Raw genomic sequence first — 43,243 nt, forward strand, 5'->3', positions numbered from 1 at the left:
GCGCCAACTCGGGCACCGTCGGCGCCTGGGTGGAGCGCGACGTCAGCCGCATCCGCCTCGGGCTGGATGTGCAGCAGGATGGCGACGGCGATATGGACGTGCGCGTGCGCGCGGGGTGGGTGTTCTGATGCGACGGACCGACCCCAGGATCGCCGGCTGGCGCGGCGCGCACAACGTGCTGCCGCCGGACGACCTGCCCGAGGGCTACGTGGCCGACGCGCTCGATGGGTTTTTCGACGTGGCGCGGGTGTTCGAGGCACTGCCGGCCACTACCGACCGCGGCGGGCCGGACCTGATCGCTGTGTGGCGCGGGCCATTGCAATTGGCGCTGAGCGCGGACGGCACGCTGTACCGCCTCGACCACCTGCCGGCCGAGCCGCTGCGCACTGGACTGACCGGCGACTGGCTGGCCGCGGTCGCGGTCGGGCCATCGGTCTATCTCAGCGACGGCCGCGACCTGCTGCTGATCGAGGACGGTGCCGCCCGGCCGTGGACCGTGCCGGCGCCGCAGCCGCAGGTGAGCCCTATCGATGGCGCGATCTCGCCTGGACAGTACCAACTGGCGGTGACCTGGGTGCTCGACGACGGGCGCGAGAGCGGCTGCGAGCCGCTGGTGCTGACGCTGGCACAGCCGTCCGGACTGCTGCTGCGCCACGGCGCACCGGTCCCGGAGGGCGCCGCCTATGCCCGCGTCTATGCCACTGCCACCGACGGCACCGCGCTGTACCAGCGCGGTGCTTGGGCGGCGGATCGCCCGGAGTACCGGCTGCTGGCGCTGGGCGAGGCCGGCGCCACGCTCGACACCGGCGGCTATGACGCCATACCGCCTGGCCAGTGCGTCGGCGCCTGGGGCGCGCGACTGGCGGTCGCGGTTGGCGCCGACCTGTATCTCAGTCCCCCCTACCTACCGCATCTGGCAGACCTGGCGCTGACCTATCGCATGGAACACCCGATCACCGCGCTATGGGATTGCGACGCCGGACTGGTGGTCGGCACCACAGCCGGGCTGTTCCTATTGTCTGGCCAGGACGCCAGCGCCGCGCCGCTGCTCACCCTCAGTCGCTGCGGCGTGCTGTTGCAGAACCCCACCCCGATCGACGCCCAGCAGTTGCGCTATGGCGACGGCTGGCTGCCGGTCGGGGTGCTGCTGGTCAGCCGCGCCGGCGTGCTGCATGTCGCCGACAGCGGCCAGGCCACGCTGCTGACGGCCGATGTCTACCAGTTCCCCACCGGCGAGCGCGCTACAGGCGCGGTGATGCCCTTCCCGGGCGGCTCGCAATTCCTGTTCACCATTGAGGAGTGACCCCATGCAACGCTATTCCACCCGCCTGCGCGATTTCGTGTTGGGCGGCGGCTCCTACAAGGCCGCGCTCACCAACGCCGAGATCCGCATCTATTCCGGCGCGCAGCCGGCCAGCGCCGACGCCGCGCCCACCGGCACGCTGCTGGCCGTCATCACCGGCGCCAGCGCCAGCCGCATCGTCGAGGTTCCCGCTGTCGGTACCGTGACCCTGGCCGGCGCGGCTGGCGCGCTCGACAGCCTGACCATCGACGGCGCTGCCGTGCTGACCGGCCCGGTGCCATTCGCCACCGACCAGGCCACTACCGCCGCGCTGGTCGCGCGCCGCATCAACGAACGCCTGACCGCGACCGAATACTGGGCCACCGCCGTCGGCGCCGTTGTCTCGATCCACACGTTGCCGGGTACCGGCGCCGCGCTCAACGGCAAAGTGGTCGCCGCCACTGGCTCGGGCGGCCTGACCGCCACCACCGCCAACCTGGCCGGTGGCGCCGATGGCAGTGGTGGCCTGCTGTGGGGCGCCGCTGCCAATGGCGTGCTCGACAAACTGCCGGCGCAGGTATGGAGCGGTCTGGCCACTGCCAGCGGCAACGCCGGCTGGTTCCGTATCTGCGCTGGCGCGGCGGACGACGGTAGCGCCAACCCGGCGCACCCGCTGGTGTTCCGCGTCGATGGCGCGATCGGCGTCGGTACCGGCGAGTTGCCGATGGCTGGTTCGACCTGGATCACCGAGGGTGGCCAGCAGACCATCGGCGCTGCGCCGTTGACCCTGGCGTGAGCGCAGTGCCATGCGAATCGCCGTGGCCGGCAGACCCTCGCAAGCCACCGGCCAAGCCGGCGGCGTCACAGGAGCGGTGCGCGAACGTCTGGCGCTCCCCCTGATTGATTCCACTACCCCCGCCCTCGCCGCAGAGCGCCATTCGCGCGCCCCCGCAAGGTTGGAAGGCAAAGGGCGGCGGGCCCCCGGCAAAGCCGGGCGCGTAGTAGGTCAGGTACGCCGGTATCGGCGCTACTTGCTTGATTCCACTCCCCCCGCCCTCGCCGCCGCGAGGGGGCCTCGCGCTGCTCGGGCGGGGGCTGCTTGCCTTCTTCACATAGGAATCGGCCATGTCTGATCCGCTCGCCGCCAGCGTCACGGCGCTGGCCAACCTGGACGACCCGCTCGGGGCCAGTACGTTCAGCGACCTGACCGGCAAGACCATGATGGCGCAGACCGGCATCGTCCCGTCCGCCACCCACAGCCGCTACGGCACCACCGCGGCGGTCATGCCGGGCAGCGCCGCACTGGGCTATGTCGATGGCGCGCCGGTGGTGGCGTTCGGCACCGGGCCGTTCACGCTGGAGGTGTGGCTGTGGTGCAGTGTGCTGCCGATGGGCACCGATTCGGTCTTCACCGTCTTCTTCGCGGCCCCGGGGACCGGGCCGACCGATCCACGCCTGACGCTGCTGGTCTATCCGGGCGGTGGCATGCAGATGGCCGTCGGCGACCGCAACGCGTTCGTTGATCTGGGCGAAGGGCTGGTGAATGCCAATACCTGGACCCACCTGATGCTGGCGCGCGACGCAGCGGGTGTGGTCAGCGCCAGCGTGAACGGCGTGTCGTGTGCCAATACCCTCAATGCGGGCAGCGTGGACCTGAGCGGCTGGAGCCTGTTCACCCTCGGCAGCTCGGCGCCGTTCGGTGGGCCACCGGGTGGCCTGAACGGCTACCTCAACGGTTTCCGCGCCACCGCGGCCCAGCGCTATGCCGGCAACTTCACGCCTGCGACCACGCCCTACGATCTGGAAGCGCCACCCACACCGCAGGACCGCCAGCATACCCTGGCCCTGTCGCTGACGCGCCCGCTGCTGGCGGGGCGGATGGCGCCAGTTGCGACACTGGCACCACCGACCCCACGCCCGGCGCTGCGCTTCAGCCAGTGGACACTGCTGCTGAACGCCGCCGCACCGCGTATCGGTGCACCGTGGCTTGCGTTACCGGTCACCGCACCGGTGCTGCGCCTGGCGATGGCCAGCGATCGCAGTCATGCGTTGGCGTTGAGCGCAACGGCGCCAGCCGGTGGGCTGGTGCTGGTGGCCGGTCGTAGCATGGCAGTCCAGCTCGGTGCGGTGTCGCCGCAGTTGCTGCTGTCGCTGGCCAAAGGCGTCACCCACGCCATTGCGTTGCCGGCCGCGTCGCCCACGCTGGCGCTGGCTAGGGTCGAATCGCGCATTCACCAGATGGTTTTGGCCACCCCGCCCGCCGCGCTGGCGCTGCGATCGGCACAGGCCGGTCGCTATGACCTGGTGCTGAATGCGCCGCCGCCGCAGTTGGCGCTGGTCATGCTGCGCCAGCGGCTGCGGCACGGCTTCCTGATGGGCCCCTATGCCGCGATGGCGCGACATTCGCTGGCGGCGGCCGGCTACGTCGTGCTCGATGGTGTGCCGGCCGCACTCGGCGCCGGGGTGGTCACGCTCGATGGTGACGGCCATGCGCCGGCCGAACTGCATACCGGCGCCAGCGACTACGGCGACCCCTACACCAAATCGGCGCAGGTGCTGTGGCTCGACGGTGACCTCGGCGCCGACGCCGCACTGACCTGTCGCATCGACGACCGCCAGACCTACCAATACACCGTGCCCGCCCACGCCAGCCAGCACACCCAGCGCGTCACCCTGGGCCGGGGCGCGCGCGGCCGGCGCTGGCAGTTCGTCATTGCCGGGCAGGGCGGAGCGCTGCGCCTGCGCGCCCTGGAACCCATGTTTGGCGCGTCCAGCACGCGTCGCAGCAAATAGGACACCTCATGGCCACCGCCTCGCAGATCATCGACAGTGCCAACGCCAACCTCCAGCGACTGACGCAGGAAATGAGCGGCTTCGTTTCCAGCCTGAACAGCATCGCCGCCTCACCGCCGCTGTTCATCCCCGGCGACTATCAGGAGTTCGAATCCAAGTTCCAGCCTGGTGAGATCGACTACACCCCGGAGCAGGTGGAACCCTTTACCCCGCACAACGCCGATCCGCTGGAAAGCGTGGAGTTCCCGCAGGAGATCCCGGCGGGGCCGCAGTTCCAGACGCGCAATGCCCCGACGCTGGGGGAGTTCAACATGCCGACGCGGCCGACGCTCGACCAGCCGCTGCAACCCAGCGCGCCGAACGTCGCCTTCGGCGCCAAGCCTACCCTGGTGAGTATCGATATTGCCCCCGCGCCGGAGGTGGTGATTCGCGATCTCGACCCCGAGGCATATCGGCCGACCGATGATCTGCCGCCGGTGCCGGAATTCGCGGTGCAGGATGTGGAGCGCGAGTTCTCCCAGGCGCTGACCGACCAGACCTTCGCCGGCTGGCTGCAATCGCTCTGGAACGGCGACAACATCGCCGACGGTCACCGGCTGTTCGAGGCCGGTCGTGATCGCATCGTCGCCGAAGCACGCCGGGTACAGGATCAGGCACTGAACGCGCTCTCGGGCCGGCGTCTGCGCCTATCGTCGGGTGTCGTCGCCGGCGCATTGCGCGACGTGGCGCTGGGTACCAGCGGCCAGATTGCCGACCTGAACCGCAGCATCACCAACCAGCGCGCCGAACTGCTGGTGCAACAACAGCAGCAGGTGACCGCCAGCGGACTGCAATTCATCGACCTGCTCAAACGCACCGCGCAACAAGTGATGGAGCGTGCGCTGCAACTGCAACGGCTGCATCTCGACGCCGCGCAGGCCACGCTGAACTACGCCATCCAGCGCTACAACGCCCGCAACGATGCGCTCCGTATCGCGCTGGCGGCGTATCAGGAAGAGCGCGAACGTGCGCAAGCGAAGATCCAGCTCTACAGCGAATCGATCCAGGCCGAACGGCTGAAGAGCGAGGTCAACGCCCAACAGATCGAAAGCTGGGAAGCGGAGATCCGCGCGGAGCAGACCAAAGTGCAGGTCTACAGCGAGTTGATGCGCGGGGTAGAAGCGGTGGTCAACGTCAACCGTGCCCGGATCGATGCCTACCGCGCCGAAGTGGATGCGGAAGTGGCTCGCTACAGCACCAACGAGATGAAGGTACGGCTCTATGAAGCCGACCTGCGTGGCGACCAGACCCAGGCCCAGACCTACGGCGAACTGGTACGCGCCTATAGCGCCAGAGTACAGGCAGCGGCCAGCCAGGCCGATGCGCGCGGCGCGGCCTTCAGGGCCGAAGTGGACGCCTATCGTGCCCAACTGGACGCCACCCGCAGCAACAACGCCGACCAGTTGGCGGCGCAGCAATTACGTGTCGAACAGGACAAGCTGCTGGCCGAGATCGAGCGCACCGACGCCACCACCAAGGCCCAACACAACAGCATCGTTGCCCAGGAAACCGGCGCAGTGCGGGCCCAGGCGGTGCAGACTTACGAGGGCCGGCTCAGCGCCATCGCCGGTGCCATCGGCTCGCTGGGTTCCGCCATTGGCGGCGCGTCATCGGCCATTGCCGGCGTCGCCATCAATCAAGAGATGTCGCAGTGAGCCCGGCGCAACCGGTCCCGCAGATCCTGGTGCGTGGCGGTACCCAGGCCTGCCGCGCCCAGGTGCGCCGGGTGGCGCGGGCCACCCTGGCCGGCAACCCCGGCTACACCGGCACCCGGATCATCCCCTTTGGCGACGAAATGGCGATGCTGCGCTTTTACGACGGCCGCTGCGTGGCGCAGATCTCGGGCGAAGGCGAACCGCAGGTATGGGGTGACATCGGCCCCTCACCGCAGGCACTGCGCCGACCGTGGCTGCTCGACGCACGGGGCGCCTACCGCGTGCGCAGCACGCCCTACCACCGCAGTTCACTGGCGGCCGACGGCCAGCACTACCGGCAATGGACCGGCCGCTACCCCGAGTGCTATCGCCCCGAGTTGAATGGCGGCCTGTGCAGCGCCATCCGCCGCCTGCGCATCGGCAAGCGGCCACCGGTCAACTTCCAGACCAGCGGCTTCGGCATCGCGCCCCTGCACGGCCGCGAAACCCGCAGCGCCATCGGCGAGGGCGAAGGGGGAGGTATTGTCTTCCCGGGCTGGCTGTCGGGTATGCACGATCTGTGGGGCGGAATCCTGGACGGCGACAACGTGTATCCGTATGCCGCCAGATACTTCCAGCGAACGGGAGATATCCCGGACTATACGGTGGATTGGTATCTGGGTGCGGCCTTCCCGGACGGGGTGCAGCACCAGACCAAGATCGTACTGGCCGAGGCGTCCCTTGAACAATTCCAGCCGCTGAGCTACCCCATGGGGTTTTGCTGCGATCACGGTTCGCTGATCACTATCCTGGTCGGTACCTCCGACTCAATCGACAGCACGCTGACCCCAGAAGACCAGATCATTACCGATATCAAAATCCACGACACCTATAGTGGCTGGCTGCACAACAAGTTGGCCGTAGTGCAGACCAAATACGCGCAGTACACGAAAATATGGCGCAAGACGTACCGGGTATCTCGCTCCGGTATTACGCTGGAAAGCGAAGAGCTGGTCTTTGAGCAGACGTGGTACCTGTACGACGCGCTGATGTTCGAGTGGGCAGAAACCCCCCAGCCTATTAACGGCGATGGGAGCGCGGTAGCGCCCGGCACCAGTTCGTCTGCGTATGCCGCCGCGAACGATATGCGCGATTTTTTGGCTGATGTATCGGCGGAACTGAAAGCGGGGACCATCGAGTGGTATCCCGTAGCCGCAGGCAACTACGGGGTCAGCGCGCTGTACGGTTCCACGCCGGTTTGCGCCAGCCGCATCTGTGCCAGTGCTAGATACATCCAGCAGATGGACCCCGGTCCCGTACCGGCCAGCAATATGCTGGTTTACTCGCTGCTGAAGCCGATCTTCGATGCGTGCGGTGTCCCGGCCGGTCGGCCAGTTATGTTCAGACTCATCGCCTTCGGCCTGCCGGACCCGGCTGGTCTGAATCCGGATACCTTCAACTTTATGTCGTCCGCGTATTTTGGAACCTATCCTATCGCGTCACGGTTCTATGAGCTATTCGTCAACGCGCCCGGGTTGCCGTACCCATCAGGTGACGCAGAATGGTTGTACGTTATCCCGATCATGACCCGTGGTTGGACTGACTCCGAAGGACACCAAGTTGGCCCCAACTGGATAACCCTTTGGACCAAAGAGTACAGGGCGCCACTGAACTGGTATTCGATGCCGTACATCTACGGGCCGGACGACACCAACGCTAAACCGCCAGTTCCGCCGATTCCCGACCCCTCATCCGGCCCCTTCTTCTTCGCCGACGTATTGGAAGGTAGCGGCAGTATTACGACTCCTGGTGAGATTGGTTTCAAACCGATCGACCCTGGTAGCAGTATCACCGTAGGCGACGTCACCTTCGCAGTTCCGCGTTTCACAGCAGACCCCGGAACGCTACCGGAATTGTACGTCTTCAGAGAAACGACACTGGTTGCCAGTGCGCAAACGAACTGGTACATGGCAGCGGGTGGCGGTTACGCACGAGCGCAGACCTTCTTCATCATGCGCTTCCCGGATGGGCGTTCCGACTTCCAGCCCTACAACCCCGGCAAGTACGACTACGCGATCAAGCAGAGCGACGGATTTGCTACCCTGTTGATCGCCGGTAGCTGGCTCGGCACCTATAACGCCTGGAGCAACGACAACAGTGGCCCCCCTTCTGAAAATCCTGAGTACTGGGGTGGCTTCATCGCCGACAGCACCGCCGCATCCCGTGATGCCGCGTTTGACGTCACCGACGATGAGGGCACACCGACGCGCTGCCTGATCGTCGGCCAATACCTGAATGAGCGCTGCCGGATCCGCCTGGTGCTGGTCCCCGCTCCAGGCCTGGCCGGCCCGATCGTGCTGGATGCGCAGCAGTTCATGGCCCTGCCCACCGCAGACGCCTACGCGCTGGCTGAATTGCCAGTGGTGGCGCGCGGTGCGGCGCAGTCCATCAACCCCGCAACAATGAACTGGGTGAACTACACAGAGTTGGCTTAGCGTGCTTTGCAAACACAGCCGTCATCGCGATGCCTTCCGCAAGGCCGCACAGGTGAAGACGTGCAGTGCCGCGTCCGTGTCGGAGGAATGGACAATCACCGCTGTTCGTAATCACCTCAACAACAACAAACCGAGGATCCGATATGACCAGCACCCGCTGCGCCACACCTGTCACCCATGCCGAACATTGTGCCGTTGCAACTGCCCGCTACGATGCCGCAGCCATTGCTCACAGCTATTCAACCATGATCGCCACCCTGCTCAGCGTGGTCGCCAAGCTGCACAAGGAGGGTGACCCGTTGCTGGGGCCGGTGCTGGATGTGGCAGGCTATCTCACCGAGGAAGCGGAACACTGTCTGGCAAGTGAGGTGGATGAGGCGCAGATCCGGTTGAGTGGGCTGCGCGAGGGGCGTTGAGCCGCACGGATGCCCTGGTGCTGGCAGTACCCTGGTTTCAGTCAGGGGCCGATGTGATGGGCATCCCCAAATGGGGTTGTCGTTGGTGTGAGAGAAGGATCGAGAACCCTTCCATGCGGAAGGGGCCTGCTGCGTAAGATCGTGCGCTGACGCGGGGTCAGACGGTTGGTCGCACTCATGAAGCATCGGGCCACAAGCACCCGGTGCCGATCCACGAGCGTCGCGCCCAGCGCCTGTTCGAATGGCCTGATTAGTTAGTCCGATACGGTAGACGCGTTGCGCCCCGCTGATGCGGGGCGTTGTCGTTTGTGCTTGTCCAGCCCGCTGACGCGGGCTTTTTCGTTGCCCGCCATGCGCGGGCGTAGTTGTTTCTGGAGACCCCTATGGCAAATGACCCGCGATTGATCCCGGCGCCCCCCTCATCTGCGCTTGGTAGCGCAAACAAGCCCGAACCCACCAGCAATGTTCCAACCAGCGCCGCAAGCAGTGGCGGTTCGTTGCGCCCGGCGGCGCGGCCGCCCACCGCCGCGCCAGGCCGGCCCAGGCCTGGGGCGCAGCTTGGTGGATGGGAAACATTGAAGCGTACCGTGCTGTTTCCGGTGAGGTTCGTCAACCAGGCCGCTGCGCCGATGTTCGACGTCGCCGCCAACATGGGAGCACTCATGCTGGGCGCGCGGCGGGAAGATCCGTTCGGGCTGACCAAAAAAGCCGCGCGACAAACCGCCTGGGCCGCCGAGCCAATGGCGAAGAGCCTTTCACAGTTGGGGGAACTGGCAGGCGAGGCGAGGCAGTACATCATGGACAAGACCGGCTTGAAGCCCCTGGCGGCCCCGGCTTCCACACCGCCGGCTCCAAGCCCGCCTGCCCGGCCTGGGAGTACGTTGCCCACTGGCCATGCGGAAACACAGGCGGCCATTGCCAACGCCAACAGCGGGCCGGGGAAGGTGCCCGTGCCGGATCAGCCCAAGTCGAATCTCGACAGGCTGAGGACCCTGCCCGAAGGGCAATACCAGCGCATCGATCAGCCGGGGCAGGCACCGCTTTACAGCAATTTCGCCGATCCTGGCGAGGCAACCAATCTGGCCAGCGGCAACGTGTCCGGGGCAATCTGGGAAGGCGATCCACACATGACGCAGGCCCAGCGGACAGCACAGCGTGTTGCCGAGATCGAACACAGCACGCAGCTTCAGCGCGAGCTGCATCAGGCGCGGATCGAGGCGATGGATGGCCCGAACAGGCTGGCCACGCCGGTCACACCAAGCGAGATGGCGCGCCGGCTGCTGGGCTCCACCGACGTTCGTTCCCAGCGTACCGGCGCGGAACTGGCTGCGCAGTTGGGCCAGCAGGATCTGGCTAGGCATGCCGCTGCAAGCAGACCCGAATCCCCGCTGGCCATGGCCCAGGCGCGCGGCCAGCAGTTGCAGAACCAGGTCCTGAGCCGGCGCGACCAGATGGAGCGGCAACTCGCCGGCCTGACCGACACCAACGATCCGGACGGCTCGCAACGCAAGAAACTGATCGCCCAGATGACCTTGATGGGCTATCGCCAGCCGGCGCAACGCGATGCGAGGAATGCCGCGGATGGGCTTGGACAGACTGACGAAGTGGGGGAGCTACCGCAATCCCAGGGTATGAAGCATGACCCCCCTCGTGCCGGAGTGCCCGGCCCCGTCGCTCCCGCTCCACAACCTCCGGCAGCGGAAGCCGTTGTAGCGCCCGCTGACCGACAGGCCGATCGTTCCGACTTCGTGCGTGGCGTGCGGGACTACTTGCCACAGACCCGATCCATGCTCGGCGGCGCAGTGGCTTACCTGGGCGATGCGGCGGCGCGCGCTGGGCTGGACGATGTGGGTGGCGCGGTGCGGAATTGGGGCCTGAAACAGTTCGAAGCGGGCCGGCAAGCGGTCGAGCAACGCGGGCATGGCAGCGACACCCTGACTGGCGCGCTGGCGGGCACGGATGGCGATCTGATGGATTGGGTCCAGTACAACCTGGGGCAGATGGTTGGAAATGTGGGAGAGTCGGTGGCCGCAGGCTTGGCGGGGGCGGTGCTGGGTTCGGCGGTGCCTGGCCCGGGGACACTGGGAGGTGGTGCGGCCGGCCTTGTCGGAAAAAGCCTCATCAAAGGGTTGATCAAGGACGAGGCTGCCCGGATCGCAGAGCGACAACTGGCCAGAAGCCTGGGCGCCGACGTGGCCAGGGCGGCCACGTTCACGGCAAAAGCGGTGGGTTCCACCTATGGCGAGGCCCATCGAGAAAACCCCGATCAGCCGGTTGATCTACAACGGGTTGGCGCAGCGGGTCTGGCCTCGGGATTATTGGCATCCGCGGCCGACAAGCTGGGTCTCGACAAGCTGATCGCAGGCTTGGGCGCACGCCATGCCAACAGGCTGCTCGGCAAAGCGAAAGGGGCGGGGGCTGCCGGCACAGCCGAGGCTGGCATCACAGCGGGGCAAACGCTTCTCGAGCGCTTCGGGGCTGGCAAGGACCTGACCTCCCAGGAGGCATTGCGTGCCTATGTGGATGCCGCCGGGGGGGGCTACATACAGGGGGCGGCAGCGAAGCCGGCGGGTGAGGTGTTCCAGGGCAACGCAGCGCAGTCCGGAAAAAATGAGTCGTCCCTGCCGCCGAAATCGTCCGCCGTGCCGCCAGGGCCGCAGGAAGGCATGCCAAACCCCGGGAACGCCGACGCCCGAGGCGTGGCCGTATCGGCCGGGGAACCTGCGCTGGTTGAAACCGGCCCTGTGCAAACAGGGCGGCCGGAAGCAGCGCCGCCGCCTGCTCCCACGCAGGCGAACCCACCGGACAATGTCCCGCCCAGCGCGGAGCAAGTTGCTCCCGGACTGCTGGCGGGTGCCTATCGTAACGATCAGGGCGCGATCCGCATCAAGGGCGAGGTGGGCCAGTTGCGTGCTTTACTGGCGGAGCGTGGCATAAAGGGGGGTGTCTATGATCGTCGCCACGGCGAACTGGTGTTCCCGCCGGGCAGCAAGGTGGCCAATGATCCAGAGGCCCTGACCAGAATACGCGGTGGCGCGTGATAGGGTTGCCGCCGCTGCGCCGGAAGCCTATAGCGCAGGCTGGCAAACCGTTGAGCCTGCCCCCGGGGCACGGCCGGTCATTCTCGCCGACGCGTAGCGTGGTGGTCACCGCTGGTGTGGATGCCGCGATCGCGACGTGTCGTATTCATCGCTGGTAGGCATGTCGGTATTCGGCCGGCGTCATGCCCGATACCTGCTTGAAAGCGCGCCGCAGGCTCGATTCGTCGGCGAACCCCACCGCCTCGGCGATCCTGGTCAGGGACAGCCGGGTGTGTGCCAGTTGCTCCGCGACCTGGTTGAGCTTGACTTGCCGGGCATATTCGCCGACAGGGCCGGCGCCCGCCGTCACCGTCTTGCGGGCCAGGGTACGCGGCGAGACTGCCAGCCTGGCTGCCAGCCGTGCCACCGTGAGTTCGGATGCCGGAACGGCTTCGATCGCAAAGCGCAACTGTCGCAGCCACGGGTCCGTGGTGCCGATCAATGCCAGCGACTGGAACGCGGGAGCCACCGGCAATGGTCGCGGCAACACCATCAGCTGGTTGAGGTCGCGCCATCGCTCGGGCGACAGCCGCTGCTCGATCTGCTCGCACACGATGGGCAGATAGCCATGTACGCCCGAGGCCGTGGCGTGGCCGGGATTCACCACACAGTGGCGTTCCCATTGCCAGTTCACTCCGGGGTAGTGCTGTTGCAGCCAGCCCGCCATCCACCAGGTTGCCGTTGCGGGCTCGCCGTCCAGGCGATTCGTCGCCGCCACGAGGGCCACGCCGGTGCAATAGCTCCAGCATTGCACGCGGGGCGGCAATGCCCGCAAGGCATCCAGCAGCGCTTGGTTTTCCGTCAGCGTGCGCTGCACATCCCAAACCGATTCCGCCCACATGCCAGGGATCAGCACCGCGTCGCACTTGTGGTCCCCCAGGGTGGCTTCTGCGGTCAGGGTCATCCCGTGGGCACACTGGATCGGTGCGTGCCGCACACTCAGCCAATGGCAGTTGAACAGCTCGCGGCCATTGCGGCGATTGGCGGCCTGAAGCAAATCCGCTGCGGCAAACAGACCGGTAGGCATGCAGCCGGGGTAAAGCAACAGACCGATACGGAAGATTGGCATGTTATGCAATAAATATGGCGAATCCGGTCATGGTAGGTGGTGGCCGGACACTCGACAATCCGGGGCATGAACCTCACTCAACTCCGTAATGCCACCATCATCGTGGCCTATGACGATTGCCGCATCCTGGTCGACCCCATGCTCGCCGACCAGGGCGCGATTCCTCCATTCAAGTGGTTGGTCGGCCAGCGTCGTCGCAATCCCATCGTCCCGCTGCCCGATGGTACGGCGGAGCACTTGATCGGGGTGACGCACGCGCTGATCACCCATTGCCGCAAGGGCCACGTCGATCATCTGGATCGTGCCGGTTGTCGCTGGTTGCGCGAGCGCGGCATTCCGGTGTTGTGCATGCCGGACGATGCCACTTTCCTCGCTCGACGCGGGCTCAACGTCCAGCCGCTGAATGCAACCGGGCCCACACCGTTTCATACTGGTTCGATCACCCCCATCCGCTGTCTGCATGGCGAAGGCTGGATCAGCCGCTTTATGGTGCACGGATATGGCTACTACATCGAACAGACAGGGGAGCCCAGCCTCTACCTGGCAGGCGATACGGTGCTGACCGACGAGGTGCGTCGTTGCATCCTCGAGCGGCGGCCGGCGGTGAGCGTGGTGCCGGCTGGCGGGGCCAGCATGGATTTCGGCGCGGAACTGATCATGGACGACGACGCCGTGCTGACCCTGGCTGCGCTGGGGCAGGGAATCGTCATCGCCAATCACCTGGAAGCGCTGGACCATTGCCCGGTTTCGCGCGCTACGCTGCTGCGCCGCGCCCAGGCGCTGGGATTGGCGCAGCGGTTGCGGGTGCCGGACGACGGCGAGATGCTGGCCTTTGCCGGTGATTGAAGCGCCAACGGGGGGGGGACCTGCTCCCCGATTTTCCTGGCTCGAAACCCTCGAGTGAGTAAGTCTCCGCGAACCCGGGGTGATTCAGTTACGGGTACCCCATAAGTGCCATGTTGCCTCAATAGTATTGCCGGATGTAGCTGTAGGCTTTCTCGAACAACTCTTCATCCGCATGCAGCTTGTACTTGAACAACGCCTTTCGTAGTGCCTTCTTGACCTCACGCTCGCCGGCCTGCGTGCCTTGCCAGCCCGGAAAGCGGACAAGGCGCACGATCTCGTCAATGTCTGCGACCACCCGTTCGACCATGATGGGCGTCTCCGACGTTTTGACCTCGTTGAACAGTTCGGTCAATGCCGCCTTGCCACGGTCCTCGTCTTCTTCAGGTGGCACTTCCTTCTCAGCCTGCAGCGTTTCCTTGGCAATCTCCAAGAGCTGCTTCAAGAATTCGGCGCTGTTGATCTGACCAGATTCAAAACGGTCCTTCAGCGCATCCAACCGTTCCGACAGTTGTTTGAACTTCGGATTACCCGCATGTTTGCGCATGCGTCGGTTCAGCTTGATCTCGATCTCCCTGGCCTTTTGGGGGTCAGGATTGGCGAGCACAGCTTCCAGCAGGTCAGCATCCAGCACCAGCGTGTCGAGGTCGTCGCGCACCGCATCGACGTGCACGTTCTGATGGATCAGCTCGATGGTTTTGGCACCCAGAGAGTGCCAGATCAGCTTGCCGTGGCCGCTGGACGGCTGCACCGACTGGTATACCTGCGACAGCCACTTGTAGTCCTTCTCGAATGGGCCCAGCACGGTGTCTGGTGAGAGCGCCTCCCAGATACGGCCCAGCACGCTGAACTCGGCGGCAAAGTTGTCTCGAACCTCGTTGTTGGGCAGGCACTGTTGCGCAGCGATCAGACCTTCATAGCCCTGCAAACTGCGGTCACAGCCGGTAAAGAAGGCCAGGCACTTCTGCATGGCTTCGGGCAACTGGTCCTTCAGCTCCTGGATATTGCTGACCACCTGCTTGACGGTCTGGTCATCGAATTCCAGCGCCGCCGCCACATCGTCGAAGATGCCGAGATAGTCCACGATCAGGCCGTGGGTCTTCTGCTCGGAGTAGGTCCGGTTCACCCGGCAGATCGCCTGCAACAGCGTGTGGTCGCGTAGCGGCTTGTCCAGGTATATGGCCTGCAAAATGGGTGCATCGAAGCCCGTCAGAAGTTTGGCCGTGACGATGATCAGCGCCAGCGGGTCTGCCGGGTCGCGGAAGCGATCCAGCAATCGCTCTTCTTCATCGCGGCTTCGGTCGTAGGGCGCGTACTCCGGGTGTTCTTTCTTGTCTGCCGCCTGCACCGACATGACGATGTCTGTGGCCTCGGGCGGCAGCAGCTTGTCCAGCTCGGCCTTGAACAGCAGGCAGCTCTCACGGTCGAAGGTGACGATCTGCCCCTTGAAACCGTTGGGCTCCACCTTGGTCTGGAAGTGCTCGACGATGTCCTCGCAAATCTTGCGAACGCGCTCGGGCGTCTTCACCAGCACGGCCATCTTGGCGGCGGTCTTGGCGAGATTGTCCTTATCGAGATCCGACAGGCCACCGGTCAGGTCTTTGTAGGCGGCATCCAGCGCCGTCTTGTCGATGTGCAGGTCAATCAGCCGGGGCTCGAAGTGCAGCTTTAGCGTGGCACCGTCGCGGATGGATTCCTCGAAACCGTACCGGCTCATATAGCCCTTTTCGTCCTCGTCGGCGCCGAAGGCGTAGAAAGTGTTGCGGTCGGCACGGTTGATCGGCGTGCCAGTCAGACCGAACAAAAACGCATTGGGCAGGGCCTCACGCATCTTGCGGCCGAGGTCACCCTCCTGGGTGCGGTGCGCCTCGTCCACCAGCGCGATGATGTTGCTGCGGTCATTCAGACTGCCCGTGGCCTCGCCGAACTTGAAGATCGTGGTGATGATGATCTTGCGCACGTCCTGCGCCAGCAATTGCTGCAGCTTCTCGCGGCTGTCCGCCTTTTCCAGATTGGGGATGTCCGCGCCGGTGAACGTGCCAGTGATCTGGCTATCAAGGTCGATACGGTCCACCACGATCAGCACCGTGGGGTTCTTCAAGCCCGCATGCATGCGCAGCTTCTGCGCGGCAAACACCATCAGCAGGGACTTGCCCGAGCCCTGGAAGTGCCAGATCAGCCCTTTTCTGGGGTAACCCGCCAGCACCCGCTCGACGATCTTGTTGGCCGCTTCAAACTGCTGGTAGCGGCAGATGATCTTGATGCGCTGCTTTTTCTTGTTGGCGGCGAACAGAGTGAAGCTGCCCAGAATATCCAGCACCACATGCGGGCGCAGCATGCTCTCAGCGGACAGCTTGAGCGACTTCAGCGGATGGTGCTGACCATCGTCGTCATCACCATCCAGATGCCAAGGGCCCCAGTCCTTGACCGGCAGGCCGATGGAGCCGTAGCGGTAGGCCTTGCCCTCGGTGGCCACCGAGAACACGTTGCAGACGAACAGCTCCGGCACGAACTTTTCGTAATCGTCGTGCACCTGCATTGCGCCATCCACCCAACTGATGCACTTCTTGACCGGGGTCTTGGCCTCGATCAGTACCAGCGGCAGACCGTTCACCAACAACACCAGATCGGCGCGGCGCTCAGTGGAGCCGGCGCGGTAGATGAACTGCTGGGTGACGATGTACTGGTTCTGCGACAGGTCATCCAGGTCGATCAGCCGCACCGGCACATGCTCATTGTTGTGGCCGAAGGGCATCGAGCGCTCACCACGCATCCAGGCGGTCATTTCCTCATTGGCGCGGATCAGGCCGTCCGAGCGCACCGAAAGCACGATGGCGCGCAGCTTGTAGAGCACTTCATCGGCGCGGTCGGGCTGGGCGGCAATCTCGGGGTTCAGGTGAATCAACGCCTCGCGCAGCCAGGGTTCGACCAGCACCTCCTGAATCTGGCGCGGCACCTCAGCTGGGGCGGCGTAGCGCCAGCCGATGCCTTTGGGGCTCGGGCCGTAGGGGGCTTGGGGTTCTTGGGCGGTATTGGCCGGGGCAGCCTTGATTGGGCCGGCGAGCAGATCGCGGACGTAGGCTTCGACTGTGTTGGATTCTGTGAAGCTCACTAGTCAGTCCTCCCCAAAGGCTTTATTCAAAAATGACCGTTTGAATGACAAGACAGCGCCCCTACGCTTTTCAAGTGCCTTCTTGGCGCGTTCTATTTCTTCCATGGCTCGGCCAATGTCCTCTTGTTGGCCCTTATCGAGGTGGACCATTGGCGCCGCAAGAAATTTTTCTTGAGAAATGTTCTTTGCTTCCGTTCCTGAGCACAGAGCTTCGATATATGAGCGGAACTTCGGCAATTTTGTCCAAGCCAATATGAATTGCTTGGGAGGTGCATCCGCAGTGAAGCGCAGCCTCCATGTTTTGTCACACAACATAAGATTGTTGGGCGTCGACTCAACGATGCAGGTACGAGCAACGCCCTGCGGCTGGGCATTGGCTCGTGTTACAAGGAAATCACCAATTTCGACGGTAGCTTCAGGGATGAAATCATTCGGGTTCAGTAGCGCTTTGTTTTCCTCCGGGCAGTAACCCTGCGAACCAACCGCACTCACCTTCAATACACCAAGCTCGTGAGGCTCAGCGGGCAACGATGAAGCTTTAGGGCTCTTGCCAGCTTCAATGCTTTTTACGACGCTTTTCATAGTCGCCATTAGCCATTTGTCATCTTCTCCAAGAACGGATTGAATCGCTGAGCGCTCGGCAATAGCCAACTCCCTTTGCGCAGAATCCAGTTCGTGAAGAAGTTCGTCGATCGATGAGAAAGCGGTCGCTAGGCTAATTTGCTCGTCCATCGACGGCAGCGCAAACTCTTGCGCTGCCATTGTTTTCCAATTGATCGTGGGAGATAACGAACCCACCGAAATCTCCACTGCCCGGTTCATGAAAAGATTACTCTGCATGAAGAACGGTAGAAACTCAGGCAGCACGACTTCAGGCTTGGCACGCAGCACCATCGCGTGTGCCGAGCAGATGCCATCGAACTCAGCGACGCCGAGCTTTCGCTGGTAAGCCCGGCGGCGAGCAAAGATGATGTCGCCCTTTTTGAACATCAGCTTGGTAGCCTCCACGTCATCCGGCGTGCCCCAGCGGCGAATCTTCAGCGAGTCAGCATCCAGATGTTCCAGTCCAACGTAGTGCTCCATACCGGACTCGGATGGGTTATCGATGCGGACATTGACGTTGATCGCTATCTGATCGAAGCGCCAGACCTTCCAGCCAGGCTTTAAATTCTTGTTATCAGACACGCTCGATGTCCTCCGTAATCAGTCCATCCAGCGTTTCCACCAGCGCATCCATCTGTTGCCAGAACGCGCGCCCTTCGGTTTGCCATTGGTCCCAGGCAGAGCGCAGCGATACCGCGTCGCCATTGCCGTCGGTGGCAATGGCGGCGGCCATGCGCTTCACGTACAGCGGGATCGAGAGGTTGCCCGCATTGGCACCGATTTCGGCCAGTGTGGCGACCTTGGCGAAACCAGGCACATCCGCAAAGACCTTGAAAGCGCTCAGGATACGCTGCTGGTGCCCAGGCTTGAGAAAGCTCTGCGCCCGTTCCCGCGTGACCTCGTTCACTGCATCAATGAAGATCACCTTGCCCTTGCGAGCGGCTGGCTTCTTGCGGTTGCAGATGACGATGCAGGACTCCATCGGGGAGTTGTAGAACAGATTGGGGCCCAAGCCGATGATGGCCTCGACCCAGTCTTGTTCGACCATCTTGGCGCGCATGGCTTGTTCCTCGTTACGGAACAAGACGCCATGGGGCCATAGCACCGCACACCGACCCTTGGCGCTGAGGCTGGTCAGGATGTGTTGCTGGAACGCATAGTCTGCGCGGCCCTGCGGCGGCGTGCCCAGCGAGTTGCGGCCCCACTTGTCGCTGCTCCAGGCCTCGCGGTTCCACTGCTTGATGGAGTACGGCGGGTTGGCCAGGATCACGTCGAACTGACGCAGGCGGTCGCCCTCAATATGTTTAGGATCGGCCAGCGTGTCGCCGCGGCTGATCTCGAAGTCTTCCACCCCGTGCAGGAACAGGTTCATGCGGGCGATGGATGAGGTGATGAGGTTGCGCTCCTGCCCGTATAGCTTGAGGGTGCGGTATTCGCCGCCCGAGCGCTTCACTTCATCCAGGGCCGAAATCAGCATGCCACCGGTGCCACAGGTGGGGTCGTAAATCGACTCGCCCGCCTGCGGCGCCAAAAGCTGCGTCATCAGGTGCACGACAGTGCGGTTGGTATAGAACTCGGCCGCCGTGTGGCCTGAGTCGTCGGCGAACTTCTTGATCAGGTATTCGTAGGCATTGCCCAACTCATCCTCGGGCACGTTGGCCACCGAAAGCGTCTGGGTCGAGAAGTGCTCGATCAGGTTCTTCAGCGTTTCATCGGGCAGACGCTCGCGGTTGGTCCACGGGGCATCGCCGAAGATGCCATCGAGCATGTCCGGGTTGGCCGACTCGATGGCGCGCATGGCCTTCTGGATGGCGCTGCCAACATTCTTCGGCGTTTGCCGCACATCGTTCCAATGCGCGCCCTCGGGGATCTGAAACCGGTGGTTCTCAGCAAACTCGGCGTAGGACAGGTCGCCGTCCGAATCGGCCAGCGCAGCTTGGTACTCCTCGTCCCAGACATCCGAGACGCGCTTGTAGAACAGCAGTGGAAAGATGAACTGCTTGTAGTCGCCGGCGTCGATCAGGCCGCGCAGCAAAACGGCCGCGCCCCAGAGGTAGCTTTCGAGGTCTTGTTGGGTGATACGGCTCATTTCAGCCATCCTCCTTCGGTCATGACCTGCGCGAGCCGCTCTTCTGCCTTACGGCAGCGAGTCAGTGCGTCCATGAAGGCCTTGATGGCCTCAGGCAGCGGAGGAATGTCTTCTTGCAGCGGTGGTAATACGTAGCGCGAAATGTTCAGCGTCCAGTCCTCGGCCTTGATCTCATCGAGGGTGACCACGCGAACTGCATCCTGTACATCGGCAAAGCCGCGATACCAAGCAAGGATATCAGCGGCGTGTTCGGGCTCCAGGTAGTTTTGCGCTCTCCCTCGGCGGAACAACCGCGACGCGTCGGCGATCAGCACCTTTTTCTTGTGCTCGGCTGGCTTGCGCTTGCGCAGCACAAGGATGCATGCGGCGAGTCCCGTGCCGTAGAACAGATTCGGTGCCAGACCAATGACGGCCTCGACCAAGTCCATTTCCAGCAGCTTTTGCCGGATGTGGCCTTCTGCCCCTTTGCGGAACAGGGCCCCCTGGGGTAGCACCACGGCCATGCGGCCAGTCACATCGGCCATCGACTTGACCATGTGTTGCACCCACGCAAAGTCGCCGCTGGATGATGGTGGCAGGCCAGCAAAGCTGCGGCCAAAGGGGTCGTTCAGCCACAGGTCTTCACCCCACTTTTCGAGCGAGAACGGCGGATTGGCGATGACGCAGTCGAAGACAGCAAGCCGATCGCCCTCAAAGAAGGCCGGGTTGCGCAGCGTGTCGCCGCGCACCACCTGGAAGTCCTCGATGCCATGGAGAAACAAGTTCATCCGCGCGATGGACGAGGTGGTGAGGTTTTTCTCCTGCCCGTACAGCTTGCCCCACAGCCGCTTGACGTCGCCGTGCATCTCTTGGACGTGCTGCACTGCCGCCAGCAGCATGCCGCCGGTGCCACAAGCCGGGTCATAAATGGTCTCGGCCTCCTTGGGGTCGAGCATGTCGATCATCAGCCGCACCACGCTGCGCGGGGTATAGAACTCGCCGGCCTTCTTGTTGGTGGCGTCGGCAAATTTCTTGATCAGGTACTCGTAGGCATCACCAAGCAGATCGGATGTGACGTTCTGATTGCCAAACGGCAACTTCGAAAAGTGCTCGATCAGGTCCTTGAGCAAGGCGTCTGACAGCCGCTCCTTGTTCGACCACTGGGCGTCGCCGAACACGCCATACAGGGTGTCCGGGTTGGCTTTCTCGATCTCGCGCATCGCGCGCTGAAGGGCCGCACCAACATTGCTGGCCTTGGTGCGAATGTCGTTCCAGTGGCAGTCCTCGGGGATCTGAAAGCGGTGCGACTCGGGAAACCAGGCCAGTTGCTCGTCGCCGGTTTCATCAACGATCTCCTGGTACTCCTCATCCCAGACATCGCAGATGCGCTTGAAGAACAGCAGCGGGAAAATGTAGGTCTTGAAGTCAGCCGCATCCACCGGGCCGCGCAGGATATTGGCGGACTCCCAGAGATGGCCTTCGAGTTGGCTGAGAGTGACTTGGTCTGCACTCATTGTTTTTGTCCTTGGCAGTTTTCTCTGGTGCCTGTAACCCGGCGCAGGTTTGGCATTATCAACGCCATCCTGTGCCTGTGGATCGCTGGGCCGCAGGCAGTACTGTACTTCTGAAAGGTGGTGACGATCGGGTGGAGCACCAATGTTCTAACGCTCAAGGCGTTCGTAGGCCGTTGGTGCTCCTTCATGCAAGCTTTGGTTTTTCGATGCACGTGCCGGCGAAGTTCCGAAACTATCCACATTTGCGGTCAAAGGACCGACTGTGCCACCGCGGCCCGACGCCCACCGGGTAAAGACGCATGATGACCTGCTCTGTTCCCCAGCTACTCATCGAGTCGCATAGGAAGGCTTGTGGCGTCTGAAAAGGCCCGACGAGCGCGGGTAACAGCCGGTGGGTCATGGTCCACTGAATGGCCCGCTAGAAGGTCACGAAAAAGAAAAGGCCCTGAAAAATCAGGGCCTTATTCAAGGTTTTTGGTGGAGCCGGCGGGAGTCGAACCCGCGTCCGAAAGTCCTCCACGAAGAGTTCTACATGCTTAGCCAGGTCTATTGGGATTTAACCCGTTACACGCCGGCCGACAGGCTTGTAACAAGCGAGTGACCTTGGATTTAGCCCCTGACCAAGTCACCCGGCCAGAAGCGATCTGATGTTAAGTGACGCTGCTGCGGGTTGCCCCGCCCGGCCCATCAGAAAACCGGTGCAGCGTCCAGCTGGTTATTAAGCAGCTAGAGCGTAAGTTTCGTCGTTTGCGACTATTACTATTCAGTGTTTAACGGGGTGACTGAGATCCCGGCATGCCCTCATCCGCTTTGCAACCCCCGTCGAAACCATGGCGGCCCCAGATGAACTTCCATTGTACCCCGCATCCGCCTTGCGTGGCGAATCGCTTGAGGCGCGCGCGGGGAGAGCCTTCGCCGGGCGCGGGCGGGGCGTGCGAAGCGCCTTGAACGGCGATCGATCGGGCATCCTTCGGCCGTAGCTGGCGGGGCGTTATGGCAGGTGAGGTGGCAAGTCCGGCCTGGGCGGCAGGACTTTGTTCATTGCCTCAGTTCAGGCCGTATTTGCCACGCAGTTTGGTCAGGGTGCCGTTGGTTTCCAGGCGGCGGATGGCTGCGTCGATCGTTCGCAGGTCCGCTTCGGGGACGCTGGCTTTGCTCAACATCAGGTGCACCGGGGCCTGGTTGGGGACGAAGGTGAGCTGGGTGACCGGCAGTTTGGCGATATAGCGGGCTTCGTAGAATACGGCGCCCACGTCGCCGAGGATCAGGTCGGCGCGGCGGGCCTTGAGCATGCGTATGCCTTGGTCGAAGGTCTCGAAATGCTGGAGCTGGCCGCTGGCCTTCAAATCGGGCAGGTAGCGTGCGTAATCGTCGCCGTACCAGCCGCTGTTGGGGGCGAGCAGGCTGATGCGGCCGCTCAGCAGGTTGTCGAAGGAGCGGATGCTGGCGAAGCGCGTCGCCTCCTCGCTGCGGGCGAACAGGCCGATGGTCTCGGAACGATAGGCGATGGTGAACCAGCTAAAACGGCGGCGCTCGGGCGTGGGCGACGCCGCGAACAGGACGTCGAGCTGGCCTTCCTTGTGCATCAGATGGCGACGCTGGCGCGGGATGTCCTCGCGGAATACCAGCGTGCAGCCCGCCTCCTTGAAAATGGCCTCCATCAATTCGATGTCCAGCCCGCTGGGCTTGCCCAGGGTATTGAGCTGCGAATAGGGCGGCCAGTCTTCCACGGCCACGCTGAGGGGCTTGCTGCACGCAGCCCAGACGAAGGTGGGAAACACACAGGCCAGGATGAATGCGGGCAGGATTTTCATGGTTGTTGTTCTTGCCGGATATGCCACGGGTATATTGAACGCTTGGGGCGTAAGCGTCGAGCGCTTGATGAAGAGTGGTGGCGGATCGGGGCCGGATTCAATCCTGCGGCGGCGTTGCCCAATGGCTCAGCCAGTCGGACAACGGTGGGGAGGGGGCGTCGTGTCCTGCCAACGCCATCAGTTCCGAGGTGGCCACCGAACCGCCCGTCTGCCGCAGGAAGCGGACGCGGATGGCGGCAACGGCCACCGATTCGCCCTGTCGTACCACACGTTGTTCCAGGAAGATCGACTTGTCGTCCCAGCCCAGGACGCGGGTGTGGATCTCGAAGCGCTGGAATACCGTCAGCGCGTGCCGGAACTGCATCGTGGCCATGGTGGCCACTGGAAACCAGCCGGCGGCCTTGATCCTGCTGGCCAGCCCGCTACGCAGCATCAGGTCGGTGCGGCCGAGATCGAGCAGGGTGAAGTAACGCCCGTTGTTCACGTGGCGGTAGAGATCCAGATCGTTCGGCCATACCCGCAGCGATGTGATGCACGGCCCGAGCAGAGCGCAGGGCGGTCGGCGGCGGGCGGTGAGCCATAGCCAGAGCAGGCGCAGGTACAGGTTCATGACGTTCGCCAGCATGGGCATTGAGGGTTATCGTTATCCCCATTGCTTGTCACTGCGTCAAATTCTCGCTACGGAGGCCCCATGTTCAGAACGATTCTGTTGCGTCGGGAGGACGGTTGTTTCGAAGCGCGCGCGACCGAGTTGGAAGAGGTCGCGCTGCCCGACGGCGACATCCTGCTCGGCGTGCATTACTCCACGCTCAACTACAAGGATGCCCTGGCGATCACCGATCGCGGCCCGGTGGTGCGTGCCTGGCCGATGGTGCCCGGCATCGATGGGGCGGGGGAGGTGCTGGAATCGGCCCATCCCGATTTTCGTCCCGGCGATCTGGTGGTGCTCAACGGCTGGGGCGTGGGGGAGGTGCATTGGGGCTGCCTGGCGCAAAAGGCGCGCCTGAAGGGGGATTGGCTGGTGAAGTTGCCGGCGGGGTTCTCCACGCGGCAGGCGATGGCGGTGGGAACGGCTGGATACACGGCCATGCTGTGCGTGCAGGCGCTGGAAGCGCACGGCGTGCGGCCGGCCGACGGGCCGGTGCTGGTGACGGGCGCCACCGGCGGCGTGGGGTCGGTGGCGGTGATGCTGCTGGCGCGTCTGGGGTACGAGGTGGCGGCGCTGACCGGCAAGGCCGATGCCGGCGCCTATCTGCAAATCCTCGGCGCGCGTGAGGTCCTGGAGCGCGGCGAGTTCGCGCAGCCGGGCAAGCCGTTACAGAAGGAACGCTGGGCGGCGGTGATCGATACCGCCGGCAGCCATACCCTGGCCAATGCCTGCGCGCAGGTGCGTTACGGCGGTGCCGTGGCGGCCTGCGGCCTGGCGCAGGGCATGGATTTCCCAGCAACGGTGGCGCCGTTCATCCTGCGCGGGGTCACGCTCCACGGGATCGACAGCGTGTACGCCCCGTTGGCCAGGCGGCAGCAGGCCTGGCAGCGCCTGGGGCGCGATCTGGACGTGGCGGGGCTGGAGCAGATCGTGACCGAGATCAGCCTGGCGCAGACGCTGACGGCCGCGCAGGACATCATGGCCGGGCGGCATCGCGGGCGGTTCGTGGTGGACGTGAATCGCTAGGGCATGTCGTCACATGTTTCACGACAGCGTTTGGTGCAGTTCGGGATGCCCTGCAAGGATCTGGACGCGCGGCGGTATGGATACCGCCAGCGGCCTGCGACGCCGCATGGCGCCCGAAATGCACCGAACCCGCAGGGCTGGGCCGAAAAAACACCCTCCACTGCGTTGCACGCCTTGCCAATAACCGGTTATTGCCTGCGTCGTGCGCCTGGTGTCTGGTGCTTTTTCGGCCCAGCGCTGCCGCGAAACAGGTGACGACACGCCCTAGAAAGGGGCGCCGCTAGCGGGGCAGGTGTCGCAGCAGGTCCAGCGGGTGCTCGATGCCGACATCGGCACCCCAGGCATGCGGCAGGTCAGTGTGGGCGATATAGCCCCAGTGCGCCAGCGCGGTCTTCATGCCCACGGAGCGGCCGGCGGCGATATCGCGCTCGGCGTCGCCCACGTACCAGCAGCGTTCGGGTGCCACGCCCAGGGCCTCTGCGGCGAAGCGCATCGGGCGCGGGTCGGGCTTGGCCACGCCGACGGTATCGCCCGATACCACCACGCCCGGCGCGCTGGGCCAGTCCAGGCGCAGGATTAGTGGGTCGGTGAAGCGCATGGGCTTGTTGGTGACGATGCCCCAGGGCAGTCCGCGCTGCGCCAGCGCTTCGATCAGCGGCGCGATGCCGTCGAACAGTCGCGTTTCGTCGCACAGATGGCTTTCGTAGTGATCGAGAAAACGTTCGCGCAGCAGCGCGAAGGCGGCATCGTCCGGTGTGATGCCGTAACCCAGCCCGATCAGCCCCCGCGCGCCATGGCTGGCCAGCGGGCGAATCGCGCTGTAGGGCTGGGGCGGCAGGCCTTCCTCCAGCAGCATGCGATTGAGCGCGCCGCCCAGGTCGGCTGCCGTATCGGCGAGTGTACCGTCCAGATCGAAAAGCACTGCTTGAACCATGATGGGATATTCCTGTGCGCCGTTGGCGCTTACTCGGGCTTGCGGCAAGCCATCAGATAATTCACGTCCGTATCGCCACCCAGCGTATAGCCACGGCTCACCGGGTTGTAGTGCAGCCCGGTCAGCGCCTGGGTATCCAGGCCGGCGGTGCGGGCCATGCGCGACAGTTCGGATGGCTTGAGGAAGCGGGCGTACTCGTGGGTGCCGCGCGGCAGCATGCCCAGCACGTATTCGGCGCCCAGCACCGCCAGCAGATAACTCTTGGCGTTGCGGTTGAGCGTGGAAAAGAACACCCAGCCGCCCGGCCTGGCCAGGCGAGCGCAGGCCGCGACGACGCTGGCGGGCGAAGGCACGTGTTCCAGCATCTCCAGGCAGGTCACGATATCGAAGCTTTCCGGCGCTTCCTCGGCCAGCGCCTCGACCGCGACATGGCGATATTCCACATTGGGCTGGCCGGTTTCGATCAGGTGCAGTTTGGCGATCTTCAGCGACTTCTCGGCCAGGTCGATGCCGGTCACCTGCGCACCGCGCTGCGCCAGCCCTTCGGACAGGATGCCGCCGCCGCAGCCCACGTCCACCACCCGGCTTGCGCTCAGCGTGGCGTGCTGCTCGATGAAATCCAGGCGCAGCGGATTGATGTCGTGCAGCGGCTTGAATTCGCTGTCCTTGTCCCACCACTTGTGGGCGAGCGCGGAAAACTTGGCGATTTCCGCAGCGTCGGCGTTGAGCACGGGTTCAGTCATCGATGGGTCTCATACGGAAAGGATACGGCTGTGCCAGCGGCGTGCGCGGGCCTGGGTTTCGGCCAGGTTCAGGCTCAGGTGGCGATGGTCGGCGTAGACGTTGCGACCGGCGATCCACACATGGCTGACCTGGCTGCGATCGGCCGCGTAGACGAGATGCGAGAGGGGATCGTAGCACGGCTGGGTGCCTACGGCGGACAGGTCGACCGCGATCACATCGGCCTGTTTGCCGGGGCGCAGACTGCCGATGCGGTCGTCCCAGCCCAGCGCGCGGGCGCCGTTCAGTGTCGCCATCTCCAGCGCCTGCCACGCCGGCAGCGCCTCGGGGTTGCCGCTGGCGCCCTTGGCCAGCAGGGCGGCCAGCCGCAGCTCCGCGAACATGTCCAGCTTGTTGTTGCTGGCCGCGCCGTCGGTGCCAATCCCGACATTGATCCCGGCGGCGAGTTGATCCGCGATGCGCGCAAAGCCCGATGCCAGCTTCAGGTTGGAGGCCGGATTGTGCGCCACGTGCACACCCTGGCGCGCCAGCAACGCCAGCTCCTCGTCGGTGGTGTGCACCATGTGCGCGGCGATCAGATGGCTGCCCAGCAGCCCCAGGCCGGATAGCCGCGCCAGCGGGCGCACCCCGAATTCCTTCAGGCTGGTGGCGATTTCGTCCTGCGTCTCATGAATATGGCAATGGATACCGATCTGCAATTCGTCCGCCAGCGTGATGACGCGGCGGAAGGTTTCGTCGCTCACGGTATATGGCGCATGCGGCGCCAGCGTAAAGCCGACCAGGTTTTCGCCGCGGAATTCGTCCATGCATTCCAGCGCGCGGCGGATATAGCCATCGGCATTGGCGGCATAGGCATTGGGGAATTCCAGGATCGAGCAGCCGACCATGATGCGGAAATCGCTGGACAGCGCGGCACGGGTCACGGCCGCATGGTGGAAATACATATCGTTGGCGCACGTGGTGCCACCAGCGATCATTTCCGCGATGGCCAGCAGCGTGCCATCGAAAACGAATTCATCCGAAACGTGTTTGCCTTCGGCGGGCCAGATATGCTGATTCAGCCAGGTCATCAGCGGCAGATCGTCGGCGTAGCCGCGCAGCAGCGTCATGGCCGAATGCGCGTGCAGATTGATCAGGCCGGGCAGCAGGGCGTGATCGGGCAGGCGGGTGAGCGTGGCTTCGGGGTAGCGCGCCAGCGCATCGGCGGCGGGCAGCAGATCGACGATGCGTTCGGCATCGATGACGAGCGCGTGGTCCAGCAGAACACCACGAGGTTCGATGGCGATCAGCCAGCGGGGCAACAGGATGTGCATGGGCGGGCCCGGGATGGAAAGCCGCCATTATACAAAAACAAAAAGCCGACCTTGCGGTCGGCTTTTCATTCGCGATGCCTGAATTACTGGGCAGCGGAGGCAGCGGAAGCAGCCGGGGCGGAAGCCGGGGCCGAAGCAACCGGGGCAGCAGCCGGAGCGGAGGCTTCAACCGGAGCCGAAGCTTCAACCGGAGCGGAGGCAACCGGAGCTTCTTCCTTCTTGCCGCAAGCGGACAGGGCAACGGCCAGCAGGGCAGCGACGAGCAGAGATTGTTTCATTTTGAAAATACCTTTTTGAGCTGATGGGTAGTAAACCTATTTGGCCGACGATTGGCTCTGCTGCCTTGCGGCTTATTAGCTGTCATCGACAACACGGGGCGAATTCTAGCGATAATCCGTAGCTAAACCAAAGGTTCTATGGCTACGCCGTGTAACAGACTGCAACCTGCGCGGATACGTGGGTCGGCCCCGCTTCCAGGCGGTGCGCAAAGCAATCTATGTAATTGATGAGGCAAGGTATTTTTTCACTGCGATGCGCGTGGCCGGCACCTTTATCACCGATTCGGCAATTGACTGGCATCCAGGGATTTGCCCAAATGGCGTATTCGGGGCGCGCCTGATACAAGGTAGCGACAGTTGGCCGTAACATCTGCGCTTCAATAGCGAAGGGCAGGCAGATGGAAAAGATAGTCCGTTTGGGGCTGATCGGTTGCGGCGTGGCGGCGCGCGAACTGCATTGGCCGGCATTGCGCCAGGTGGGGGATGCGGTGCAACTGGTGGCGGTCTGCAATCGCACGGCCGACAAGGCGCGCGCACTGGCGGAGCTGGCCGGGGGCATCGACTGGTATGACGATTGGCAATCGCTGCTGGCACGCCCGGATATCGATGCCGTGGATATCGTACTGCCCGCCACGCTCAACCTGGAGGCCACGCGCGCCGCCCTGGCCGCTGGCAAGCACGTGCTGGTGGAAAAGCCGCTGGCCGCGAATCCCGACGAAGCCCGCGCCATGCTGGTACTGGCGCAGGCGCATCCCGACCGCGTCACCATGGTGGCGGAGAACTTCCGCCACGCCTGGTTTCTGCGGCGACTGCGCGCATGGCTGGCCCAGGGCGAGGTCGGCCGGGCGTATGCGCTGCACTGGCACGCCATGACCACCATGGCGCACGATAACCGTTACATAGTCAGTGGCTGGCGCGGCAGCGAGGCCTTCCCTGGCGGGCTATTGCTCGACGCGGGCGTGCATTACGTCGCGGTGGCGCGGGCCCTGCTCGGCGAGGTGACCGAAGCATCCATCGAAGTCTCCAGCGTCGATCCGCACCTCGGCCGCTACGACGGCGGCAGCCTGACGCTGCGTACCGACAGCGGCGCCCACGCCACGCTCAACCTGTATTTCTCCACCGTGGGCCATGAAGAATGGCGACTGGTGGTGCTGGCCGAACGCGGCAGTGCCGAGTACGACGGCGCCACGTTGACGCTGCGTGGCGCCGACGGCCGTGTGCAGCACGAACCCAAGCCGGATGACGACGGCTATGCCGCGGAGTTTCGCGCACTGGCGGCGGCGATCCGGGCGGGGCAGGGCGGTTCGGACTTCGCCGAGGGATGGCGCGACATGCGCGTGATCACCAGCGCGCTGGCGCAACCGGGGCAGCGGGTGCGCATCGGCGACTAGGCATGGCCACGCCATGAAAAACGGCCCGGAGGGCCGTTTTCCTTTGCATGTGGCATGGCGATGCCGGCGGTCAGACGCGATAGCGGCTGATGGTCTGTTCCATATCGCGGGCCAGTTGTTGCAGATGCTCGGCCGCCTGCGAGGTATTGCCGGCCGCCGCGCTGTTTTCCTCGGACATGCGCGCGATGGTCTCCACCACCTGCGCGATACTGTTGCTGGCCACGCTCTGCTCGCGGATCGCCTCGGTGATGTCCGCCACGCGGCCCACCACGTCGCCCGCGCTGCCACGGATGCGGCGGATCGCATCGCCCGCCGCGCGCGCGTTGCCCACGCCGTCCTCCACCTGACTGACCACGTTCTGCATCCGGCCCACCGCCAGATTGGCGCCGTCCTGGATCGAAGCGATGGTGCCGGAGATTTCCTGCGTGGACGACGAGGTACGTTCGGCCAGCTTGCGCACTTCGTCGGCGACCACGGCAAAGCCGCGCCCCTGCTCGCCGGCGCGCGCCGCCTCGATGGCCGCGTTCAGCGCCAGCAGATTGGTCTGGTCGGCGATTTCCTTGATCACATTGACCACGGCCGAGATATCCGCGCTCTTGCCCTGCAACTGCGCAATCTCGTCGGCGGCCTCGCGCACGGTGTCGGCGATACCGTCGATCTTGGCCACGGTGGATTCGATCACCTGCCCGCCATCCTCGGCCAGGCGGCCCGATTCGCGCGACAGCTCATCGGCCTCGCCCGAACGGTCGGCCACATGGTTGATGCTGACCGTCACCTGTTCCACCGTTGCCGCCATATTGGATGCGGCCTCGCTGGCCTGGGTGGCGGTGCGGGTCAGCCCGCCCGCGGTATACGACAACTGGTTGGCGGAGCCGGCCACATCGCCGATGCGGTTGCGCATCTCGCGCAGGCTTTCCTGCAAGCGGCCGATCAGTGTATTGAAGGCGGTGACCGTCTGGCCGATCTCATCCTGGCTGTTCACCGGCGCGCGGCGGGTGAAATCCAGCGTGTTGCCGATCTCGGTCACGGTTCGCTGCATTTCGGCCAGCGGGCGCTGGATCGCGCGGGTCAGCAGCGTGCCGATCACCGCCAGCAGGGCGATGGCGGCCAGGATCAGCACGACGAACTGGATCCGCGCGCTGCGTTGTTCCTCGGCCACTTCGGTGCGGTAGGTGCTGGCCAGCTTGAGCTTGTAGTCCACCAGCGCCTGCAACGCCTGTTCGGTGGCGATGGCGGTGTCGCGCGTGGCGGTCAGCGATGCCGCGACATCGCCGAAATCCTCGGCGGTTTGCAGCACGTCCCGCGAAGATTTGTCGAACGTGGCCAGTTGCGGTTGCAGCTTCTGGAACAGCGCGCGCTCGGCCGGGTCGGAAATGGCCGTCTCGTAGTGCGCCACCTGGCTGGCCAGTTCCTTTTCCTGATCCTTCAGGCGCTGGATCAGCCTGGTGCGCAGGTCGGTGTCGAACGACGAACCGATCTGGTACAGCACCAGTTGCTGCACCTTGAAGGCATTGTTCACGCGATACAGCGTTTCCAGCCCGGCCACCGCCTCGTTGCCCAGGCGCGATACGCGTTCTTCCACGCGGTTGAATTTCACGAACCCGACCGCGCCGACGACCACCAGCGAGAGGATGGCGATCGCGATCAGTAAAAGTAATCGTTGGCTAATTTTCATGTGTATCCCCAAGCTGAGCAAAACCGGATTCGGCTCACTGGCGGTACTTTACCTTACATTCGCCCTTGCTAATACTCAATGGATTCACTGAGCTTGCCGCGTGTCGGAATTTTCTGCTTGCCATATGCTTTCTAAATTATTTCAATTTTGAAATGATTTGCGATTGCGTTCATACCCACGGCTATCGGCCGGTGCGGCGCCAGCAATCCGGATGGTGATCGTCCACCATGCCGGCCGCCTGCATCAGCGCATAGCAGATGGTGGGGCCGACGAACTTGAAGCCGCGCTGGCGCAATGCCTTGGACATCGCCTGCGATTCCTCGGTCTGCGCCGGCGTCTGGCCGGGCCCCCAATGGTTCACGCGCGGCGTGTCGCCGACAAAGGACCACAGCAACGTGGCCAGATCCTCGCCGCGCGTCTGCATGGCGAGGTAGGCCTGCGCGTTGGCGATGAACGCGGCCACCTTGGCGCGATTGCGGACAATGCCCGGGTCGGCCAGCAGTGTGGCCACCCGTGCGTCGTCGTAGCCCGCCATGCGTTGCGCGTCGAAACCGTCGAAGGCGCGGCGATAGTTGTCGCGCTTTCTCAGCACGGTGATCCACGACAGCCCGGCCTGCGCGCCTTCCAGGCACAGCAGCTCGAACAGCCGGTCCGCGTCGCGGCAGGGCATGCCCCATTCGTCATCGTGGTAGGCGACATACAGCGGATCGTCGCCGCACCAGGCACAGCGTTGCGTCATACCTTGTACCTCGAAATATCCCTCTGCATGGTATCGGCAAGCTGGTTCAGGCGCTGTGCCGAGGCTGCGCTGGCGCCAGCGGTGCCGCTGGTCTGCTCCGACATCTGCGCGATGCGCTCCACCTGCTGCGCGATGGCGGTGCTGGCGCTGCCCTGCTCGCGGATCGCGCTGCTGATCTCGGATACATAGGACACCACCTCGGACGATGCGGCGCGGATCTGGCGGATGGCATCGCCGGCCTCGCGCGCCTGGCCCACGCCGTTTTCCACCTGGGCGACCACGTGCTGCATCGCGTTCACCGCGCGCTCGGCGCCATCCTGGATCGTGCCCACCGTCTGCGTGATTTCCTGCGTCGATTGCGCGGTGCGCTCGGCCAGCTTGCGGACTTCATCCGCCACCACCGCAAAGCCCCGGCCCTGCTCCCCGGCGCGTGCCGCCTCGATGGCGGCGTTCAGCGCCAGCAGGTTGGTCTGCCCGGCAATGTCCTTGATCACATCCAGCACCGCCTTGATGTCGCCGCTGCGCGTGCGCAGCTCGGCCAGCTCCTCGGCTGCGTTGCGCACTGTATCGGCGATGCCGTCGATCTCGCGGATGGTGGTTTCGATGATCTCACCGCCCTGGCTGGCCAACTGGCCCGATTGCTTGGAGCGATGATCCGCCTCCTGCGCGCGCTCGGCCACGTGGTTGATGCTGACCGTCATCTGCTCCACGCTGGCGGCCATGTGGGACGCCGAATCGCTGGCCACGTCGGCCGCGCTGGCCAGCTCCCGCGAGCTGCCCGCCATCTCGGTGGACGAGCCGGCCAGTTCGCCGCTATGTTCCCCCACCCGGCGCAAGGTCTGGTGCATGGCGTCGATCAGGCGGTTGAAGCTGCCGACCATGCGGCCGATCTCGTCCTGCGCCCGGCTCGGCACGCGGCGGGTGAAGTCCAGCGTGTGTTCGATCTCGCCGATCACCGTCATCGTCTCGTGCAGCGGGCCGCGAATGGCGCGCACGATCAGCCAGCCCAGCGCCAGCAGCAGCGCCACGAACACCAGCACCACGATCAGAAAGGTGATTTCCGCATTGACCGCCGTGCGCTGGGCCTGATCCTTGGCGGCATGCGCCAGCTCGGTATTCTCGGCCACCATCTTGTCCAGCGTTTCGTCGGCCGCGCGATAGGTGCCGTAGGTGGCTTCCAGCGCAACGCGGGCCCCGTCGGCATCGCCCTGGTTGGCCAGTTGGCGCACGCCGTTGAACTTTGGCTGGTATTCGCCGATCTGCGTTTTCAACTGGTTGTAGAGGCGTTCGTCGTCGGGGCTGCTGATCAGCCTGGCATAGGCGGCCAGCGCGGTGTCGAACGCCTGTTGTTCCGTGGTGATCTCGCCATCCAGCTCGCGGTTGCGCTCCGGTGTGGTGGCCTGCAACTGCACCATGATCTTGGAGCGCAGCTCCTTGTAGCTTTTGTCGATGCTATTGATGACCAGCACGCTTTCCAGCGATTCGTCGGTGATCTGTTCCGCCAGGCGTTCGATCCCCGTGATCTGGTAGATGCCGATGCCGCCCACCAGCAGCAGGGCGGCGATGGACAGGGTGATCAGTAACCAGAGGCGTTGCACGATGCTCATGAGGTGGGTTCCGGCAATTGAAAGGGAACTGACCAGGTGCGGCCCGTCTTTCGGATGGTGGGGCGCGCGTCGGGCAGTGGTATTTATGTCTATGGCATTGAATGCCAGTCAAAGCGCATTCCTACTATAAGAAATTTTGATTTGGTATTGAGCTACATCAAGCTTGGTTTTATAGTTTCAATAATTTCTGAAATTACACGAACGAGAAGATGGAACTCACCCCCCTGACCGAGCGGTTTGTCCTGCATTTCGGAGAAATGGGCAGCCGCTGGGGCATCAATCGCACCGTGGGCCAGATGTATGCGCTGCTGTTCATCTCGCCCCAGCCGCTCAATGCCGACGAGATTGCCGAAACCCTGGGTTTTTCGCGCTCCAACGTCAGCATGGGCATGAAAGAACTGATGTCGTGGCGCCTGGCCCGGCTGCTGCACCGCCCCGGTGACCGGCGGGAATATTTCGAGGCGCCCAAGGACATCTGGGAAATCTTCCGCACGCTGGCGGAGGAAAAACGCAAACGCGAGATCGAACCGACGCTATCCATGCTGCGCGACGCCTTGCTGGAAGTGCCGCAGACCGACGCCGAGCACCATGCGCAGGGCCGCATGCGCGAAATGCACGAATTGATCGAAATGGCCACGGTGTGGTTCGACGAAGTGCAGCGGCTGTCGCCGGAAACGCTGGAAAGCCTGATGCGCCTGGGTGCCAAGGTGCAGAAAGTGCTGGGCTTCACCGACAAACTGCGCGGCAAGGACTGAACCGATGCGCGCGGGCGTCCTCAAGACCGGCCTGCCCCTCTGGGCTGAGATCGTACTGATCCTGGCGATCAAGGCCCTGCTGCTGTGGGGCGCCAAGCAGATGTGGTTCTCCCAGCCGCTGACCCGGTCCTACCAGATGACCGTGCCCCAGGAAACCATCGGCGAGCAACTGATCGGGCCCGCCGAGCATCACCCGACCCCCCGAGAAACCGCCTCCCAGCCATCGCGCCGTTGATCCGGCGCGAGGCGAAGGCAACCCTGGAGACTGCCATGCTACCCGTCGCCGACGTGGTGGAGCTGTCACGCCTGCAATTCGGCCTGACCGCGATGTTCCACTTCATATTTGTGCCGCTGACCCTGGGCCTGTCGTGGATCCTGGTGATCTGCGAATCGGTTTACGTGATGACCGGGCAACAGGTCTACAAGGACATGACCCGCTTCTGGGGCAAGCTGTTCGGCATCAACTTCGCCATGGGCGTCACCACCGGCATGACGCTGGAGTTCCAGTTCGGCACCAACTGGGCCTATTACGCGCACTACGTGGGCGATATCTTCGGCACCCCGCTGGCCATCGAAGGGATGATGGCGTTCTTCCTGGAATCCACCTTCGTCGGGCTGTTCTTCTTCGGCTGGAACCGATTGTCGCGGGTACAGCATCTGGGGGTGACCTTCCTGGTGGCGCTCGGCTCCAACCTGTCGGCGCTGTGGATCCTGATCGCCAACGGCTGGATGCAGAACCCGGTTGGCGCGGCGTTCAACTACCAGACGATGCGGATGGAGCTGACCAGCATCACCGAGGTGATCTTCAACCCGGTGGCGCAGGTGAAATTCGTGCACACGCTGGCCGCCGGCTACGTGGCCGCCGCCATGTTCGTGCTGGGCGTATCGGCCTGGTACCTGCTGCGGGCGCGCGATACCGGCTTCGCCATCCGCTCGTTCGCGGTGGCCGCCGGCTTCGGCCTGGCGTCGGTGTGCTCGGTGATCGTACTGGGCGATGAATCGGGCTATGCCACCGGCGAAGTGCAGAAAGTGAAGCTGGCCGCCATCGAGGCCGAATGGGATACCCATCCCGCGCCGGCATCGATCACCGTGTTCGGCCTGCCCAACCAGGAAGCGCAACGCACCGATTACGCCGTGCGCATCCCCTACGTGCTGGGCCTGATCGCCACGCGTTCCACCGACAAGCAGGTGACCGGCATCAAGGACCTGATCCGCGAACACGAGGCGCGCATCCGCAACGGCATCCTGGCCTACGAGGCGCTGGTCAAGCTGCGCCAGGGCGATACCAGCGAGGATGTGAAGCGCCAGTTCGACCGGCATCAGGCCGACCTGGGCTTTGGCCTGCTGCTGAAGAAATACACGCCGAACGTGGTCGATGCCACACCGGCACAGATCAGCGCCGCCGCCCACGACACCATTCCGCGCGTTGCACCGCTGTTCTGGAGCTTCCGCGTCATGGTCGGCCTGGGCCTGCTGTTCCTCTTCATCTTCGGCGCATCGTTCTGGTTCCTGGCGCGACGCAACCTGGCGCCGCAGCGCTGGCTGCTGCGGCTGGCGGTGGTGGCGATCCCGCTGCCGTGGGTGGCGATCATGACCGGCTGGTTCGTGGCCGAATACGGCCGGCAACCGTGGAGCATCTCCGGCGTGCTGCCCACCTTCCTCTCCGCGTCGTCCATCGACGCCGGGCAGGTTTGGTTCAGCCTGATCGGCCTGATCACCATGTACGTGCTGCTGTTCGTGATCGAGATGTACCTGATGCTGAAGTACATCCGCCTCGGCCCGTCCAGCCTGCATACCGGACGGTATTTCCGCGAGACCGGCACGCCGGCCCATTCCGCCAACGCATCCTGACCGGGCAAGGGGAACGCAATGATCGACTACGAAACACTCAAACTGATCTGGTGGGGCCTGATGGTGCTGCTGATGCTGGGTTTCGCGCTCACCGGTGGCTGGGACCTGGGCGTCGCCACGCTGTTGCCCTGGGTCGGGCGCAACGATGAGGAACGCCGGGTGGCGATCAACGCCATCGGCCCCACCTGGGAAGGCAACCAGACCTGGCTGATCACCTTCGGCGCCGCGCTGTTCGCCGCGTGGCCGCTGGTCTACGCGGCGGCCTTCTCGGTGCTGTACGTGGCGCTGATCTTCACCCTGTTCGCGCTGTTCCTGCGCCCGGTGGGCTTCGACTACCGCAGCAAGGTGGAGGATGCGCGCTGGCGCAACGGCTGGGACTGGGGTCTGTTCGTCGGCGGCGCGTTCCCCGCGCTGGTGTTCGGCGTGGCCATCGGCAACCTGTTCCTGGGTTTGCCGTTCAACTACGACGACACGATGCGCGTGACCTATCACGGCGGCTTTCTCGACCTGTTCAGCGGCTTCACCGTCGGCACCGGCCTGCTGGCCGTCGCCATGCTCACCCTGCACGGCGCGGCGTATCTCTACCTGCGCACCGACGACGCCGTTGCCGAGCGCGCGCGGCGTGCCGCCATCGCGTTCGGCCTGGCCACCGCCGTGCTGTTCGGTGTGCTGGGGTTCTGGCTGGCGCGCCTGCCTGGCTACCAGGTTGTTGCCATCGGCGACGTGAATGGCGTACTGACGCCGATGCAGAAGCAGGTATCGCACGAGGTCGGCCTGTGGTTCGCCAACTTCCACGCCTGGCCACGGCTGTGGCTGCTGCCCGCGCTGGGCCTGGGCGGGGCCTTGCTGGCGGCGGCCGGCGCTGCGCGGCGCTGGCGCTGGCTGGCATTGGCCGGCTCGTCGCTGGCGCTGATCGGCATCATCGTCACCGCCGGTGCGGCGCTGTTCCCCTTCGTGCTGCCGTCCAGCGTCGATCCGGTGGTCAGCCTGACCGCGTGGGATGCCGTTTCCAGCCATCGCACGCTGGGCCTGATGCTGGGCGTAGTGGTGGTCTTCATCCCCATCATCGCGCTCTACACCGGCTGGGTGTACCGCGTGATGCGCGGCACGGTGACGGTGGAGCAGATCCGCCGCGAAACGCATACCAGCTACTGAGCATTCCCGGCCGCTCCGCGCGGCCGGCACGGAGGAACATCGAATGTGGTACTTCACCTGGATTCTGGGCATCGGCCTGGCGCTGGCCTTCGGCATCATCAACGTGCTGTGGCTGGAAAGCCATTACGCCTTCGGCCTGCGCAAGGCCGACGAAACGCAGGAGCGATTCGAGCGCTATCGGGCCAAGCGCCGCAGCAGGCGACAGGGCGGGCGCTAGGGCGTGTCGTCACCTGTTTCGCGACCGGGTTCGGTGCATTTCGGGCGCCGCGCGGTGTCGCAGGCCGCTGGCGGTATCCATACTGCCGCGCGTCCAGCGCCTTGCACGGCATTCCGAACTGCACCGAACGCGGTCGCGAAACCGGTGATGACACATCCTGGAACGAATCGATCTTCTTCACCCAGGAAACGCAGGACGAAGGCCGGGCGCATTGCCGCGTAGTACCGCGTTCGCGGGGATCGCCCCGCGCCACCCGGCGCTTTGCGCACTGGCTCCCGGCCTTCGTCCTTCCTGTGGATTGACCCGTGGGCTGCCGCCGGTTTGGTCGCACCGCCTGCCGAGAGCAGCGATTCCCGCCGCACCGCGCTTCGAGCAGCCGGACCCACACCGTCCGTGCTTGAAGATCGATGTGCCCCGGCAGGGGTGGGGTGGGGACCCAGCCAATCCTGTGACACGTGGTAGGGGCGGCGATGACATGTAGACGGCCATCCTTCGGTCGCTCCGCCACAAACCCGCGCCGATTGTTGCGATGCAGCAGATTCTCCCGGCAAAGCATCGCGCGGCTTCCCGTTCTTCACCTGGCCGGGTGGGCCATTCCTTCGTATGGCAATTGCGCGTGAATCGTTTGCGCCACTTCGCTAGGCCATCCTCGGGGGGGTGGGTTACAGTGGATTTACAAATCAACAAATCAACTATTCCAGAGGAGCCCACCATGCAACCTTATGCCTCCGTTCCCTTGAGCAAGGCCACCACCTTGCTCAACCATGGTCCGGTGACGTTGGTCAGCAGCGCGCATGATGGGGCGCGCAACGTCATGGCTGCATCGTGGGCCATGCCGCTGGATTTCACCCCGCCCAAGGTGGCGGTGGTCATCGACGCCACCACGATGACGCGACGGCTGGTGGAATCGTCCGGCGAATTCGTGCTCAACATTCCCGCGCGCGGTCTGGCCGAAGCCACGCTGGCGGTGGGCTCCCGCTCCGGCGACGAGGGCGACAAGTTCGAAGTGCTGGGCCTGCGGACCTTCCAGGGGACGGTAGTGGAGGCCCCCTTGCTGGAAGGCTGCGTGGCATGGCTGGAATGCAAGGTGTTGCCCGAACCGCACAACCAGCAGCGCTACGATCTGTTCCTCGCCGAAGTGGTTGCCGCCTGGGCCGATCCGCGCGTGTTTGCCAACGGGCGCTGGCGCTTCGAGGATGGCGCGCTGCGCACCATGCACTATGTGGCGGGGGGCGATTTCTTCGCCACTGGCGAATCATTCAAGGTGCGCAACGCCATCGATTGAGCGGCGGCATGCAGGCCACGAAAAAGGCGAGCGCAGGCTCGCCTTTTTCATGGTCGTTGCACGCCCGGGCCGATCGGAAGGCGCCGCGCGGCGCTGGCTTCCGCCCATCGACCCCGTTCAGCCTTCGACGCTGTGCCGGGGCGGGGCGGGGCGGGGCGGGGCGCGGTCCGGGCAAGGTGAATCCGTTCACCCGGCGTCGCGGCGGCCGAGGGCAGGCTCAGTGAACCGGCTCGGTATGCGCATGCGCCCGCTGGAACGCCCGGATGGCCAGCATCACGCCGCACACGAACAGCGCGATGGCCGCCAGCTCGCTGCCGCGCGGCGCCCGCCATGCCAGCACGAAGCCATACAGCAGTGCGAACACGGTTTCCGACACGATCAACTGGCCCACCAACCCCACCGGCAGGCGCTGGCTGGCCAGGTTCCACAGCCAGGTGGCGATCCACGATGCGCCGATGCCCAGCAGCAACGACCAGCCGATCAGCGCGGCATCCAGCGTGAACTGCGCGCCCCCTGCCAGCCCGGCCAACGGCAGCAAGGGCACGAAACCCAGCGCCGTGCCCAGCCCGAGCAGGCTGGTCCAGGTGCCGTTGTCCACACTGGAGCGCTTCAGCACGCGCGCGTTGAATGCCGCGAAGGTGGTCCAGCAGGCGGCCGCGATCGCGGCCAGCGCCACGCCCAGCAGGAAGCGATGGACATCGCCATGCTTCAGGTCGGCCAGCCCCGCGTGATTGATCAGCAGCAAGCCGGCGAGCACGCATGCCAGCGGCACGATCAGCGCCCGCATCAAGCGCCGCCGCACGGCGGCGCTGCGCCGCGTGTGGGCCAGGTCGATGGCGGCCAGCCACAGCGGGATGGTGCCGATGATCAGGCTGACCACCGCGCTGTTGGCATAACGGATCGCCAGCGACAGGATGGAATAGTAGAAAGCATTGCCCAGCAGCCCCAGCCCGAAGGCGGCGGCCAGCAGGCGCGGCGGCAGCGCCCGCACGCGGCGGTGATGCCGCGCCAGCAATACCGCGCACAGCACCGCGTAGACCAGGTAGCGTCCCATGGCCACCGCCAGCGGCGATTGGTGCGACAGCGCGGCGGGCGCCACGAAGGCGAAGCCCCACAAGGCGCCGGCGGCCAGCCCGGCGACGATTCCGCTCCACATAGTGTTCTCCGAAAGGTGCAGCGATCGGCGGGGCGGCGCCGAACCGTACAGGCGGTTATTGTCTCGTGTGCCGGCGCCGGGCCGGGGTAGGGGATTTCCCGTCTGGCGCGCGGGCGGCGGGAAACCTCGGCGGCGCATGGCGGTCCATTGCCGTCGGGAGCGGCGTGGCCGTGTCACAACCCGGGGAGGGTGAATGTCGTTCTGGATCGTCGTGTCGTGGCTGGGTCATACCTGGCTGGTGTTGCCGCTGGCGCTGATGTTCGTCGTCGGCGGCGATGCGCGCGGTGCCTGGCGCTGGCTGGCGGCGCTGACGCTGGCCATCGGCCTCACCCTGGTGTCCAAGCTGGCATTCCTCGGCTGGGGCATCGGCCTGCGCGCGCTCGATTTCACCGGTATCAGCGGCCACGCCATGTACGCGGCGGCAGTCTGGCCGGTGGCCGGTGCGCTGCTGGCGTCGCCCACGCGGCGCCGGCTCGGCTTGACCCTGGGGGGAGTACTGGCGCTGCTGATCGGGGTGTCGCGCCTGGGGCTGGCGGTGCACTCGCCGTCCGAGGTGGTGGCCGGCTGGATGGTGGGGGCCGCCGCCGCCACCTGGGTGCTGCGGCGGCCGCTGCCGCACACCGGCACGGCCTGGCGCTGGGCGTCGATCCTGGCCGTGGCGCTGGCTTCGCGCTGGGTGGCGGTGCCGCCGTCCACGCTGGCGCAGCCGCACCAGATGCTGGTCAGGCTGGCCCTGGCGGCCTCCGGACGAACGGCCCCGTACGACCGCCATACCTTTTGGCGGCCCCCCCACCCGAGACTGCCTCCAGGGCAGCGCTGAAGGCGAATATCATGGAGCTGAGGATGGCGTCACCCGAGGGGTAAAAAGGGTACGGTGCCACGCGTGGCTTCGGGGGGAGCTATGAAAACAGCGCGATACTGCCTGCTATGTTGCCTGCTATGGTGGGCCTTGCCCGCGTTCGCTCAGCAGAAGGTATTCGTCTGCGGCCTGAACGACAATTTCCAACCGTATCAATACCGCGATGCCGCGGGCCAGGCCGCCGGCCTGGATGCCGAGGTGGCGCGCCTGGTGTTCGCCCGCATCGGCCGGCCGCTGGTGTTTCGCATGGGCAATTTCGAAGAGCTGTACAGCGCCATGTACTTCGGCCTGGGCCTCACCCACGGCATGTGCGGCGGCGAGTTGACGCCGGATCGGCTGCGCCGCGTGCTGGGAACGCAGCCTTACTTCTGGCGGCGCAGCATGATCTTCGTCCGCGCCGATGGCCCCATCCGGAAAACGCGCGATCTCCATGGCCGCATCATGGTCGGCGATGCCGACTCCTACGCCGAGCACGCACTGGGTGATCAGTTGTCGCGCATCCGCGTGCGGCGCGGCGTGCCGCAGGATATTGGTTTTGAATTGCTGCGGCAGGGCAAGGTGGAGGCGGTGATCGCCCCCGAGCATGTCGGGGCCTTCCTGGCCAAGCGTTCCGGCGTGGCGGTGCGCGAGCTGGACCTGGGCGACCCCGGCACCCCCGTGGGCTTCCTGCTGCCCAAAGGTGAAAGTGCGCAGCGCAACGCCATCGACCGTGCGCTGCTGCTATTGAAGGCCGAAGGGCGGATCGCCGAGGTGGTGCGCCGCTACAACCTGGACGAGTCGTTGCCCGACGACGCCGCCGTCAAGCCTTAGCCGCCCGGCCCGCGGCGCGGAGCACGCCTTAGCGCCGCCGGCCGCGCCCGCCCGAGATCGACCCCAGCACGCCGCGCAGGATCTGCCGCCCCAGTTCGTTCCCCACCTGGCGCGCCATGCTCTTGGCGGCCGATTGCACCACGCCGTCGGTTTTACCGCCACGTGGGCCGGTACGGCCGAACAGCATTTCGCCCAGCGCGCCGAACAGGCCACCGCCGCCGCCGCTTTCGGCCTCGGCCGGCTTACCCGCGCCGGTGCCGGCAGGCGCGGTGGCCGGCGTGGCGGCGCTGCCGCGCAATACCTCGTAGGCCGATTCGCGATCCACCGCCGCTTCGTAGTGGCCGTACAGCACCGATGCCTTGATCACGGCTTCGCGTTCGGCCGGCGCCAGCGGGCCGATGCGGCAGCCCGGCGCGGTGATGAAGGCGCGTTCGACGATGCAGGGGCTGCCCTTGGCGTCCAGGAACGACACCAGCGCCTCGCCCACGCCCAACTCGGTGATCGCGGCCTCGGTATTCAGCCGGGGATTGGCGCGCAGCGTTTCCGCCGCCACCTTGACCGCCTTCTGGTCACGCGGCGTGAAGGCGCGCAAGGCGTGCTGCACGCGATTGCCCAACTGGCCGAGCACGGCGTCGGGCACGTCCAGCGGGTTCTGGGTGACGAAGTACACGCCCACGCCCTTGGAGCGGATCAGCCGCACCACCTGTTCCACCTTGTCCACCAGCGCCTTGGGCGCGTCGGCGAACAACAGGTGGGCCTCGTCGAAGAAGAACACCAGCTTGGGCTGCTCCAGGTCGCCCACTTCGGGCAGTTGTTCGAACAATTCGGACAGCAGCCACAGCAGGAAGGTGGAGTACAGCCTGGGGCGCTGGTAGAGCTGGTCCGCCGCCAGCACATTGATCACGCCCTGGCCGTTGGCGGTCTGCATCAGGTCGGCGATGTCGAGCATGGGCTCGCCGAAGAAGCGGTCGGCGCCATCGCTTTCCAGCGCCAGCAGGCCGCGCTGGATGGCGCCGATCGACGCGGCCGACACGTTGCCGTATTCGGTGGTGTATTCCTTCGCATGCTCGCCCACGTGCTGGACCATCGCGCGCAGGTCTTTCAGGTCCAGCAACAGCAGGCCACGGTCGTCGGCGATCTTGAACACCAGGTTCAGCACGCCTTGCTGCGTATCGTTCAGATCCAGCAGCCGCGCGATCAGCACCGGGCCCATGTCCGAGATCGTGGCGCGCACCGGGTGGCCGGATTGGCCGAACACATCCCAGAACACCGTCGGGCAGGCGGCATAGTCGAGCGATATCCCCAGCGCATCCAGCCGCGCCTTGAGCTTGGGCGTTTCCAGCCCCGCCACCGCCACGCCGGACAGATCGCCTTTCACATCGGCCAGGAACACCGGCACGCCAATACGCGAAAACGCCTCGGCCATGCGTTGCAGCGTGACGGTCTTGCCGGTACCGGTGGCCCCCGCGATCAGGCCATGGCGGTTGGCCAACGCCGGCAACAGGGCGATCTCGTGTTCCGCGGCGCGGGCAATCAGCAACGGGTCGGACATGACAGCACTCCAGAGGGGAATGCTCCGGATTGTGGAATAGGAAACGGCGAAGTGGAAAGGCCCGCAGTGTGGGGCGTGGCAAAACCCAAACCCCACATCGAGGGTGCGTTGCCTATCCCCCCAGTGCGCCGCTGGCGAGGCCGGCTGCCAGGGTGGCCATGACCAGGGCGGTGATCAGGTCGATGGCGCGCCAGAATGCGGGGCGGGCGAACCAGGGTGCCAGGGCGTGGGCGGCGCCGGCCAGGCTGAAGAACCAGAGGAACGATGCGGTGATCGCGCCCAGGCCGAATGCGCCGCGTGCCGGCCATGGATGTTGCGCGCCGACGCTGCCCAGCAGCAGGACGGTATCCAGGTAGACGTGCGGGTTGAGCAGGCTGAACCCCAGCGCGGTGGCCAGCGCCTGGCGCCAGCCCATGCCGCTGCCGGGCGCGGTGGCCAGGGTGCCGGGCTGCATCGCGGCGCGCAGCGCCCGCCAGGCGAACCAGGCC

Annotated in this window: 34 protein-coding genes and 1 other RNA gene; 18 read left to right on the plus strand and 17 right to left on the minus strand. The window is 64.8% G+C overall.

All coding sequences use genetic code 11. The annotated features are described in order from the left end of the window. The first annotated feature begins 127 nt into the window (after positions 1 to 127). From FAZ21_RS16465 to FAZ21_RS16495, 7 genes are all read left to right on the plus strand, one after another. Positions 128 to 1,303 carry a hypothetical protein gene (locus FAZ21_RS16465; RefSeq protein WP_136774540.1) on the plus strand — a complete coding sequence of 392 codons (1,176 nt, stop codon included), beginning with the start codon at positions 128 to 130 and terminating at the stop codon, positions 1,301 to 1,303. Positions 1,304 to 1,307: 4 nt separating this feature from the next. Next, a complete protein-coding gene (locus FAZ21_RS16470) occupies positions 1,308 to 2,078 on the plus strand; it encodes a hypothetical protein (RefSeq protein WP_136774541.1) in 771 nt (256 codons plus the stop codon). A gap of 329 nt (positions 2,079 to 2,407) precedes the next feature. Beyond that, positions 2,408 to 4,075 carry a LamG-like jellyroll fold domain-containing protein gene (locus FAZ21_RS16475; protein ID WP_136774542.1) on the plus strand — a complete coding sequence of 556 codons (1,668 nt, stop codon included), beginning with the start codon at positions 2,408 to 2,410 and terminating at the stop codon, positions 4,073 to 4,075. An 8-nt stretch (positions 4,076 to 4,083) separates the two neighbouring features. Next, complete coding sequence (locus FAZ21_RS16480) at positions 4,084 to 5,769, plus strand: coiled-coil domain-containing protein (protein WP_136774543.1); 1,686 nt, start codon at positions 4,084 to 4,086, stop codon at positions 5,767 to 5,769. Further along, positions 5,766 to 8,243 carry a hypothetical protein gene (locus FAZ21_RS16485; protein ID WP_136774544.1) on the plus strand — a complete coding sequence of 826 codons (2,478 nt, stop codon included), beginning with the start codon at positions 5,766 to 5,768 and terminating at the stop codon, positions 8,241 to 8,243. Before FAZ21_RS16480 ends, FAZ21_RS16485 begins: the two co-directional genes overlap by 4 nt. A gap of 143 nt (positions 8,244 to 8,386) precedes the next feature. Next, positions 8,387 to 8,659, plus strand: coding sequence for a hypothetical protein (locus FAZ21_RS16490; protein WP_136774545.1), 273 nt, complete (start codon positions 8,387 to 8,389; stop codon positions 8,657 to 8,659). Positions 8,660 to 9,234: 575 nt separating this feature from the next. Further along, a complete protein-coding gene (locus FAZ21_RS16495) occupies positions 9,235 to 11,700 on the plus strand; it encodes a hypothetical protein (RefSeq protein ID WP_136774546.1) in 2,466 nt (821 codons plus the stop codon). A 145-nt stretch (positions 11,701 to 11,845) separates the two neighbouring features. Here FAZ21_RS16495 and FAZ21_RS16500 read toward each other — a convergent pair whose 3' ends face one another. Further along, the gene (locus FAZ21_RS16500; RefSeq protein WP_136774547.1) at positions 11,846 to 12,808 is read right to left on the minus strand and encodes a GlxA family transcriptional regulator; all 963 of its coding nucleotides are present in this window, start codon (positions 12,806 to 12,808) and stop codon (positions 11,846 to 11,848) included. A 66-nt stretch (positions 12,809 to 12,874) separates the two neighbouring features. On the opposite strand from FAZ21_RS16500, the gene FAZ21_RS16505 reads away from it, so the two are divergent. Beyond that, the gene (locus FAZ21_RS16505) at positions 12,875 to 13,654 is read left to right on the plus strand and encodes an MBL fold metallo-hydrolase (protein WP_136774548.1); all 780 of its coding nucleotides are present in this window, start codon (positions 12,875 to 12,877) and stop codon (positions 13,652 to 13,654) included. 118 nt (positions 13,655 to 13,772) lie between these two features. Here FAZ21_RS16505 and FAZ21_RS16510 read toward each other — a convergent pair whose 3' ends face one another. The 7 genes from FAZ21_RS16510 to FAZ21_RS16540 all read right to left on the minus strand — a co-directional run bounded on the left by FAZ21_RS16510 (position 13,773) and on the right by FAZ21_RS16540 (position 23,393). Beyond that, positions 13,773 to 16,763 carry a type I restriction endonuclease subunit R gene (locus FAZ21_RS16510; RefSeq protein ID WP_136774549.1) on the minus strand — a complete coding sequence of 997 codons (2,991 nt, stop codon included), beginning with the start codon at positions 16,761 to 16,763 and terminating at the stop codon, positions 13,773 to 13,775. Between the two features lie 3 nt (positions 16,764 to 16,766). Beyond that, entirely contained in the window at positions 16,767 to 17,948 is a 1,182-nt protein-coding gene (locus tag FAZ21_RS20625) for a restriction endonuclease subunit S (RefSeq protein WP_211243502.1), read from the minus strand. Further along, positions 17,941 to 19,455, minus strand: a complete 1,515-nt coding sequence (locus tag FAZ21_RS16520; protein ID WP_136774550.1) for a type I restriction-modification system subunit M — start codon at positions 19,453 to 19,455, stop codon at positions 17,941 to 17,943. The genes FAZ21_RS20625 and FAZ21_RS16520 overlap by 8 nt, the downstream gene beginning before the upstream one ends. Beyond that, positions 19,452 to 20,948 (minus strand): type I restriction-modification system subunit M, encoded by a 1,497-nt coding sequence (locus FAZ21_RS16525; protein ID WP_136774551.1) that lies wholly within the window; start codon positions 20,946 to 20,948, stop codon positions 19,452 to 19,454. The genes FAZ21_RS16520 and FAZ21_RS16525 overlap by 4 nt, the downstream gene beginning before the upstream one ends. A gap of 475 nt (positions 20,949 to 21,423) precedes the next feature. After that, positions 21,424 to 21,789, minus strand: a transfer-messenger RNA (tmRNA) gene (ssrA, locus tag FAZ21_RS16530). 205 nt (positions 21,790 to 21,994) lie between these two features. After that, the gene (locus FAZ21_RS16535; protein WP_136774552.1) at positions 21,995 to 22,762 is read right to left on the minus strand and encodes a substrate-binding periplasmic protein; all 768 of its coding nucleotides are present in this window, start codon (positions 22,760 to 22,762) and stop codon (positions 21,995 to 21,997) included. A 97-nt stretch (positions 22,763 to 22,859) separates the two neighbouring features. Continuing rightward, complete coding sequence (locus FAZ21_RS16540) at positions 22,860 to 23,393, minus strand: acyl-CoA thioesterase (protein ID WP_246038715.1); 534 nt, start codon at positions 23,391 to 23,393, stop codon at positions 22,860 to 22,862. Positions 23,394 to 23,453: 60 nt separating this feature from the next. Here FAZ21_RS16540 and acuI point away from each other — a divergent pair, with 60 nt between their 5' ends. Next, positions 23,454 to 24,437 (plus strand): acrylyl-CoA reductase (NADPH), encoded by a 984-nt coding sequence (acuI, locus tag FAZ21_RS16545; RefSeq protein ID WP_136774553.1) that lies wholly within the window; start codon positions 23,454 to 23,456, stop codon positions 24,435 to 24,437. Between the two features lie 280 nt (positions 24,438 to 24,717). On the opposite strand, the gene FAZ21_RS16550 is transcribed toward acuI, so the two are convergent. From FAZ21_RS16550 to FAZ21_RS16560, 3 genes are read right to left on the minus strand one after another with little or no spacing between them, the layout of a single operon-like run. Then, positions 24,718 to 25,371, minus strand: a complete 654-nt coding sequence (locus FAZ21_RS16550; RefSeq protein ID WP_136774554.1) for an HAD family hydrolase — start codon at positions 25,369 to 25,371, stop codon at positions 24,718 to 24,720. Positions 25,372 to 25,400: 29 nt separating this feature from the next. Then, positions 25,401 to 26,114: a bifunctional 2-polyprenyl-6-hydroxyphenol methylase/3-demethylubiquinol 3-O-methyltransferase UbiG gene (gene ubiG, locus FAZ21_RS16555; protein ID WP_136774555.1), complete on the minus strand. Its 714-nt coding sequence runs from the start codon at positions 26,112 to 26,114 to the stop codon at positions 25,401 to 25,403. Between the two features lie 9 nt (positions 26,115 to 26,123). Beyond that, positions 26,124 to 27,425 (minus strand): TRZ/ATZ family hydrolase, encoded by a 1,302-nt coding sequence (locus FAZ21_RS16560; protein WP_136774556.1) that lies wholly within the window; start codon positions 27,423 to 27,425, stop codon positions 26,124 to 26,126. 676 nt (positions 27,426 to 28,101) lie between these two features. Here FAZ21_RS16560 and FAZ21_RS16570 point away from each other — a divergent pair. Next, positions 28,102 to 29,094 carry a Gfo/Idh/MocA family protein gene (locus tag FAZ21_RS16570; protein WP_136774558.1) on the plus strand — a complete coding sequence of 331 codons (993 nt, stop codon included), beginning with the start codon at positions 28,102 to 28,104 and terminating at the stop codon, positions 29,092 to 29,094. A 70-nt stretch (positions 29,095 to 29,164) separates the two neighbouring features. Here FAZ21_RS16570 and FAZ21_RS16575 read toward each other — a convergent pair whose 3' ends face one another. The 3 genes from FAZ21_RS16575 to FAZ21_RS16585 all read right to left on the minus strand — a co-directional run bounded on the left by FAZ21_RS16575 (position 29,165) and on the right by FAZ21_RS16585 (position 33,115). Then, positions 29,165 to 30,769, minus strand: a complete 1,605-nt coding sequence (locus FAZ21_RS16575; protein ID WP_136774559.1) for a methyl-accepting chemotaxis protein — start codon at positions 30,767 to 30,769, stop codon at positions 29,165 to 29,167. A gap of 181 nt (positions 30,770 to 30,950) precedes the next feature. Next, the gene (locus FAZ21_RS16580) at positions 30,951 to 31,508 is read right to left on the minus strand and encodes a DNA-3-methyladenine glycosylase I (protein ID WP_136774560.1); all 558 of its coding nucleotides are present in this window, start codon (positions 31,506 to 31,508) and stop codon (positions 30,951 to 30,953) included. Further along, a complete protein-coding gene (locus FAZ21_RS16585) occupies positions 31,505 to 33,115 on the minus strand; it encodes a methyl-accepting chemotaxis protein (RefSeq protein WP_136774561.1) in 1,611 nt (536 codons plus the stop codon). The genes FAZ21_RS16580 and FAZ21_RS16585 overlap by 4 nt, the downstream gene beginning before the upstream one ends. 209 nt (positions 33,116 to 33,324) lie before the next feature. Here FAZ21_RS16585 and FAZ21_RS16590 point away from each other — a divergent pair, with 209 nt between their 5' ends. From FAZ21_RS16590 to FAZ21_RS16615, 6 genes are all read left to right on the plus strand, one after another. Beyond that, positions 33,325 to 33,870 carry a GbsR/MarR family transcriptional regulator gene (locus FAZ21_RS16590; protein WP_136774562.1) on the plus strand — a complete coding sequence of 182 codons (546 nt, stop codon included), beginning with the start codon at positions 33,325 to 33,327 and terminating at the stop codon, positions 33,868 to 33,870. A 4-nt stretch (positions 33,871 to 33,874) separates the two neighbouring features. Beyond that, complete coding sequence (locus tag FAZ21_RS16595) at positions 33,875 to 34,105, plus strand: hypothetical protein (protein WP_136774563.1); 231 nt, start codon at positions 33,875 to 33,877, stop codon at positions 34,103 to 34,105. A gap of 35 nt (positions 34,106 to 34,140) precedes the next feature. Beyond that, positions 34,141 to 35,721 carry a cytochrome ubiquinol oxidase subunit I gene (locus FAZ21_RS16600; RefSeq protein WP_136774564.1) on the plus strand — a complete coding sequence of 527 codons (1,581 nt, stop codon included), beginning with the start codon at positions 34,141 to 34,143 and terminating at the stop codon, positions 35,719 to 35,721. An 18-nt stretch (positions 35,722 to 35,739) separates the two neighbouring features. After that, positions 35,740 to 36,876, plus strand: coding sequence for a cytochrome d ubiquinol oxidase subunit II (gene cydB, locus FAZ21_RS16605; RefSeq protein WP_136774565.1), 1,137 nt, complete (start codon positions 35,740 to 35,742; stop codon positions 36,874 to 36,876). Between the two features lie 43 nt (positions 36,877 to 36,919). Next, positions 36,920 to 37,093 carry a cytochrome bd-I oxidase subunit CydX gene (gene cydX, locus FAZ21_RS21295; RefSeq protein WP_136774566.1) on the plus strand — a complete coding sequence of 58 codons (174 nt, stop codon included), beginning with the start codon at positions 36,920 to 36,922 and terminating at the stop codon, positions 37,091 to 37,093. 712 nt (positions 37,094 to 37,805) lie between these two features. Next, the gene (locus FAZ21_RS16615; protein ID WP_136774567.1) at positions 37,806 to 38,378 is read left to right on the plus strand and encodes a flavin reductase family protein; all 573 of its coding nucleotides are present in this window, start codon (positions 37,806 to 37,808) and stop codon (positions 38,376 to 38,378) included. Positions 38,379 to 38,595: 217 nt separating this feature from the next. On the opposite strand, the gene FAZ21_RS16620 is transcribed toward FAZ21_RS16615, so the two are convergent. Then, complete coding sequence (locus tag FAZ21_RS16620; RefSeq protein ID WP_169307464.1) at positions 38,596 to 39,534, minus strand: DMT family transporter; 939 nt, start codon at positions 39,532 to 39,534, stop codon at positions 38,596 to 38,598. Between the two features lie 193 nt (positions 39,535 to 39,727). On the opposite strand from FAZ21_RS16620, the gene FAZ21_RS16625 reads away from it, so the two are divergent. Beyond that, entirely contained in the window at positions 39,728 to 40,354 is a 627-nt protein-coding gene (locus tag FAZ21_RS16625) for a phosphatase PAP2 family protein (RefSeq protein ID WP_136774569.1), read from the plus strand. Positions 40,355 to 40,435: 81 nt separating this feature from the next. Next, positions 40,436 to 41,203, plus strand: coding sequence for a substrate-binding periplasmic protein (locus FAZ21_RS16630; protein WP_136774570.1), 768 nt, complete (start codon positions 40,436 to 40,438; stop codon positions 41,201 to 41,203). A 28-nt stretch (positions 41,204 to 41,231) separates the two neighbouring features. Here the strand turns inward: FAZ21_RS16630 and FAZ21_RS16635 are convergent, their stop codons facing one another. Together FAZ21_RS16635 and FAZ21_RS16640 are read right to left on the minus strand one after the other, a co-directional pair. Continuing rightward, on the minus strand, positions 41,232 to 42,755 hold the full coding sequence (locus tag FAZ21_RS16635) for a helicase HerA-like domain-containing protein (protein ID WP_136774571.1): 1,524 nt from the start codon (positions 42,753 to 42,755) through the stop codon (positions 41,232 to 41,234). 112 nt (positions 42,756 to 42,867) lie between these two features. Beyond that, positions 42,868 to 43,243: LysE/ArgO family amino acid transporter (locus tag FAZ21_RS16640; protein WP_169307465.1), on the minus strand; the 376-nt coding region annotated here is incomplete at its 5' end.

It is taken from the genome of Chitiniphilus eburneus, from assembly GCF_005048205.1.
Classification (GTDB): domain Bacteria; phylum Pseudomonadota; class Gammaproteobacteria; order Burkholderiales; family Chitinibacteraceae; genus Chitiniphilus; species Chitiniphilus eburneus.

Excerpts from the sequence above, each read along its gene's own strand:
- FAZ21_RS16615 (WP_136774567.1), top strand. The coding sequence starts at position 37,806 with ATGCAACCTTATGCCTCCGTTCCCTTGAGCAAGGCCACCACCTTGCTC.
- FAZ21_RS16500 (WP_136774547.1), bottom strand. The coding sequence starts at position 12,808 with ATGCCAATCTTCCGTATCGGTCTGTTGCTTTACCCCGGCTGCATGCCT.
- FAZ21_RS16575 (WP_136774559.1), bottom strand. The coding sequence starts at position 30,769 with ATGAAAATTAGCCAACGATTACTTTTACTGATCGCGATCGCCATCCTC.
- FAZ21_RS16595 (WP_136774563.1), top strand. The coding sequence starts at position 33,875 with ATGCGCGCGGGCGTCCTCAAGACCGGCCTGCCCCTCTGGGCTGAGATC.
- FAZ21_RS16470 (WP_136774541.1), top strand. The coding sequence starts at position 1,308 with ATGCAACGCTATTCCACCCGCCTGCGCGATTTCGTGTTGGGCGGCGGC.
- acuI (WP_136774553.1), top strand. The coding sequence starts at position 23,454 with ATGTTCAGAACGATTCTGTTGCGTCGGGAGGACGGTTGTTTCGAAGCG.
- FAZ21_RS16625 (WP_136774569.1), top strand. The coding sequence starts at position 39,728 with ATGTCGTTCTGGATCGTCGTGTCGTGGCTGGGTCATACCTGGCTGGTG.
- FAZ21_RS16525 (WP_136774551.1), bottom strand. The coding sequence starts at position 20,948 with ATGAGTGCAGACCAAGTCACTCTCAGCCAACTCGAAGGCCATCTCTGG.
- FAZ21_RS16550 (WP_136774554.1), bottom strand. The coding sequence starts at position 25,371 with ATGGTTCAAGCAGTGCTTTTCGATCTGGACGGTACACTCGCCGATACG.
- ubiG (WP_136774555.1), bottom strand. The coding sequence starts at position 26,114 with ATGACTGAACCCGTGCTCAACGCCGACGCTGCGGAAATCGCCAAGTTT.
- FAZ21_RS16620 (WP_169307464.1), bottom strand. The coding sequence starts at position 39,534 with ATGTGGAGCGGAATCGTCGCCGGGCTGGCCGCCGGCGCCTTGTGGGGC.
- cydX (WP_136774566.1), top strand. The coding sequence starts at position 36,920 with ATGTGGTACTTCACCTGGATTCTGGGCATCGGCCTGGCGCTGGCCTTC.
- FAZ21_RS16560 (WP_136774556.1), bottom strand. The coding sequence starts at position 27,425 with ATGCACATCCTGTTGCCCCGCTGGCTGATCGCCATCGAACCTCGTGGT.
- FAZ21_RS16535 (WP_136774552.1), bottom strand. The coding sequence starts at position 22,762 with ATGAAAATCCTGCCCGCATTCATCCTGGCCTGTGTGTTTCCCACCTTC.
- FAZ21_RS16570 (WP_136774558.1), top strand. The coding sequence starts at position 28,102 with ATGGAAAAGATAGTCCGTTTGGGGCTGATCGGTTGCGGCGTGGCGGCG.
- FAZ21_RS16580 (WP_136774560.1), bottom strand. The coding sequence starts at position 31,508 with ATGACGCAACGCTGTGCCTGGTGCGGCGACGATCCGCTGTATGTCGCC.
- FAZ21_RS16480 (WP_136774543.1), top strand. The coding sequence starts at position 4,084 with ATGGCCACCGCCTCGCAGATCATCGACAGTGCCAACGCCAACCTCCAG.
- FAZ21_RS16585 (WP_136774561.1), bottom strand. The coding sequence starts at position 33,115 with ATGAGCATCGTGCAACGCCTCTGGTTACTGATCACCCTGTCCATCGCC.
- FAZ21_RS16600 (WP_136774564.1), top strand. The coding sequence starts at position 34,141 with ATGCTACCCGTCGCCGACGTGGTGGAGCTGTCACGCCTGCAATTCGGC.
- FAZ21_RS16630 (WP_136774570.1), top strand. The coding sequence starts at position 40,436 with ATGAAAACAGCGCGATACTGCCTGCTATGTTGCCTGCTATGGTGGGCC.
- FAZ21_RS16590 (WP_136774562.1), top strand. The coding sequence starts at position 33,325 with ATGGAACTCACCCCCCTGACCGAGCGGTTTGTCCTGCATTTCGGAGAA.
- FAZ21_RS16520 (WP_136774550.1), bottom strand. The coding sequence starts at position 19,455 with ATGAGCCGTATCACCCAACAAGACCTCGAAAGCTACCTCTGGGGCGCG.
- FAZ21_RS16475 (WP_136774542.1), top strand. The coding sequence starts at position 2,408 with ATGTCTGATCCGCTCGCCGCCAGCGTCACGGCGCTGGCCAACCTGGAC.
- FAZ21_RS16505 (WP_136774548.1), top strand. The coding sequence starts at position 12,875 with ATGAACCTCACTCAACTCCGTAATGCCACCATCATCGTGGCCTATGAC.
- FAZ21_RS16540 (WP_246038715.1), bottom strand. The coding sequence starts at position 23,393 with ATGCCCATGCTGGCGAACGTCATGAACCTGTACCTGCGCCTGCTCTGG.
- FAZ21_RS16635 (WP_136774571.1), bottom strand. The coding sequence starts at position 42,755 with ATGTCCGACCCGTTGCTGATTGCCCGCGCCGCGGAACACGAGATCGCC.
- cydB (WP_136774565.1), top strand. The coding sequence starts at position 35,740 with ATGATCGACTACGAAACACTCAAACTGATCTGGTGGGGCCTGATGGTG.
- FAZ21_RS16465 (WP_136774540.1), top strand. The coding sequence starts at position 128 with ATGCGACGGACCGACCCCAGGATCGCCGGCTGGCGCGGCGCGCACAAC.
- FAZ21_RS16490 (WP_136774545.1), top strand. The coding sequence starts at position 8,387 with ATGACCAGCACCCGCTGCGCCACACCTGTCACCCATGCCGAACATTGT.